Raw genomic sequence first — 56,373 nt, forward strand, 5'->3', positions numbered from 1 at the left:
AAGGTGCCCCGCCCGACCTCGCCCACCACCAGTCCCCGGCGCACGAGTTCGGCGTACACCCGCCCCGCCGTGGAGGGCGCGAGCCCGTGCCGCCGCGCGAAGGCGCGCTGCGGCGGCAGCCGCTGCCCCGGGCGCAGCCGCCCGCTCGCGATGTCGGCGGCTATCCGGTCGGCGATCCGCCGAAAGTCGTTCATCGGTCCCCCTGTTGGTCTGGCACGTCGGCCGAGCCCGCGATTGCACCGAGGGCAAAGATCTTATTGCACCGAGCAGTTGGGCCCGCCTAGGGTCGATCACATGCCCCCGTACCTCGCGTTCACCGACAAATGCCGTGATTCCGCTTCCGCCGGTTGCCCCCTGGTGCTGATCCACGGACACCCCTTCGACCGCACGATGTGGGACCCGCAGGTGGCGGAGTTCTCCGCCGGCCGCCGGGTCGTCGCCCCCGACCTGCGCGGCTACGGCGCCTCACCGGTCACTCCCGGCAAGGTCCCGCTCTCCCGCCACGCCGAGGACGTGGCCGAACTCCTCGACTTCCTGGGCGTCGACACCTTCGTGCTGGCCGGGCTGTCGATGGGCGGCCAGATCGCCATGGAGTGCCACGACCGCTTCGGCGACCGGATCCGGGGCCTGGTCCTCGCGGACACCTTCGCCGAGCCGGAGACCCCCGAGGGCGTACGGAACCGCAACGCGATGGCGGACCGGCTGCTCGCGGAGGGGATGCGCGGCTACGCCGACGAGGTGCTGGACCGCATGGTCGCGCCGTACGCGCGCGCGGAGGTCAAGGCGCACGTCCACGGCATGATGACCGCGACGGCCGCCCCGGGCGCGGCGGCGTCCCTGCGCGGGCGGGCCGAACGCCCCGACTACCGGGGCCTGCTGACACGGGTGACGGTCCCCGCGCTGGTGGTGGTGGGTGCCGACGACACCTACACCCCCGTCGCCGACGCCGAGTCCCTGGCGCGATCCCTCCCCGATTCCACCCTGGAGGTCGTCGAGGGGGCGGCCCATCTGCCCAATCTGGAGCGGCCCGAGGAGTTCAACCGGGTGCTGGGGGATTTCCTGGCACGCGTCGACGGTGCGCCGTGAGGGTTCGGGGCCACACCGCGGACATCCAGGGCCGCTAACCTTACGTGTCCGTCCTGGCCAGCGATTGACGGTGTCACCTCACGCGAAGGGTTGCACACATGGGCATTCTCACTCTCCTGCGGAACGCATTCGGCCGCTCACGCAAGTCCCGAGCCGCCGAGGCAGAGGGTGCGACGGCCCAGCCCCCGGCCGAGCCGGCGCAGTCGGTGGAGCCGGTGGAGCCGGTGGAGGCGGTGGAGCCGGTTTCGGCCGAGCCGACGCCGACGGTTCCGGAACCCCGCGACCCGGCCGCTCCCGAGCCGACGGCGACGGTCCCCGAGCCCCGCGACTCCTCCGCCGGGGAACACGAACTGGTGTCCGCCGCCTTCGACAAGGTCCGGGTACCGAACCCCTCGGCCCCGGCGGACGACGCACCCGACGCGTCGACCACCGAGACGACGACTTCCGAACGGACGCCCGCCACCGAGGAGACCGGGCGGGCGGCCGAGCCGGTGGCGGAGACCGACGCGGAGACCGAGCGGGGCACGGGGGCCGGGGCCGAAGGTGACACCGAGGCCGAGGTGGAGGCGGAGGCCGAGGTCGACGCCGTTGCCGGGGCGGAGGCCGACACCGACACCGAGGCGAAGGCGGACGTGCCTGTCGAGGACGACGCCGTTGCCGAGGCCGAGGCGGACGCCGTGACGGCTGCCGAGGGCGAGTCCGAGCCGACCGGCGAGACCGAGGCGGAGGTGACCGCTGAGCCGGAGGTGACCGCTGAGCCGGAAACCGACACCGAGGCGGTGGAACCCGAGGCCGGGGCCGAGACCAGCGCCGAGGCGCAGGGCGAAGAAGCGCCGACGACGGAACCCGCACCGGCGGACGAGGTGACCCCGCAGGCGCCGTCCCCCCTGGACGAGCCGGAGACCACCGAGTCGGGCGAGCCCCGGGCAAAGGCGACCGCCGAGGAAGAGGCGGCGGAACCCGCACCGGCCCCGGAAGACGCGGACGCCCCGGCGGCCATGCCGGAGACATCGGAGGCCGAGGCCGTCCCCGCGGAGCCGACGCAGACCGCGGACGCGGAGTCGGTCACCGAGACCGAGGAGACGGTGACCGAGGAGGAGCCAGCCGCGGCTGAGCCGGAAACGGCGGCCACCGCCGAAGCCGAGTCCACCGAGGGGACCGCCGCCCCCGAGGCCGAAGCCGCAACCGCCGAGGCGGAACCGGAGTCGGACGCCGCAGCCGCCGAGGCCGAGCCCACCGGGACCGAGCCGGAAACGGCGACCACCGAAGCGGCCACGCCCGCCCAGGAGACCGCCACCCCCGACGCCGAGACCGAGCGAGAGCCGGCAGCCGCACCCGCCGAGACGGAACCGGAACCCGTCGCCGCCGAGACGGAGCCGGAGCCCGCAACCGTCGAAACCGAGCCGGAGACGAAGGCGGCACCCGCCGAAACCGAGCCGGAGACGAACGCGGCACCCGCCGAGCCCGCGCCCGCCGCGACGACCTCCGAAGCCGCACCCGCCGAGCCCGCGCCCGGCCAGGAGGCCGTCACCGCCGACAGCGAGCCCGCCGAGCCGGTCGCCCCGGAGGCACCCGCCGACGACGCCGGCCGGGCCGCCGCCACTCCCCTCCCCGCCGTCCAGGCCGTCGCCCCCGCCCTCGCCACGGCCTACACCGCCGCCGTCGAGCCGCTCGCGAAGACCGACCTCACCGGGACCCGCGCGAAGCTCTACCTCGTGCTGGACCGCTCCGCCAGCATGCGGCCGTACTACAAGGACGGCTCCGCGCAGGCCCTCGCCGACCAGGCCCTCGCCCTCGCGGCTCACCTGGACCCCGAGACCACGGTCCACACCGTCTTCTTCTCCACGGAGGTCGACGGCAGCACCGATCTGACCCTCGCCCCGGACCACGCGACGAGGATCGACGACGTCCACGCGGGCCTCGGCCGGATGGGCCGGACCAGCTACCACGCCGCCGTGGAGGCCGTGCTCGCCCACTACGACGAGCACGTCGCCCCCGGCACCCCGGCGCTGGTGGTGTTCCAGACCGACGGCGCCCCGGACGCCAAGACGCCCGCGACCCAGGCCCTCACCGCCGCGGCGAAGAGCCACCCCACGGTCTTCTTCTCCTTCGTCGCGTTCGGTGAGCACGACAACAAGGCGTTCGACTACCTGCGCAAGCTGAAGACCCCCAACACCGCCTTCTTCCACGCGGGCCCCACCCCCCGCGAACTGACCGACGCGGAGCTGTACGAGGGCGTACTCGCCACCTGGCGGCCGTGAGCACGCCGTAGTCCCGGCCCGCCCCGTCCAGCCACCGGCCGCCCCCTTCCCACCCTGTAAAACGGGAAGCGGGCGGCCCACCTGTCTCGGCTACCATTTCAAGGTTCGTAAAACAACCCGACCTGGGAGCAGCCGGATGGCTCGACACCTCATCACCAGCGCCCTTCCGTACATCAACGGGATCAAGCACCTGGGCAACATGGTGGGGTCCATGCTCCCGGCGGACGTGTACTCCCGGTACCTCCGCCAGCGCGGCCACGACGTCCTCTACATCTGCGCCACCGACGAGCACGGCACCCCCGCCGAGCTGGCGGCCAAGGAGCAGGGCCTGCCGGTGGACGAGTTCTGCGCGCAGGCGCACGACGCCCAGAAGGCCGTCTACGACGGATTCGCGCTGGCCTTCGACTACTTCGGCCGCAGCTCCAGCCCGGAGAACCGCGAGATCACCCAGCACTTCGCCCGCAAGCTGAACGAGAACGGCTTCATCGAGGAGCGGGCGATCCGCCAGGTCTACAGCCCGGCCGACGGCCGCTTCCTGCCGGACCGCTACGTCGAGGGCACCTGCCCGCACTGCGGCTACGACAAGGCCCGCGGCGACCAGTGCGAGAACTGCACCCGCGTGCTGGACCCGACCGACCTGATCAACCCGCGCAGCGCGATCTCCGGCTCCACGGACCTGGAGGTCCGCGAGACCAAGCACCTCTTCCTGCTCCAGTCCAAGCTCCAGCACGAGGTCGAGGAGTGGGTGGCCCGGCATGAGGCCGACTGGCCGCAGCTGGCCGCCTCCATCGCCCGCAAGTGGCTGACCGAGGGCCTGCACGACCGGGCGATCACCCGCGACCTGGACTGGGGCGTCCCTGTCCCGGCGGACACCTGGCCGGAGCTGGCGGCCGAGGGCAAGGTCTTCTACGTCTGGTTCGACGCCCCGATCGAGTACATCGGCGCCACGAAGGAGTGGGCGGACCAGGACCCGGAGAACCGGGACTGGAAGTCCTGGTGGTACGACGTCGACACCCAGGTCCGCTACACGGAGTTCATGGCCAAGGACAACGTCCCGTTCCACACGGTGATGTTCCCGGCCACGGAGCTGGGCGTGCGCGAGCCGTGGAAGAAGGTCGATTACGTCAAGGCCTTCAACTGGCTGACGTACTACGGCGGCAAGTTCTCCACCTCGCAGAAGCGGGGCGTCTTCACCGACCAGGCCCTCGACATCCTGCCCGCCGACTACTGGCGCTACTTCCTGATCGCCAACGCGCCGGAGTCGGACGACTCGTCCTTCACCTGGGAGCACTTCACCGCCACGGTGAACAAGGACCTGGCCGACACCCTCGGCAACTTCGTCAACCGCGTGCTGTCCTTCTCCCGCAAGCGCTTCGGCGACGAGGTCCCGGCCGGCGGCGAACCGGGCGAGGCGGAGGCGAAGCTCGGCGAGGAGATCGCGGCGCTGCTCGCGGAGTACGAGTCGCAGATGGAGGCACTCCAGTTCCGCAAGGCCGCGGCCGCTCTGCGCGCCCTGTGGTCGGCCGGAAACTCCTACCTGGAGGAGAAGGCCCCCTGGCTGGAGATCAAGACCGACAAGGACGGCGCGGCCCTCACCCTGCGCACCGCGATGAACCTCATCCACCTCTACGCGGTCGTCTCCGAGCCCCTGATCCCGGCCACCTCGGCGGCCATGCGCGGCGCCTTCGACCTCCCGGCCGACACCGCGACCTGGGTCACCTCGGACGAGGCCAAGGCCCTCGCCTCCGTCCCGTCCGGCACCGCCTTCACGGTCCCGCCGGTCCTGTTCGCCAAGCTGACGGACGAGGACCTGGCCACCTACAAGGAGCGCTTCGGCGGCCAGGAAGGCTGAGCAGGCCCGCCTGGGACACCCCCCGCCCGAAGGACCCGGAAGCCACACCGCTCCCGGGTCCTTCCCGCATCCGCCGTCACCGGCGGCCCGTCTGGCAGAGTACGGATGCCGTGAACCTTCCCGAACCCCACCGGCGGCTCCTCGCGGACGCCGTCACCGCGGGCGGACCGTACGGTCTGGTGCTCGCCGGCGGCTACGCCCTCCAGGCGCACGGACTGGTCCGGCGCCCGCACGCCAACGTGGACCTCGCCACCGAGAGCGGCGAGCCCATGGACCGCCTCGCCGGTGCCCTCGCCGCCGCCCTGGAGGCGCGCGGCCGTACCGTGCGCCCCGGCGCGGCCACCGAGCGCACCGCGCAGCTGACCGTCACCGACCCGCCGACCGGCGAGCCCTGCGTCCTCGCCCTGCACAAGGAGAGTCTGTGGGGGCCGCCGGACCTCACCGAGTACGGCCCCACCCTCTGTCTGGAGGACGCCGTCGGCACGAAGATCCGCGCCCTCTACGACCGGGGCGCTGCCGTCGACCTGATCGACGCCGAAGCGGCGGCGGCCCGTTTCTCCCTGCCCGGTCTGGAGGAGCTGGGGCGCCGGCACGCCCATGACGTCTTCGACCTGCCCACCCTCCAGTCCCGGCTGACCGGCACTGACTTCTACTCCGACGCCCAGTTCACCCGCTACGGCCTGGACGAGGCGGCGCTCACCGAGCTGCGCGCCTGGGCGCAGCGGTGGTCCGACGACATCGCCGAACGGCTGCTGGAGGACGGTGCCTCACCCGACACGGAAGGCGGGGAGGAGGAAGCGGAGGACGCCGAATGACGGCGAAACGCCCGGGACCCCAAGGGCCCCGGGCGTTTCGACGACCACCGGAGATACTACTTCGGCTGCGGCTTCCTGATCTCCAGGTGCAGCTCGCGCAGGCGGGCCTCCTCCAGCTCCGTCGGGGCGCCCATCATCAGGTCCTGGGCGTTGCCGTTGAGCGGGAAGGCGATCGTCTCGCGGATGCTGGGCTCGTCCGCGAGGAGCATGACGATGCGGTCCACGCCGGGGGCGATGCCACCGTGCGGCGGGGCGCCGAAGCGGAACGCGCGCAGCATGCCCGCGAACTTCTCCTCGACGGTCTCCCGGTCGTAGCCCGCGATCTCGAAGGCCTTGAGCATGATCTCCGGCTCGTGGTTCCGGATCGCGCCGGAGGACAGCTCGACACCGTTGCAGACGATGTCGTACTGCCAGCCCAGGATGTCCAGCGGGTCCTGGGTCTGAAGGGCCTCCAGACCGCCCTGCGGCATCGAGAAGGGGTTGTGCGAGAAGTCGATCGCGCCGGTCTCCTCGTCCTTCTCGTACATCGGGAAGTCGACGATCCAGCAGAAGCGGAAGACGTTCTCCTCGAACTGGCCGGCGCGCTTGGCGGCCTCGACGCGGACCCCGCCCATGATCTTCGAGACCTCGTCGTACTCGCCCGCGCCGAAGAAGACGGCGTGGCCGGGGGCCAGCGAGAGGCGCTTGGTCAGCTCGGCGACGTTCTCCTCGGTGAGGAACTTCGCGATCGGGCCGGACAGCGTGCCGTCCTCGCCGACCCGGACCCAGGCCAGGCCCTTGGCGCCCAGCGAGACCGCGTAGTCACCGAGCTGGTCGAAGAACTTGCGCGGCTGGTCCTGGACCGCCGGCACCGGCAGCGCGCGCACGTGCTTGCCGGCGAACGCCTTGAACTCCGAGCCCTCGAAGACATCGGTGATGTCCACCAGCTCCAGCTTGGCGCGCAGGTCCGGCTTGTCGGAGCCGTACTTCAGCATCGCCTCGCGGAACGGGATCCGCGGGAAGGGGGAGGTGACGTGGCGGCCGCCGCCGAACTCCTCGAAGAGTTCCGTCATCAGCTGCTCGATCGGCTGGAAGACGTCCTCCTGCTCGACGAAGCTCATCTCGACGTCGAGCTGGTAGAACTCGCCCGGCGAGCGGTCGGCGCGGGCGTCCTCGTCGCGGAAGCAGGGCGCGATCTGGAAGTAGCGGTCGAAGCCGGAGATCATCAGCAGCTGCTTGAACTGCTGCGGAGCCTGCGGCAGGGCGTAGAACTTGCCGGGGTTCAGCCGGGAGGGGACGACGAAGTCGCGGGCGCCCTCGGGGGAGGTCGCGGACAGGATCGGCGTCGCCATCTCGTTGAAGCCGAGCGCGGTCATCTTGTGGCGGATCGCGGAGATGACCGCCGTGCGCAGCATGATGTTGCGGTGCATGCGCTCGCGGCGCAGGTCGAGGAAGCGGTACTCCAGGCGCCGCTCCTCGTTGACGCCGTCCTCGGCGTTGATGGTGAAGGGCAGCGGCTGGGCAGCGCCGAGCAGCTCGACCTCGGTCACCTCGACCTCGATCTCGCCGGTCGGCAGGTCGGGGTTCACGTTCTCGGTTCCACGTGAAACGACCTTGCCGTCGACGCGGACCGTGGACTCCTTGGAGAGCTTGTCCAGGGCCTCGTAGGCGGGCGTGCCGGGGCGGGCGACCAGCTGCGTGATGCCGTAGTGGTCGCGCAGATCGATGAAGAGGATGCCGCCCAGGTCGCGCCGATTGTGCAGCCAGCCACTGAGCCGGACGTCGGTGCCGACGTCAGAGGCGCGGAGCTGGCCGCAGGTGTGGGACCTGTACCGATGCATCGTCGTTCATCGTCCTTCGCGGATTGAGTTGGTGATCACCGGGGTTGCCGCCCCCAGCTGAACCAAGGGTACCGGCCACCCCAAGATCGGCTCCCCACCATTTGCGGCCCGCGGGCTTACGGTGGCACGCCGCGCACACATTGTCTTAAATGGGGACAATGCGCACAGGTGAGCCGCTCCCGGCCGTAGGGGATGTCCTCGCCGCCCTCGCGACCGGGCTGTGGCACTGGGACACGGCGGACAAGCTGGTCACCGTGGACGCGGAGGCGGCGCGGCTGCTCGGGCTGCCCGCGGCGCCGGCCACCCTCACCGAGGCCCAGACCCGGGCCCGGCTGCATCCGGTGGACTGGAACGAGATCACTTCGGTGGTGCAGCTCGCGGTCGCCGAGGGCACCCTCGCCGAGGTGCGCGTGCGGATCATGGACGAGCGCGGCGAGGTGCTGCGCGTCGTGCGCAGCCGCTCCAAGCCGTCGTACGACCGCGAGCGGCACGCCTACGTACTGACCGGCACCCTCCAGGAGGTCGCCGAGCCGGGTCCGGACGCGGGCGGCCGCACCGCGGTGACCGGTCCCTGGCGGCGCTCGCGGGAGGCTTTCCTGCTGGACGCGGGCCGGGCGCTGGCGGAGGCGCGGTCCACGGCCGAGGTGCTGCGGGTCGCCGCGGGCCTGTCGATGCCGGGGTTCTCGCCGGACGGGCTGGTGGTGTTCGGCGTCGAGGGCGACCGGCTGACGATGATCGGCCACCACGGGCACCGGACCGACGACATGGGCCCCTTCACCCAGATGCCGCTGGCCATGGAGTACCCGGCGGCCGAGGTGGTGCGCACCGGCCGCGCGGTGTACCTCTCCTCGCCCGAGGAGTACAAGGACCGCTATCCGGTGACCTGGCCGCTCGCCCGGCCCTTCGGGCGCAGCTCGTGGGCGTTCCTCCCGCTGACCGTGGGCGGGCGCACGATGGGCGCCTGGATGGCGGGCTTCGCCTATCCGGTGGCCTTCACCCCCGACGAGCGCGCGGTGCTGACGACGGTGGCCCGGATGCTCGCCCAGGCCCTGTCCCGGGCGGAGACCGCCGAGTCCGAGCGGGAGCTGACGGAGGGGCTGCAACGCTCCATGCTGCCCTCGCTCGGCCCGGAGATCCCGGGGATCCGGATCGCCGCCCGCTACATCCCGACCGGCGGCGGACTCCAGGTGGGCGGCGACTGGTACGACATGATCCCGCTGCCCTCCGGCCGCTTCGCGCTGGTCATCGGGGACGTCCAGGGGCATGACGTGCGGGCGGCGGGGCTGATGGGCCAGCTGCGGATCGCCCTGCGCGCCTACGCCTCCGAGGGGCACCGCCCGGACGCCGTGCTCTCGCGCGCCGCCCGCTTCCTGCACGGGATCACCCAGGACGAGGAGGAGTCCGACCCGCGCTTCGCGACCTGCCTGTACGTGGCGGTCGACCCGGCGACGGGACGGCTGGAGATCGCCCGCGCGGGCCATCCGGACCCGGTGATCCGGATGGCCGACGGCACGGTGATGATGCGGCCGACGGCGGGCGGGCTGCCGCTGGGCATCGACCCGGACGCGGACTATCCGACGACCCGGTTCGCGCTCCAGCCGGGGGAGACGCTGATGCTGTGCACCGACGGGCTGATCGAGACCGGCGGGCACGACCTGGAGAGCGGCTGGCGGCGGCTGCGCGCGATCCTGGAGGACCACGACGGCGATCTGGAGTCGCTGGCCGACGCGCTGGTGCAGGGCGTGCACGGGCCCTCCTCGCACCACACCACCGGCCCGCTGGCCGACCGCCGCGAGGACGACATCGCGCTGGCGCTGCTGTGCCGTCCGGAGCGGGGCGGCGATCCGGACGGCGGCGCGGCGGTGTGGCCCCTGGTACGGCGCGTGCTGCTGCCGGTGGGACAGGACGAGCCCGAGCGGATCGCCGAGGCCCGCCGGTACGTGCGCGAGCTGCTGCACGACTGGGCCGACCCCGACCAGGTGGACTCGGCCGAGCTGCTGGCCTCCGAGATGGTCACCAACGTGCTGGTGCACACCGACACCGACGCGCTGCTGCTGGCCGAGGTCGCCGCGAACGGCGGCCGGCGCCGGCTGCGGGTGGAGGTCTTCGACACCGGCGACGACCTCCCGCACAAGCGCCGCCCCGGCGAACTCGCCTCGTCCGGGCGCGGGCTGCTGCTGATCGGCATCCTGGCGGACACCTGGGGGGTGGAGCCGAGGGGCGAGGGCAAGAGCATCTGGTTCGAGCTCTACGAGCGCTCGGGGGCCGGGGAGTCCGGGGGCCCCGGGGAGCCGGGCGGCGAGGACGCGTAGCGGGTGCGCAGTTCCTGGACGACGCCGAAGGCGGCCGCGGTCAGCGGGACGGCCAGGAGCATGCCGAGGATGCCCGCCACCGAGGCACCGGCCGTGATGGTGACCATCACCACCGCCGGGTGCATCTGCACGGTGCGGCTCTGGATCACCGGCTGCAGCACGTGCCCCTCCAGCAGCTGCACGGCGAGGACCACGCCGAGCGCCCACAGCGCGATGACGAAGCCCCGGTCGGCGAGGGCGACCAGCACCGCGACCGCGCCGGAGATGAACGCGCCGAGGTAGGGGATGTAGGCGCCGACGAACACCAGCGCGCCGAGCCCGAGCGCGCCCGGCACCCGCAGGATCAGCAGGCCGATGGTGGTGCACAGGGCGTCGATCAGCGCGATCAGGGTGGTGCCGCGCATGAAGCCCTCGACCGCCTCGTAGGCGCGCCGGACGACGGCCTCCAGGGTGTCGGCGCTGTCCCCGGGGGCGACGGCCCGCAGGGTGCCCAGGACGAGGTGGGAGTCGCGCAGGAAGAAGAAGACCAGGACGAGGGCGAGCACCGCGATGGCGATGCTCTCGCCGACGACGCTGACCCCGCTGATGACGTTGGACGCGGCCGTGCCGCCGAACTTCCGCAGCAGTTCACGGGAGTTGGCGGCGAGGTCGTCCAGGCCGGTCCCGGCGGCGCCGAAGTGCCCGGAGAGGCTCTTGCCCGCGTTGCGCAGGGAGGCGATGATCTCGTCGCCGCTGTCGACGAGGGCGGCGACCACGATGTAGAGGGCGCCGCCGACGACGGCCACCACGGCGACGCAGGTCAGCCCCGCCGACACCGAGCGCCGCACGCCGGCCCGCACCAGCCGCCGGTGCAGCGGGGCGAGCAGGGCGGTGCCCAGCAGGGCCAGCAGCACCGCCGTGACGGCCGTACGGAGTTCCCCGCACAGCCGCACCCCGATCCAGCCGACCCCGGCGACGAGCAGCAGCACGACGCACCAGGCGGCGAGCCGCCGGACCGGCTCGGGCAACAGCAGCACGTTCCCAGCGGATCACGACCGCGGCCGGGTGTCCTGCCCGCGCGGCCGGGCGGGTGAGGAAGGGCCCCGCCGGGACGTCCTCGGCCCGGCGGGGCCCTCCTCGTTCTGTGGGGCGACGGCGTCCCGGTTCAGGCCCCGGGGCCCTCGTCCGTCATGCCGTGCACCGCAGGGACCGTCCCCAGACGGCCCTTCTGGTAGTCCTCGAAGGCCTGCATCAGCTCGTCCTTGGTGTTCATGACGAACGGGCCGTAGTGGGCCATGGGCTCGCGGATCGGCCGGCCGCCGAGGAGGACGACCTCCAGGTCCGGCGTGTTGCCGTCCTGCTGCTCGTCCGCGCGCACGGTCAGCGAGGACCCGGCGCCGAAGACCGCCGTCTGGCCGGTGCGGACGGGACGGCGCTCGACGCCGACGCTGCCGCGGCCCGCCAGCACGTACGCCAGGCCGTTGAAGTCCTCCCGCCAGGGCAGGGTGATCTCCGCGCCCGGCGCGAGCGTCGCGTGGACCATGCTGATCGGGGTGTGCGTGATGCCGGGGCCCGCGTGGCCGTCCAGCTCGCCCGCGATGACCCGGAGCAGCGCGCCGCCGTCCGGCGAGGTCAGCAGCTGGACGCTGCCGGCCCGGATGTCCTGGTAGCGCGGGGCCATCATCTTGTCCTTGGCGGGGAGGTTCACCCACAGCTGGACGCCGTGGAAGAGGCCGCCCGAGACCACCAGGTGCTCCGGCGGCGCCTCGATGTGCAGCAGGCCGGCGCCGGCCGTCATCCACTGGGTGTCGCCGTTGGTGATGGTGCCGCCACCGCCGTGGCTGTCCTGGTGGTCGAAGATGCCGTCGATGATGTAGGTGACGGTCTCGAACCCGCGGTGCGGGTGCCAGGGGGTGCCCTTGGGCTCGCCCGGCGCGTACTCCACCTCGCCCATCTGGTCCATCATGATGAACGGGTCGAGATGGCGGTAATTGATCCCCGCGAACGCCCGGCGCACCGGGAAGCCCTCGCCCTCGTAGCCGCTGGGAGCGGTGGTGACGGTGAGCACCGGTCGCGCCACGGCATCGGCGGGAGCGGTCACACGGGGCAGCGTCAACGGGTTCTCGACGGTCACTGCAGGCATGGTGGCTACCTCCTTCGTACGCCCAGTTTAGTTGAGCGTTGAACTTCCCGCCACCCACAACGGAAAGAGCCCGGAGGGCATTCCCTCCGGGCTCTTCCAACGGCGACTCTCAGCCGTACGGACGATCTCAGCCGTACATACGGCGCATCGCGTAGTCCACCATCTGCTCGACCGCCTTGGCGTCGAACACCATCCGGTGCTCGCCCTCCATGTCGAGGACGAAGCCGTAGCCGGTAGGCAGCAGGTCGATCACCTCCGCACCGGTGATCACGAAGTACTTGGACTCCTTGCCCGCGTACCGCCGCAGCTCCTTGAGCGAGGTGAACATCGGGATCACCGGCTGCTGGGTGTTGTGCAGGGCGAGGAAGCCGGGGGTGTCGCCGCGCGGGCAGTACACCTTCGACGTGGCGAAGATCTGCTGGAAGTCCTCGGGGGACATCTGCCCGGTGGTGAACGCGCGCACCGCGTCCGCGAGCGACGGCGGGGACGGCTCCGGGTAGAGCGGCGGCTGCTGGCCGTACCCGCCGGCCCCGCCCGCCATCTGCTGCTGCCCCGACGTGTACTGCTGCTGCGCGGCGCCGCCGTCCATGGGCTGGCCGTATCCGTACATGGGCGCAAGCGTACCGAGGGAATGGCCGCCTCAGGGATGGACCCGAACGGCCCGGAGGAGTAGACCCTTCTCACACTTGTCGGGACAGGGGTTGCGCCTTATTACCGACGGGTAGCATCATCGTAGCTACTTGTTGGTACGTGAACCGAATGCGAGGAGTCAGTGCCTCGCCGATCCCTCAACGGAGCCGTCGCCATGGGGCACTACAAGTCGAATCTCCGCGACATCGAGTTCAACCTCTTCGAAGTACTCGGGCGCGACAAGGTGTACGGCACCGGCCCGTTCGAGGAGATGGACGTCGAGACCGCCAAGAGCGTCCTGGAGGAGCTGACCCGCCTCTCGGAGAACGAGCTGGCCGAGTCCTTCGCCGACGCCGACCGCAACCCGCCCGTCTTCGACCCGGAGACCAACACCGCCCCGGTGCCGGCGTCCTTCAAGAAGAGCTACCAGGCCTTCATGGACTCCGAGTACTGGCGCCTCGGCCTGCCCGAGGAGATCGGCGGCACCACCTCGCCGCGCTCCCTGATCTGGGCCTACGCCGAGCTGATCCTGGGCGCCAACCCGGCCGTGTGGATGTACTCCTCGGGCCCGGCGTTCGCCGGCATCCTCTTCGAGGAGGGCAACGAGGTCCAGAAGCACATCGCCAAGGTCGCCGTGGAGAAGCAGTGGGGCTCCACGATGGTGCTCACCGAGCCCGACGCTGGCTCCGACGTGGGCGCCGGCCGCACCAAGGCCGTGCAGCAGGAGGACGGCTCCTGGCACATCGAGGGCGTGAAGCGCTTCATCACCTCGGGTGAGCACGACATGTCGGAGAACATCCTCCACTACGTGCTCGCGCGTCCCGAGGGCGCCGGCCCCGGCACCAAGGGCCTGTCCCTCTTCCTCGTGCCGAAGTACCTCTTCGACTTCGAGACCGGCGAGCTGGGCGAGCGCAACGGCGTCTACGCCACCAACGTCGAGCACAAGATGGGCCTGAAGGCCTCCAACACGTGCGAGATGACCTTCGGCGACAAGCACCCCGCCAAGGGCTGGCTGATCGGCGACAAGCACGACGGCATCCGCCAGATGTTCCGCATCATCGAGTTCGCCCGCATGATGGTCGGCACGAAGGCGATCTCCACCCTGTCCACCGGCTACCTGAACGCCCTGGAGTACGCCAAGGAGCGCGTCCAGGGTCCGGATCTGGCCAACTTCATGGACAAGACCGCGCCCAAGGTCACCATCACCCACCACCCCGACGTGCGCCGCTCGCTGATGACGCAGAAGGCGTACGCGGAGGGCATGCGCGCCCTGGTGATGTACACCGCCTCGATCCAGGACGCGATCCAGGTCAAGGAGGCGAACGGCGAGGACGCCACCGCCGAGCACGCCCTCAACGACCTGCTGCTGCCGGTCGTCAAGGGCTACGGCTCGGAGAAGGCCTACGAGCAGCTGGCCCAGTCGCTCCAGACCTTCGGCGGCTCCGGCTTCCTCCAGGAGTACCCGATCGAGCAGTACATCCGGGACTCCAAGATCGACACCCTCTACGAGGGCACCACCGCGATCCAGGGCCAGGACTTCTTCTTCCGCAAGATCGTCCGCAACCAGGGCGCCGCGCTGAACTCGCTCGCCGAGGACATCAAGAAGTTCCTGGCGCTCGGCACCGGCGGCGAGGAGCTTGCGGGCGCCCGCGAGCACCTGGCCAAGGCCGCGGTCGAGCTGGAGGCGATCGTCGGCCTCATGCTGACCGACCTGTCCGCCACCCAGGAGGACGCCAAGAACATCTACAAGGTCGGCCTGAACACCACCCGCCTGCTGCTCGCCTCCGGCGACGTCATCGTCGGCTACCTGCTTCTCAAGGGTGCCGCGGTCGCCGCCGAGAAGCTGGCCACGGCCTCCGCGAAGGACAAGGCGTTCTACACCGGCAAGATCGCCGCGGCGAAGTTCTTCGCCGCGAACGTCCTGCCGGGCGTCACCCTGGCCCGCAAGGTCGCCTCGGGCGTCGAGCTGGACCTGATGGAGCTGGACGAGGCCGCCTTCTAGAACCTCGCCCCGGACGCTTCCGGACGTTTCGGGTACGCCATCCCGACGTTCTGGACGTCCCCGTCGTATCCCCGCGCGGGCCCGCTTCCCCTTACCGGGAGCGGGCCCGCGCACGTCGTTAAGGTGAATCCCATGAGCGCACCATCCAGCCCGTCGCCCGCCGCCACCCCTCCAGCGAGCGCTGCGCGCGCACCCCTCACCTTCGACCGCGGCCACACCGACGACCTGATGGCCTTCCTGGCGGCGAGCCCGTCGCCGTACCACGCCGTGGCGAACGTCGCCGAGCGGCTGGAGAAGGCAGGCTTCAGGCAGGTCGCCGAGACGGACGCCTGGGACGGCACCAGCGGCGGCCGGTACGTGCTGCGCGGCGGTGCGATCGTCGCCTGGTACGTCCCCGAGGGCGCCGCGCCGCACACGCCCTTCCACGTCATCGGCGCGCACACCGACTCCCCCAACCTGCGGATCAAGCCGCGCCCGGACAGCGGGGCGCACGGCTGGCGCCAGGTCGCCGTCGAGATCTACGGCGGCCCGCTGATGAACTCCTGGCTCGACCGCGACCTGGGCCTGGCCGGCCGGCTCACCCTGCGCGACGGCTCCACGGTCCTCGTGAACGTGGACCGGCCGCTGCTGCGGGTGCCGCAGCTGGCCATCCACCTGGACCGCTCGGTGAGCACCGAGGGGCTCAAGCTGGACAAGCAGCGGCACCTCCAGCCGGTGTGGGGCCTGGGCGACGAGGTGCTCGACGGCGATCTGATCTCCTTCCTGGAGCAGGAGGCGGGCCTCGAAGCCCGTTCGGTGGCCGGCTGGGACCTGATGGCGCACCCGGTGGAGGCGCCGGCCTACCTCGGCCGGGACCGCGAACTGGTCGCCGGGCCGCGCATGGACAACCTGCTGTCGGTGCACGCGGGCGCGGCCGCGCTGGCCGCGGCCGCGACCGGTGGCGCCTCGCTCACCCACATCCCGGTGCTGGCCGCCTTCGACCACGAGGAGAACGGCTCGCAGTCCGACACCGGTGCCGACGGCCCGCTGCTCGGCACCGTCCTGGAGCGCTCGGTGTTCGCCCGCGGCGGCTCCTACGAGGACCGCGCCCGCGCCTTCGCCGACACCGTCTGCCTCTCCTCGGACACCGGCCACGCCGTGCACCCCAACTACGCGGAGCGGCACGACCCGACGCACCACCCCCGGGTCAACGGCGGCCCGATCCTCAAGGTGAACGTCAACAACCGCTACGCCACCGATGGTTCGGGCCGCGCGGTGTTCGCCGCCGCCTGCGAGAAGGCGAACGTCCCCTTCCAGCACTTCGTCTCCAACAACTCCATGCCCTGCGGCACGACCATCGGACCGATCACCGCGGCCCGGCACGGCATCCGCACGGTCGACATCGGCGTGGCCATCCTCTCCATGCACAGCGCCCGCGAACTGTGCGGCGCCGACGACCCGTTCCTCCTCGCGAACGCCCTGACGGCTTTTCTGGAGGGCTAGCCGGGAAGCCCCGGGGTACCCGGACGAGACCGGAGATTCCGGAACCGAAAGGGGAGGCGAAGCCTCATGGGGCTCGGCGGATGCATCATCCTCATCGCCGTGGGGGCCATACTCACGTTCGCTACCGACTGGCACATGAACGGTGTCAACCTCACGGTCGTCGGCCTGATCCTGATGGCCGTCGGCCTGATCGGCACCGCCACGTTCAGCGGTATCGCGCGGCGTCGGCGGGTCATCGTGCCGCCGACGCCGGTCGTGGAGGAGGAACCCCACCACCATCACCACCACACCGGCGACGGCTACACGGACGGCTACGGCGTCTGAGAACCGCCCTCCTGCTCGTCCATGCCCGCGAGGACGAGCGGCAGGCGGTCCGCCGCACCCTCGGTGAGGCGGACCGGGATGCCCCAGTCCTGCTGGTGGACATGGCAGGCGGGGTACTCGACGCCCGGGTCGTCGTCGCACGAGGCGGCCATCGCGGATATGTGCAACACCCCTTCCCGGACGGCCGGGTCGAGCTCCAGCTCACGGCTCAGACCGGTGTCCGCTCCCTCGCCCTCGAGCAGCAGCTCGGGCGGGGTCGAGGAGACCAGGAGGCGGGTGGAGGGGCCGGAGCGGTCGTCGGGTTTCCGGCCCGCGGGCACCTGGAAGACCACGTCCAGCCGGAGGCGGCCGGGGCCGACCTCGGTGACCGCGCGCCGGGTCCGGTGGGCCACCGGCGCCACCCGCGCCGTCTCCCGAGGCAGCCGCAGCCGGGTCAGCCGGTGCCGGGCCGACTCCACCACCACGATGTCCTCGCCGGCGAGGACGGCGCCGCTGGGCTCGCGCAGATCCGTGGCGAGCGTGCCGACCTCGCCGGTCACCGGGTCGTAGCGGCGCAGGGCGTGGTTGTAGGTGTCGGCGACCGCGACCGAGCCGTCCGGCAGTGCGGTGACGCCCAACGGATGCTGGAACAGCGCCTGTTCCGCGGGGCCGTCGCGGTGTCCGAAGTCGAACAGGCCGGTGCCGACGGCGGTGTGCACCGACCCGTCGGGGTCCACCCAGCGCAGCGCGCTGGTCTCGGCGTCCGCGAGCCACAGCCGGTCGGCGGTGGCCGCGAGTCCGGAGGGCTGGGCGAACCACGCCTCGGCGCCGGGGCCGTCGACCAGACCCTCATTGGCGGTGCCCGCGGTGACTGCGACGGTCCGCGCCACCGGGTCGTAGGCCCACAGCTGGTGGACGCCGGCCATGGCGATCCACACCCGGCCCTGCCACCAGGCCACGTCCCAGGGCGAGGAGAGGTCCACCTCGCGGGCCGGGCCCGAGGCCGGTGAGCCCCGCCACCACTGCTTGCCGGTGCCGGCCAGGGTGGTCACCTCGCCGGTCGCGAGGTCCAGCCGGCGCAGGGCGTGGTTGACCGTGTCGGCGACGGCCACCGAGCCGTCGTCCAGCAGGGCGAGGCCCTGCGGTTCGTTGAAGGACGCCTGCCGCGGGCCGCCGTCCGCGAGGCCCCGGGTCCCGGTGCCGAACCGCCGCAGCACCGTCTCCCCGTCCGCCGCCAGCTCGACCAGCTGGTGCCGGGTGGTGTCGCTGACCAGGAAGCCGCCGGAGGGCAGCAGCACGGCCTTGCCCGGGAAGCGCAGGGTCGTGGGCTCGGGCTCCGGCGGGACGTACGGACCGTCGCCGCGGCGCAGGGTGCCCTTCGCGCCGTGCTCGGCCTCCAGCTCCGCCACCAGCCGCTCGATGGCGTGCACATGGCCCTCGCCCGAGTGCTGGGCGACCACGTACCCCTCCGGGTCGATCACCACGAGTGTCGGCCAGGCGCGCACCGCGTACTGCTTCCACGTGGCCAGCTCCGGATCGTCCAGGACCGGGTGCGCCACGCCGTAGCGCTCCACCGCGTCCGCGACCGCCCGGTGGTCCGCCTCGTGCGCGAACTTGGGCGAGTGCACGCCGATCACCACCACCGTGTCCCGGTGCCGCTCCTCCAGCTCGCGCAGCTCGTCCAGGACGTGCAGGCAGTTGATGCAGCAGAAGGTCCAGAAGTCCAGGACGACTATGCGGCCGCGCAGGCCGGCCAGGGTGGGGCGGTGGCCTCCGGTGTTCAGCCAGCCGCCCTCGCCGGTCAGCTCGGGGGCACGGACGCGGGGGCGCCGGGGTCGTGCGGAGTCGGTCATGGCTCCAGAGTGCCACCCGTCCCCGGCACCCCGCCGGGCCTGTGGACAACGGTGCGACCCACCCGCGCGGCCTGTGGAAAAGTGGTCCGCGCCCGGCCGATCGCCCCGCGTCCGGCCGTGACGAATCCGCCGTACCGGGGAAGGGCTCAGGCATGAGATTCCTGGTACGCGACCGGCTCCTCGGCATCGGCGAGGACTACTGGATCGAGGACGAGCACGGTCAAAAGGTGTTCCTCGTCGACGGCAAGGCGATGCGGCTGCGGGACACCTTCGAGCTGAAGGACGCCCACGGCCGGGTCCTGATCGACATCCACCAGAAGATGTTCGCGCTGCGCGACACGATGGTGATCGAACGGGACGGCGAGGGCCTGGCCACGATCCGGCGCAAGCGGCTGTCCCTGCTGCGCAACCACTACCGCGTCGCGCTGGCGGACGGCACCGAACTGGACGTCAGCGGCAAGATCCTCGACCGTGAGTTCGCGGTCGAGTACGACGGCGAACTGCTGGCCGTGATCTCCCGGCGCTGGCTGCACCTGCGGGAGACCTACGGCGTGGACGTCGTACGCGACGACGCCGACCCGGCTCTCCTCATCGCCGTCGCGGTGTGCGTGATCCACCTGGCGGAGAAGGGGCGGGAACACGACTGAGCCCCGACCGCCGGCCCGGCCCGGCGGGCCCCTACCGCGCCGGCGGGACCAGTCCGAGGACGCGGTCCTTCAGCGCGGGGAACTGCTCTCGGGTGGCGGCCACCTTCGCCGGGTCGAACTCGACGGTGAGGACCTCCTCGCCGGGACCCGCCTCGGCCAGCACCTCGCCCCACGGGTCCACCACGATCGAGTGACCGGCCTGCGGAACTCCCGCGTGGGTCCCGGCCGTTCCGCAGGCGAGCACGAACGCCTGGTTCTCCACGGCCCGTGCCCGGGCCAGCAGCGTCCAGTGCGCGCGTCGCCGCTCGGGCCAGCCCGCCGGGAGCACCAGCACCTCGGCGCCGGCGTCGACGAGCCCGCGGAAGAGCTCGGGGAAGCGCAGGTCGTAGCAGGTACCCAGGCCGAGTGTGGCCTGCGGGTGCCGGACCGTCACCAGGTCCCGCCCGGCGCCCATCAGCACGGCCTCGCCCTTGTCGAAGCCGAAGCGGTGGATCTTGCGGTAGGCGGCGGCCAGTTCGCCGGAGGGGGAGAAGACGAGGGAGGTGTTGTAGAGCGTGCCCTCGTCGGTGGCGCCGTCGCCGGAGGGTGCGCGCTCGGGGATCGACCCGGCGTGCAGCCACACGCCCGCGTCGGCCGCCGCCTTGGCCATCGTCTCGTACGTCGGGCCTTCCAGCGGCTCGGCCTCGCGGCCGAACTCCTCGTAGGCGAAGGCACCGGTGGTCCACAGCTCGGGCAGCACCACCAGGTCGGCCCCGGCCTGTGCGCGCACCAGCGAGGCCGCCCGGTGCCTGCGCGAGGCGACCGATTCGCCCTCGTCGACGGCCATCTGGATCAGAGAGGCGCGCACACTACCACCGTCCTGGCATTCGAGTCGTCCACACGGGCCTACGATCGTCACGCGAAAGCACTGCCGGGGTGCCTGCCAGCAGCGTAACTTAGCTTCCCAGACACCCGCCGACGTGCAGCCGCCGCCCGCTGGCAACGCCGCCACAACCTGCCCGTGTACCGACCGCCGAGGGGTCCCGTTCCGTGAGTCTGCATCCCACCCTCCAGCCCTACGCCGACGCCTGGACGCACTCCGTCGACGCGATATCCGAGATGGTGCAGTCACTGGTCGAGGGCGAGTGGAACCGGCGGACACCGTGCCCGGGATGGTCGGTGCGCGACATCGTGTCGCATGTCATCGGGATGGACTGCGAGCTGCTCGGCGACCCGCGCCCCATCCACGCCCTGCCGCGCGACCTCTTCCACGTCACCACCGCGCACCAGCGCTACATGGAGATGCAGGTCGACGTCCGCCGCCACCACACGGCGCCGGAGATGACGGCCGAACTGGAGTACACGGTCATCCGCCGCAACCGCCAGCTGCGCAACGAGAACCGTGACCCCGCCACCACGGTGCGCGGCCCGCTGGGCAAGGACATCACCCTCGAACACGCCTACCGGATGCGCGCCTTCGACGTCTGGGTGCACGAACAGGACCTGCGCACGGCCCTCGGCCGCCCCGGCAACCTCGACTCGCCCGGCGCGCACGTCACGCGTGACGTCCTGCTGGAGGCACTGCCCAAGATCGTCGCGAAGGACGCGAACGCGCCGCGCAGTTCGGCCGTCGTCTTCGACGTGAGCGGCCCCGTCGAGTTCCTGCGCACCATCCGCGTCGACATCCAGGGCCGCGGCACCCTGGAGACCGCCCCGGCGCTCGGCCCGGTGGCCACCCTCACCCTAGACTGGGAGACCTATGTCCGGCTGGCGTGCGGCCGGGTGACCCCCGAGGCGGTGGCGGACCGCGTCAAGACCGAGGGCGACCAGGACCTGACGAAGGCCATCCTGCACAACTTCGCCGTGACCCCGTGAGGCCCGCACGGCCCCGGGGGGCCGGGTCACCCGCAAATCAGTGGTGACGGCCGGGACATCCCCCTAGCGTGCCCGGCATGACCACTGCCCTGCCCCGGCTCACCCGGCTCACCTTCCACGGCCCCCTCTCGGCCTCCCGCGCCGACGCCGTCGTCCGCCGCCTCGCCGCGAACCGCCCCCGCACCGTCCTCGACATCGGCTGCGGCTGGGGCGAGTTGCTGCTCCGGATACTGGCGGCCGTGCCCGACGCCACCGGGACCGGCGTCGATGTGAACGCCGAGGACCTCGCCCGCGCCCGGCACAACGCCGAGGAACGCGGGCTCGCCCACCGGGTGGAGTTCGCCGAGGAGTCCGCCCTCGGGACCCGGCGCGGACCGGCCGATCTGGTGCTCTGCCTGGGCGCCACCCAGGCCCTCAGCCAGGCCGAACCCGCCACCGCCGAGGCCCTGCGCGAGCTGCGCCGCCTGGTGAGCGACGACGGCCGGGTGCTGGTCGGCGAGGGCTTCTGGGAGCGGCCGCCCACCGAGGCCGAACTGTCGGGCATGTGGCCGGGCGCCACCGCCGGCGACCACTACGACCTCGCGACCCTGCTCGATCTCGCCGTCGCCGCCGGTTTCCGGCCGGAGTGGACCGAGACCGCGAGCCGCGAGGAGTGGGAGGAGTTCGAGTCGGGCTACCAGGCGGACCTGGAGGTCTGGCTCGCCGCTCACCCGGACCACCCGTCGGCGGCCGAGACCCGGGCCCGCCTGGACCGGCACCGGGCCCAGTGGATGAGCTACCGGGGCGTCCTCGGGATCGCCTACCTCACCCTCGTACCGGAACGGCGCTGACCCGGGCCCGGCCCGGGCTCACGCCGGTACGTGCACCGTCTCCACCCGGCTCGCCACCAGCCGTTCCCGCTCCCTGCGGGCCGCCCGGCCGCGCAGCCGCAGGATCTGGCTGAGGCCGAGCGCCTGGAGGACGAACACCGCGCTGAACGCGACCGTGTAGTTGTCGTCCGTCGCGTCCAGCAGCACGCCGATCGCGAGCAGCGTCGTCATCGAGGCGATGAAGCCGCCCATGTTGGTGATCCCGGAGCCGGTGCCCTGCCGCTCGGGCGGGTTGGCGGGGCGGGTGAAGTCGAACCCGATCATCGAGGCCGGACCGCACGCGCCGAGCACCACGCACAGCACGATCAGCAGCCACATCGGCGCGTGCGCACCGGGGTGAAAGAGGGTCGCCGCCCACAGCAGCGCCGTCGCCGCGACGGTGCCCAGCGCGAGCGGCAGCCGGGCGGTGTGGTGCCGGGCCACGATCTGGCCGTAGACCAGGCCCACCACCATGTTGGACAGCACCACCAGGGTCAGCAGTTCACCGGCCGTGGCCCGGCTCAGGCCCTGCGCCTCGACGAGGAACGGCAGGCCCCACAGCAGCAGGAAGACCATCGCCGGGAACTGGGTGGTGAAGTGCACCCACATGCCGAGGCGGGTGCCCGGCTCGCGCCAGGCCTCGGCGATCTGCCGGCGGACGTAGGCGGAGCCCCGGTGCCCGGACGGCTCGGGCTCGTGCCCCTCGGGGTGGTCCTTCAGGAAGAGCAGCGTCAGCACGAGGACGACCACACCGGCCAGCGCGCTGCCCGCGAACGCCTGCGTCCAGCCGATGCTGTGCAGCAGCCGGGCCAGGACGAGGGTGGAGATCAGGTTGCCCGCCATGCCGACCAGGGCGGCGAGCTGCGCGACCATCGGGCCGCGCCGGGCGGGGAACCAGCGGGTGCCCAGCCGCAGCACGCTGATGAAGGTCATCGCGTCGCCGCAGCCCAGCAGCGCCCGGGAGGCGAGCGCGGTGCCGTAGGAGGGGGAGAAGGCGAAGCCCAGCTGGCCGATGGTGAACAGCACGGCGCCCAGCCCCAGCACCTTCTTGGTGCCGAGCCGGTCGACCATCAGGCCGACGGGTATCTGCATGCCCGCGTAGACCAGCAGCTGGAGTATGGAGAAGGTGGACAGCGCGGAGGCGTTCACATGGAAGCGGGCCGCCGCGTCGAGGCCGGCCACCCCCAGCGAGGTGCGGAAGACGACGGCGACGAAGTAGACCGCGACGCCTACGGACCACACGACGACGGCCCGCAGGCCGCCGGGCGGGTCGCTCGGAAGGGTGACCTTGCTCATCGGGCCTCCCCCCGCGCCAGAAGCGACACCCGGCTCACGTGCCGGTGCACGACCCCGACGGCCGCGTCCGTGTCCCCGGCCCGCAGCGCGTCCAGGATCTCCGCGTGCTCGGCGAGGGTCCTCGCGACCCGGTCGGGATGGGAGTACATGACGGCGACGCCCATCCGCAGCTGGCGGTCGCGCATCTGGTCGTAAAGGCGGGAGAGGATCTCGTTGCCCGCGCTGCGGACGATCTCGGCGTGGAAGCAGCGGTCGGTCACCGCGGCCCCGGCCAGATCGCCCGAGGCGACCTGCGCCTTCTGCTGCTCCAGCAGCTCGGCCAGCCGCTCCACCAGCCCCGGCGGGGCGGGTACGGCCTTGCGGGCGGCGTACTCCTCCACCAGCAGCCGGGTCTCCACCACGTCGGAGATCTCCTGCGCGGAGACGGGCAGGACCAGGGCGCCCTTCTTGGGGTAGAGCCGGATCAGGCCCTCGACCTCCAGCCGCAGCAGCGCCTCCCGCACGGGGGTGCGCGACACCCCTACGGCCTCGGCCAGCTCGCCCTCGGTGAGGAGGGTGCCGCCCTCGTAGCTGCGGTCGAGGACGCCCTGCTTGACGTGGGCGTAGACCCGGTCGGCGGCGGGGGGCTGCTTGGTGGGCGGGGAGGAGTGCGGGACGGCCGTTTTCATGCCTACAGGATAGATACAACAGGTACGCAACGCGTCCTGGTATCCACGATGCGGACATGACCCGGATCACCCCCGGCGGCCGCACAACCTTCTGTGCTACCTACGTGTCACACATGTGCGGCCCCACTCTCGCCACCTCAACTCGGCCGCATCCAGGGGCATTCCAGACAATCGGGGTATTTACTTTGATTACCGGCATCAAGGGCATCCGCCTCCGCCGAGCCACCGCCGTCGCCGTCACCTCCGGCGCGCTGCTCGCCGCCGGCGCCCTCTCCGCGGCGCCCGCGCAGGCCGTCACGACGCCTTCGATCGTGGCCAAGGGCGGCTACGTGATGAACAACGCGAACGGTTCGTCGCTGTACACCAAGGCCGCGGACACCACGCGATCCACCGGCTCCACCACCAAGATCATGACCGCCAAGGTCGTGCTGGCGCAGAAGAACCTGAACCTCGACGCCACGGTGACGATCCAGAAGGCGTACAGCGACTACGTCGTCAAGAACAACGCCTCCCAGGCACACCTGATCGTGGGCGACAAGGTGACCGTCCGTCAGCTGCTGTACGGCCTGATGCTGCCGTCCGGCTGCGACGCCGCCTACGCCCTCGCGGACAAGTACGGCTCCGGCTCCACCCGCGCCGCCCGCGTGTCCAACTTCATCGGCAAGATGAACAGCGCCGCGAAGAGCCTGGGTCTCAAGCACACGCACTTCGACTCCTTCGACGGCATCGGCAACGGCAAGAACTACTCGACGCCGCGCGATCTGACGAAGATCGCCAGCAGCGCGATGAAGAACTCCACGTTCCGCACCATCGTCAAGACCAAGTCGTACACGGCCAAGACGAAGACCAAGACCGGCGGCACCCGCACGATGGGCACGTGGACCAACACCAACACGCTGCTCAGCAGTTACAGCGGCACCATCGGCGTGAAGACCGGCTCCGGCCCCGAGGCGGGGTACTGCCTGGTCTTCGCCGCCACCCGTCACGGCAAGACGGTCATCGGCACCGTCCTCGCCTCCAGCTCCGTCAACCAGCGCCAGTCGGACGCCACGAAGCTCCTCAACTACGGCTTCGCCAAGCTCGGCTGACCTTCGGCCGCACTCCCGGGCCCGTCGCACCCAGCGGCGGGCCCTTTCCGCTGCCCGGACCCGGGCGGGGCCCGGGAGGATCCGGCCGGAGTGCCACGATGAAGCGAATGGTGCTAGCTTCATTAGCACCATGCTGCTGCATCTGGACACCACCGACACCCGCCCCCTGCACGAGCAGGTCGCGGCGGCGATCCGGCGGGCCGTCGCGGAGGGCGAGTGCCGCGCGGGCGAGCGCCTGCCCTCGGCCCGCGACCTCTCCACGGCCCTGGACATCAACGTCAACACCGTCCTGCGCGGCCTGCGCGAACTGCGGGACGAAGGCCTGCTGGAGTTCCGCCGGGGCCGGGGCATCACCGTCGCCGAGGGCGCCGCGGCCCCCCGCTCGGGCCTCCAGATCAAGGTGCGGGAACTGGTCGCGGAAGCCTCCCGGCTGGGATACAGCCGGACCGATCTCATCGACATGATCCGGGGGTTGTCATGACGGACGGACACGACGGAGGGCTCGGCCGGCACCGCGCCGCGCCCTGGGTGCTCGCCGGCGCTACGGCGGCCGTGGCGGCGCTGCTGGCCGTGCTGCCCTGGACCCAGCGGGACCGGCTTCCCGACCGGCTGGCCACCCACTGGAGCGGCGGCTCGGCGCCCGACGGCTCGATGCCGCTGTGGCAGGCCTGCGCGTTCCCCACCGCGGTCTGGCTGCTCATCGCCCTCGCCGTGAGCGTGCGCCGGCGCCGCGCCTGGGCCTCGACGCGCGCCTGGGCCGCGATCGCCCTGGCCCCCGCCGGTGTCGTCCTCCTCGGTGCCCAGGTGTCCATCGTCGGCGCCAACCTCGACCGCGCCGACTGGCACCAGGCCCGGCAGCCGTCCTGGTGGATCGCCGTGACGCTGGCCCTGGCCGCGGTCGCCGGGGTGATCGCCTGGCGGCTGACCGTCCGCGCCGCCTCCGCCGCGCCCCGGGCCGGGACCCCGGCGCTGGACCTGCCGCGGGACGAGCGGCTGGTCTGGTTCTCCCGCGCGGCCAACCCCTGGCTGCAACTGCTGTCCGCGGTCGCCGGTGTGGCCGCCGTGGGCTCGGCCGTGGGACTGGCACTGGGCCTGGCCCCCGCCGGGACGCTCGGGATCGTGTGCGCCTCCTGCGCGGTCGTCGCCCTCGCGGGCACCGTCTCCTCCTCGGTCCGGGCGAAGGTCTCGGAGGCCGGGCTGGAGATCTCCTTCGGCCCGTTCGGCCGGCCCGTCCGCCGCTGGTCCCCCGACGCCCTCGAATCCGCCCGCGCCGAGCGGCGCCTGCCCTCCCAGGTCGGCGGCTGGGGCTACCGCATCAGCGGCCTCGGCACCACGGTCATGCTCCGCGCCGGCGACTGTCTGGTCGTACGGCCCCGGGGCCGGCGCTCCGACTTCGCGGTGAGCCTGGACGACGCGGAACGGGGCGCGGCCCTGCTGAACGCGCTCCGCGCGCGTCAGTCCCGGCCCAGCCGGTCGTAGGTCTCGAAGGTGTACGCGGCGTCGTAGGTCATCAGGTTCCCTTCCGCTGCGGGCAGTGCGAGGCGCCGGTCGAGGACGGTGGTGAGGGGACCGCAGTGTTCGGCGGCGGGCGCGGTGAAGGTGTCGTCATAGGCCGAGAACTCGATCAGCGGCGGGTCCTGGGACACCCAGGTGGACGGGCCCGAGCGCGTCAGCCGGAAGTCCACGGGGGCGCTCGCGCCTATCTCGCAACCGGGCGCCAGCCGCGGGCCGAGGAGGCGGAAGCGGAGGCTGAACCGGCCGGTGTAGAAGTCCGAACGGCCGCCGTACTCGGGCTGTATCGCGAGGTGCCGGACGGGTCCGGGGCCTGCGGGCAGGGCGGTCGGCGTGGTGTGCATCGCTCCCCACACCTGCCCGTCGCCGCCGTCCGGCAGGGGGCCCTCGGCGTGCGTCATGGTGATCGGGGCGAGCTGCACGGACACCGCGCCCATGGTCAACCTCGGTGCGGCCGTGTGCACTTCGCATCTCCAGCGGGCCGGGTCGACGCCGTCGGGAAGGGCCGGGCAGTCACGGAAGCCGGCCTCGGGCACCGGGGTCGCGGCGGAGGCGAATCCGGCGGACGGCAACGCCGGTGACGGGGACGTGACGGCCAGAGGAGTGGTGGGCGGGGACGCGGCCGGGAGGGGCGCGGAGTAGGCGGCACCGGGAGCGCAGACCGCCGCCGTACCGGCGAGGACGGCGGCGCCCACGAGGACGGCGGCGCGGCGAGCGGAACCCGAACGGGGCCCGGCTGCGGGGGATTTCGTCATGGCACCAGCGTGCCGTCCGCGATCACATCCTCACCATCCGTGACTTCCCTGGCGGAACCCTGATCCGCCCCTGAGTGACCGTCAGGGACGGGCCGCACCGGCGCCGCCGGTGGCCGTGGTGAGCGCCGCCGCACGGTGAGGCCCCTGCCCGTGTGTCGCGCACGGACAGGGGCGGCTGGTGGGCCGTGCCAGGACGGTCAGGCGCTGCCGTTGTAGTAGGTGACGTCCCAGTGCAGGGCGCCCTTCTTGGGCTTCTCGTAGGCGTAGACGTTGCCGTTGGCCGACTTGTAGAGCTTGGCGCCGTCACCGCGCGTGCCCGCCGAGCGGAAGTGCTTGCGGATGTAGGTGTCCAGGCAGTTGGTCACGTGCAGGTCGACCTTGTAGCCGTTGTCGTGGCGGTACTTGCCCGTCCGGCTGTGGCCCTTCTCGGTGCCCGCCGTGACCGTCACCGCGCAATGACTCGTGCGCTTCAGGGCGATGACGCCGGAGACGGTGGTGCGGCGAATGCCCGTGAACGACGTGCACCTGCTGTCGTCGCGGTTGTCGCAGTGCCCGGACGAGGTCCAGGACACCCCGTGGGCCCGGAACTCCTTGGCCGCCTGGGCGTGGGTGTACGTCACCGGTGCGACGGCGGACGCCGGCGCGGTCGCGGCCAGCGGCAGGCCGAGCGCGGCCACGAACACGGTGGCGAGGGCGGAACTACGCAAACCAGTCACCTTTTTCCTTCGCGTTCCTTCGAGGAAGCTCTTCGCCGGGAGCGGTCCAGCGGGCGGGTACGGCTCGACGACGGCTGTCAGCACGCCCACTTGTGGGACCGCAGGTACGTGCCGACGCCCTTGAGGTTGGCGCGCCGGCCGCTGGTCAGGCAGAACATCTTCGTGCCGCCGTAGTCGGCGGCGGTGTACGCCGAGACCGGCGCGCCGGACTCGCCGTGGTTGTACGCCGACTGCACGCGGGTTCCCCTGGCCCACTTGCAGGTCCGGGACCCGGCGAGCCAGTCGGCGTCGTCGACCCGCCACTCGCACCGCTGCCCCGTCCCGTTGTCACCGCTCCACACGCAGAACAGGCCGTGCGCGCAGTCGTTGTACGAGGTGGCGGGCGCCGCCTGGGCGGCGGGGGTCAGACAGGCGGCGGACATGGCCACGGTGGCGAACAGCACCGTGAGCCCACGGGGCCGGCCGGATTGCGTCGTCATCGAACCTCCGGAGCGAAGAGCGGAACTGCGCCTGGAGCCGGGCACCCGGCTCCGGCAAGGAGAACTCTGGTCACCGTCCGGGAGCGCTGAGAAGGCGTGCCGGACGGGCGCGTGAGGTGTGCGCCGGGGGTGCGTCCCGCCGGCGCTCCCCGGAGCCCGCCGGGCATGCTCCCGATTCACCCGCGAGGAGGAGGGGAGGTTGACGGCCGGAGGCGCCAACGCGGCGCTCGGACCAGGCCACTTCCGGTGAGACCGCCGTAGAATGACTCCATCGGTGGGCCACTGGTGCCGCCGATGACGGGGGGTACGACCATGAGCACTCGACGGACCGGGCAGGAGCACGGGCAAGGCGCCGACCTGCATGTCTCGTCCCAGGACCTCACCAAGCTGGCGAACGACCTCGGTCATATGCAGGACCACCTCGACCAGCAGGTCGGACGCATGGACGAACTGGTCGACCGCATCGAGGCCGGCTGGCAGGGCCCGGCGGCGAGGGCGTACCGGGAGTTCCACCGGGCGGCGGCGGAGGATGCCGTGCGGATCCGGGAAGTGATGAAACAGCTGGAGGAGGCCGTGCGGTTGAGCCGCGACGGCTTCAGTTCCGACGATCTCCAGGTGCTCGAGCACATGCGGCGGATCCACATCGACATCGACAGCCGCTCCGGGACGCCGGACAAGCCGCTCTGCCACGGTTACCGACACAAGGGGGATCATGTCTGCCGGTTCCGCCGACGACCACATCACCGTCTCGTTCTCCACCCTGCACGAACTCGCCTCCGACCTGGAGGACATCCTCAAGCAGCTCAACGGCCGGCTGGAGGACCTGTTCGACCGCGTGGAGCCCGTCGTCCTGTCCTGGAAGGGCGAGGCCCGCGAGGTGTTCGTGCAGAAGCTCGACGAGTGGGACCGCTCGGCCCAGGACCTCCAGGCGGCCCAGAAATGGCTGCACGCGTACGTGACCACCGGCCACGCCAACTACGCGGCGGCGCACCGTGCGGTACTGCGCGGCTGGGGAGCGGCCTGATGGCAACCCCGCCCCCACCGCAGCCGTCTCCCTCCACCACCCCCTCCGCGAACCCGAACCCTCCGGACGAGCCGAGCGAGCCCAAGCTGCCGTCTCCCAGCCCCGGCCCGTCCCCGGACCCGAACTACAAGCCCCCTCCGCCGCCGCCCACCGGGGCCGACGGCCGGCCGTCGGACGCCCGCCGCAAGTGGGAGCGGGAGCAGCTGAAGCAGCCCGCGCCGGGCAGTGACGGCAAGGGTTTCCACATCGAGCCCGGTCACGTGTACTACACGTCCGCCCTCATCCGTGACGAACAGTTCACCTTCCACAAGGCGGCCATACAGCTGGTCGAGGACGTGCACCACCGGCAGGCGGCCGGGAAGGGATCGGGCGCCGACGACTTCGCGAAGGCCTACGACGAGGTCGCCAAGCTGTTCCTGGAGGTCTGGGCGAAGGCCGTGGCCAGCATCGGCGGGGTCGCCGTCGGGCTGACCCTCACCGCGAACAACTACGTGGCGGCCGACTGGTCGTCCCGCGGCATCTTCGGGCCGCCCCCGCGCAGGGATCCTCCGATCGGCGTGGGCAAGGCGTCCTACGGCCCGGTCGCCTCGATCAAGTGGACGGGCACCGGCGACGGCACGGACGTCCCCATCCTGGGCGCGATCGGCGAAGTACCCGACTTCCTGGCGGATCTGATCAAGCCCGCCATCGAGGAAGGCCTGCGGCTGGGCAAGACCGCCGAGATCACCCCCGGGGCCGAGACCGACGACCTGCGCAGCATCGGGAACGCCTGGGAGGCCGCGGGCAAGGCCGCGCAGAAGTCCGCCGACGCGTTCACCGGCTGCGTCGCGTACCTGACCGACGGCGGCAACAGCGATTGGCAGGGCGCCATGAACGCGTTTTGCCAGTCGATCTGGGGCACCACCGCGTGGGGGCGCAGCTGGAAGCCGGACGGCGGCTTCATGGGCCCGGGGGACACCGGCGGCCGGGACTGGCGCACCAATCCCTCGGTGGCGCCGTCTGCCCGCCGCCCCATCATCGACGTCCTGAAGAAGACCGGCGACGAGATGAAGACGGCGTTCCACGACGCGGCGACCGCCGCGGAGAAGTGCCGGAAGATCACCGAGCACCTGGCCACCGAGGCGGCCAAGGCGACGGTCAAGGACCTGACGCCCGACGGCTTCAGCTGGGAGGAGTTCACCAAGTTCGCCGCCATCGCGACGTTCGGCAAAGTGGTCGCCGTCTTCCGCTCGCACATGGACAAGTCCGGCGCCGACAAGGCTGTGGAGGACTGCCACAAGGCGTTCCACGAGCAGGCGGCCAAGCTCAGGGCGCTCATCCCCGAGCTGAACGAGGCGTCGCTGAGCGCTCCGACGTTCGTGGCGGAAGAGGCGCGCGCGGAGGCGTTCGGCGCACGCTCGCTCAACGACTTCAAGAACGAGCACAAGTGGAGCACGCCGGGTGACGCGGACCACGGGGTCTACAAGGTGGATCTCGCCTCGACGGAGTGGATGCAGAACTCGCACACCGTCACCAAGCATGTCGGTCTGACGGACGAGCAGTTGGCGCAGCGGTTGCGGGACGAGCTGAAGAAGCCGCCCCGCCCCGGAACGGACTGGCCCTATGGGCAGCCCATGGTCGGGGAGGCGTCGACCTTCACCGACCTGGAGTCCGCGCAGAAGATGACGCAGTACAACATCGACCAGAACTCCAAGCAGATCAGCGAATGGATAGCCGCGCAGAAGGAAGAGGAGCCCGGTAAACGGAAACGCCTGGACATCAGCGTTCCCAATACCCCGTACGGAGACAGCGGCCGGAGCATCAGCAAGACGGAGCTCAAGAGCGATCCCTTCCCGGCGGACAAGGCGAGGAATGTGCAGGGCGTCGAAACACGTCTCGTGTACAACGAGGATCTCGATCCCCCGTTCACCGTCATGACCTCGATGCCGAAGAACCTCTGAGAAGTAGGATGAGCGCATGACAAATCCGGGATCCGTGGATTACTGGAGCCTTGAGGGCGCCCGCGTGCTCCTGTCCCCGTACGACCGGTGGGGCACGGGAATTCCCGACGACCCCGCCCAATGGCAGTCGCGGCTGTTCCCCCTCATCCGCGGAATGCGGAATGCGGAACAGGACGGCGGCCGAAATCTCCGCGAGATCGCCGCCGAACTGCGCGTGGCCGCGGACCTCTTCGACGCCGACCCGACGCACGAGGCACTCGGTCGCATTCCCCGTGCGGAGACCGAGGACCGCACGCCCCGGGTGCTCCGGGAGATCGCCGAGCATCTGGTGAGCGGGAAATGGCGGTCCGGTGAAGACGTCCCCCTGACCACGGGCGAGCTGCGGCTGCGCTTCCCGCGCTTCTCCCAGATCCTGCCGGTCTACTGGGGCCAGGACGGCGTCGCGATCAGCGACGGGATGCAGGACTCCTCCGTGGAAGACGGAATCCGCATGTTCATCGAGGAGACGCACCCGCAGTGCCCGTGGCAGCTGCCGAGTGTCGTGTCCGAGTGCTACCAGGCCCTCGCGCTCTTCCACACCGAGGACCAGCTGGACATGTTCTTCTCCCTGGAGGGGATGGGCGGCGGGTCGGGCAGCGCGGACTTCCTCGACTTCTTCCCGCTGCTCGCCCGGCACTGCATCGAGCACCTGAGGGAAGCCCACTCGCCGCTGTGGACACCCGGCCAGGACCGGCCGAGGGGGGACGCCGGCTAGATGCGCACCCGATCCGCCACCTACCCCGACCGGGAAACCGCCCAGTGGGCCACCCAGCAGGTCGTCACCGCCAATGAGCAGCTCATTCACCGCTGGCTCGCGCAGTCCACGCGGGCGCGGTTGACGATCGAGGCGGCCTGGCCCGCGCGGCAGGAGCCGGTCGGGCGGGTGTTGTTGCAGGCGATGATGCTGGCGGGCCGGGAGCCCGTCGAGGCGCGGGCCGCCCGGGTGGTCCTCAGGAGGGACCCCGCGCGCCCGCACGGGTTCGCCGTGCACGCCACCTTCCCGATCCATCTGTAGCGACCCGTAGAGGCTGACCACCGTGCCCCTGAGCCCCCTCGAACACGACCGCCGGTACGGCGAACTCGACCAGGTCATGCGCGCCTACCTGGGGCAGCCCGCCGACGACACCCCGGAGCAGGCCGGTCGGGCGCTCACCGCCTACCTCCGGCACACCTGGCACAGCCGGCCCTGGGCCCTCGCCGTCGCCGAGCGGCAGTTGCGGGAGTACGCCGACAACCCGCCCGGACGGCTTCGGCTGCGCCTCGGGGAGTTCTACGCGATTCCCGACGTCGGGCTGGACCAGGGCGAGATCCAGTCCTGGCTGCGCTGCCTCGCCGACCACATCAGGGCGAGCATCGAGACCGGCGAGGTGCCGGCGCCCGCGGCGCCCGTCACCCACTGGGAGTGGCACGCCCGGTTCCCGGAACTCGGGCAGTTCCTCGGGGGATGGTTCTCCCAGGACATGCCGGACGAGTTCGACGACCACCACGCCGCCGTCGAGGACTACCGGCGCACCACCGACCCGCAGCTCGTCGCCCGCCTCGCGGGCGAGCTACAGGAACTGCTCGCGCTGGACCTGGACGAGTCCGACTACGCCCTCGCCGTCGCGGAACTCGGCATGGAGGTCGACCCGCCGGCGCCCTACTCGCCCAGCGGCTGGCTGGCACTCGTCGCCGGACAGCTCGCAGCGCCCGCGGGCGGGAACTGAGCCACGCGCTTCGGGACCGAGCCGCGCGCCCCGGGGCCGAGGCCGCCGCACCACAGGACAGGGCCGCGCACCCCGACCGGGTGCGCGGCCCTTGTCACGGCCTCCGCTGGGCCGTCACGCCCAGGTGATCAGCCGCTTCGGCTGCTCCAGGATCGCCGCCACGTCGGCGAGGACCTTGGAGCCCAGCTCGCCGTCGACCAGGCGGTGGTCGAAGCTCAGGGCCAGGGTCGTGACCTGGCGGGGCTTGACCTTGCCCTTGTGGACCCAGGGCTGGAGCTTGATCGCGCCGATCGCGAGGATCGCCGACTCGCCGGGGTTGAGGATCGGCGTACCGGTGTCGACGCCGAAGACGCCGACGTTGGTGATGGTCACCGTGCCGCCCTGCATCGCCGACGGGGAGGTCTTGCCCTCGCGCGCCGTGGACACCAGCTCACCGAGCGCGTCGGCCAGTTGGGGCAGCGTCTTGTCGTGCGCGTCCTTGATGTTCGGCACGATCAGACCGCGCGGGGTGGCCGCCGCGATGCCCAGGTTGACGTAGTGCTTGACCACGATCTCCTGGGCCGCCTCGTCCCAGGACGCGTTGATGTCCGGGTTGCGCTTGATGGCGACCAGCAGGGCCTTGGCGATCAGCAGCAGCGGATTGACCCGCCGGCCCTGCATCTCCTTGTCCTGCTTCAGCTCCTCGACCAGCTTCATGGTGCGGGTCACGTCCACCGTCACGAACTCCGTGACGTGCGGCGCCGTGAACGCCGAGCCGACCATCGCCGCCGCCGTCGCCTTGCGCACACCCTTGACGGGGATGCGGGTCTCCCGGGCGCCGTCGTACGTCACCACGGGGGCGGGAGCGGCGGCCGGAGCGGCGGGGGCCGCCACCGGCTCGGGCGCGGCCACCGGCGTGGCCGCCGCGTGGACGTCCTCGCGGGTGATGACGCCGTCCGGGCCGGACGGGGTGACCGTCGCCAGGTCGACGCCGAGGTCCTTGGCCAGCTTGCGCACCGGAGGCTTGGCCAGCGGGCGGGAGCGGTCCGCCACGGGGGCGTGGCCGTTCAGCTCGGCCTGGACGGCCTCGGCCGGCGCCGGGACGGTGACCTCGGGGCCCTTGCGGGGGCGGCGCTTGGTGGAGGACGTCGACACGCCGTAGCCCACCAGGACCGGCTGGCGGCCCTCGGCCTTGGGCTCCTCGGCGGGCGCCGCGGGGGGCGCCGACACCTCGGGCTCAGCGGGCGCCGGGGCCGGGGCTCCGCCCGCGACCTCCACCGTGATGATGGCGGTGCCCACGTCGACCGTGGTCCCCTCGGGGAAGCGCAGTTCGCGGACCACGCCGTCGTAGGGGATGGGCAGTTCGACGGCCGCCTTGGCGGTCTCGACCTCGCACACCACCTGGCCGTCGGTGACCGTGTCGCCCGGCTGGACGTACCACTTGAGGATCTCGGCCTCGGTCAGGCCCTCGCCCACGTCGGGCATCTTGAACTCGCGTACGGACGCGTCCGTCATCGTCGTCACGACCCTCTCCCTCAGTACGCCAGCGAGCGGTCGACGGCGTCGAGCACGCGGTCCAGGTCCGGCAGGTACTCCTCCTCCAGGCGGGCCGGCGGGTACGGGGCGTGGTAGCCGCCGACCCGGAGCACCGGGGCCTCCAGGTGGTAGAAGCAGCGCTCGGTGATCCGGGCGGCGATCTCCGCGCCGGAACCGAAGAACACCGGGGCCTCGTGGACCACGACCAGGCGGCGGGTCTTCTCCACCGAGGCCTGGACGGCGTCGAAGTCGAGTGGGGAGACCGAGCGCAGGTCCAGGACCTCCAGCGACTTGCCCTCCTCGGCGGCCGCGGCGGCGGCCTCCTGGCAGAGCTTCACCATCGGACCGTACGCCGCCAGCGTCAGGTCGGTGCCCTCGCGGACCACCTGCGCCTTGTGCAGCGGGGCGGGGATGGCCTCGACGTCCACCTCGGCCTTGTCCCAGTAGCGGCGCTTGGGCTCGAAGTAGATCACCGGGTCGTCGCTCTGGATGGCCTGCTGCATCATCCAGTAGGCGTCCGAGGCGTTCGAGGGGCTGACGACCTTCAGGCCGGCCACGTGCGCGAACAGGGCCTCGGGGGACTCCGAGTGGTGCTCGACCGCGCCGATGCCGCCGCCGTAGGGGATGCGCACCACGACGGGCATCTTGACCTTGCCCAGCGAGCGCGCGTGCATCTTGGCGAGCTGGGTGACGATCTGGTCGTAGGCCGGGAAGACGAAGCCGTCGAACTGGATCTCCACCACCGGCCGGTAGCCGCGCAGGGCCAGGCCGATCGCGGTGCCGACGATGCCGGACTCGGCGAGCGGGGTGTCGATGACCCGGCTGTCGCCGAAGTCCTTCTGGAGGCCGTCCGTCACCCGGAAGACGCCGCCGAGCTTGCCGACGTCCTCACCCATGACCAGGACCTTGGGGTCGGCCTCCAGGGCGCGGCGCAGCGACTCGTTGATGGCCTTGGCCATCGCCATCTTCTCGGCCATCTCAGTGACCCCCTTCTGCGTCCGCGAACGACGCCTGGTAGGCGGCGAACTGGGCCCGCTCCTCGTCGACGAGCGCGTGCCCGTCCGCGTACACGTTCTCGAAGATGGCGAAGTGGTCCGGGTCGGGCATGGCGCGGACCGCTTCGCGCACTCGCTTGCCCAACGCCTCGGACTCGGCCTCGAGTTCCTCGAAGAATCCCTCGTCCGCGTGGTTCGAGGCCTCCAGGTAGCGGCGAAGGCGCAGGATCGGGTCCTTGGCCTCCCACGCCTGGCGCTCCTCGTCGCCGCGGTAGCGGCTGGGGTCGTCGGAGGTGGTGTGGGCGCCCATGCGGTAGGTGAACGCCTCGACCAGGGTCGGGCCCTCGCCGTTGCGGGCGCGCTCCAGGGCCCACTTGGTGACCGCCAGGCAGGCGAGCACGTCGTTGCCGTCCACGCGCACGCCCGGGAAGCCGTAGCCCTGGGCGCGCTGGTAGAGCGGCACCCGGGTCTGCTTCTCGGTCGGCTCGGAGATCGCCCACTGGTTGTTCTGGCAGAAGAACACCACGGGCGCGTTGTAGACCGCGGAGAAGGTGAAGGACTCGGCCACGTCGCCCTGGCTGGAGGCGCCGTCGCCGAAGTAGGCGATGACCGCCGAGTCGGCGCCGTCCTTGGCCACGCCCATCGCGTAGCCGGTGGCGTGCAGCGTCTGGGAGCCGATGACGATCGTGTACAGGTGGAAGTTGTTGCCGTTGGGGTCCCAGCCGCCGTTGTTCACACCGCGGAACATGCCGAGCAGATTGGTCGGGTCCACCCCACGGCACCAGGCGACGCCGTGCTCGCGGTAGGTCGGGAAGACGTAGTCGTCCTCGCGGGTGGCGCGGCCGGAACCGATCTGGGCGGCCTCCTGGCCGAGCATCGAGGCCCACAGGCCCAGCTCGCCCTGGCGCTGCAGGGCGGTGGCCTCGGCGTCGAAACGACGGGTGAGCACCATGTCGCGGTAGAGGCCGCGCAGGTCTTCGGGGGTGAGGCCGGCGACGTAGGAGTCGTACTCGGCGTTCTTGACCCGCTTGCCCTCCGGCGTCAGAAGCTGCACGAGAGCGGGCTCGGTGCTCTTACCGGCGCCGGCGCGCGCGGTGCGCGGGGCCCGGGTGGTGCTGGTGGTGCGCTTGGCGCCGGTGGCTCCGGACGTCGTCCCGGCGGTGCCGGTCTTGCTGCCGGTGGTGCCGGCTTTGCCTGCGGCGCTGCGCTTGCGCGCGGCACTGCTGTCCACGGTCACGTGTGCTCCTCCGTCGTTCCGGCCCCCGGGGTTGCCGGTAGGCCAGTGCGGCTCACCTGTTTCGACCACCGGGCACGGGGTGGGTGCCACTCGGCCGGGAACAGGCGTGACAGGTGCCCCGGCGAGCGCCCTGCAACCATTACGTTACCCAGTGCTCCACAATTCTGTGAAACCCCACCTGACCTGCGATTTTGCTTGGATTTCCAAGTAAATCGAGATGGTGCGGAAGCGTGCTGGTCACAGCCTTGTGGCAAGGCCGGAGCACCCGCACGTTATCCCGCTCACCCAGGTGACGGGAAGAGTTCGCGGTGGATACCGGAATACACGTGTGCGTTCACGGCGGTACACCCTGTGACCGAATGCGATCAGCGCTGACTTCCTGTGACAATGCCCAGCTCACAGGCCTTTTCGGTGCCCTAGCATCTCCGGCGTGCCGCGCCCTTGTGTACCACCCCCCGTGCCCCCGGTGGGCGCCCTTCTACGCCTTTACGACACCGCGGGTACCGCTGTGGCCTGCGAACCGGTCGACCAGGGCCTGCTCAATCGCGGCTACCGGCTGTGCACCACGCGCGGCCGCTATTTCCTCAAGCACCACTTCGATCCCGACACCGCCGACCCGGCCGCCATCGAACGCCGGCACCGGGCCACCCAGCGCCTGGCCGACCTGGGCGTCCCGGTCGCCGTGCCGCTCGCGCACCGCGAGGGCCGCACCGTCGCCGTGATCGGCGGCCACGCCTACGCCCTGCACCCCTGGATCGACGGCGGGCACCGCGACGGCGGCCAGCTCACCCGCTCGGAGAGCGCCCGTCTCGGGGCGCTGCTCGGCGCCGTGCACGCCTGTCTGGAGCGCGTGATGCCGCCCAAGGGGCGCACCCGCCCGGCCACCGGACCGCATCCCGTGCAGAGCGCCGATCCCGCCGACACCTTCGACCTCATCGGCCGGCTGCTCGCCCGGGTGCGCCGGCACCGTCCCGCCGACGCCTTCGACGCGCTGGCCCGGCACCGGCTGCTGGAGCGGCGCGCACTGCTGGAGCGGCACGCGGACCGGCGCCCGCCGCCCGGCGGACCGGTCGGCTGGGTGCACGGCGACTTCCACCCGTTCAACCTGCTCTACAGGGACGGCGCCCCCGCGGCCATCGTGGACTGGGACCGGCTCGGCGTGCAGCCGCGCGCCGAGGAGGCGGTACGCGCCGCCGCGATCTTCTTCGTCCGCCCGGAGGGCACACTGGACCTGCCGAAGGTGCGGGCGTACGCCCGCGCGTACCGGCGCGCGGCCGGCGCCACCTCCGGGGAACTGACGGCGGCCGTGCACCGGGTGTGGTGGGAGCGGTTGAACGACTTCTGGATGCTGCGCTGGCACTACGAGCGCGGCGACACCCGCGCCGACTGCCAGTTCCCGGCCGCCTCCGCGCTCGCGGTGTGGTGGACCCGGCAGTACGACGCGGTGTGCGAGGCGTTCACCCGGTGACCGGCGGCGCCGCTCAGCCGGTGGGCAGGCCCGCCCCGCCGGCCGACAGGCCGCCGTCGTTGGTGGTGCCGCCGCCGTTGGCGCCCGCGTCCGTGCCGCCGTCCGAGCTGCCGGCGTCCGTGCCGCCGTCGCCGGTCCCCGCGTCCGCGCCGCCGCTCGACGGGTCCGCGGGCTGCGAGGCCGTGCTCTGCGGGGCGGTCGGCTGGCCGCTCTGGCCGGTGTTCTGCGGCTGCGACGGGGTGTACGACGGCGTGTACGACGGCTGTCCCCAGCCCGACCCGGAACCGGTGTCCGACCCGTTGTCGGTGGTGGTGTCCGTGGGCCGCCCGGTGCTGTCGTCGGTCGGGCTCGCGGTCTCGGAGTCGTCCTTGGTGCTCTTGGTGTGCGTCGCCGGCGGCTTGGTGTCGGTGCCGGAACCGCCGCCGGTGTCCGTGCCCTTGACCGCCAGTGCCACGCCCGCCGCGATGGCGATGACCGCGAGCACGGCGAGGATCCACAGCTTGCCGCGGCCGCTGCCCTTGTTGCCGTGGCCCTCGAAGCCGCCGTCGTCACCGCTGCCGTAGCCCTGCGGCAGCAGGGGCTGCGGGATCTGGGCGGTGCCGGCGCCGTCCATGGAGTGCGGCATCACGGTCGTGCCCGCGAAGCCGCCCGCGGGGGTCTGCCGGGCGTCGTGCGCGGTCACCGGGCCGGTGTTCCAGGTGCCCGTGTGTCCGCCCTGGTCGTACAGCATCTGCAGGCCGTACTGGACCAGGCCGCGCATCTCCTCGGCCGTCTGGAACCGGTCGTCCGGCTCCTTGGCGAGCGAGCGCATGACCAGGCCGTCCAGCTCCGGCGGGCAGGCCTGAAGGACCTGCGACGGCGGCACCGGCGTGTCCTGCACGTGCTGGTAGACCACCGACAGCGGGGTCTCACCGGTGAACGGGGGCCGCAGCGCGAGCAGTTCGTACAGCAGGCAGCCGGTCGCGTACAGGTCGGAACGGTGGTCGACGGCCTTGCCGAGCGCCTGCTCCGGGGAGAGGTACTGGGGGGTGCCCATGACCATGCCGGTCTGGGTCATCGTGGACTGCGCGCCGTGCAGGGCGCGGGCGATGCCGAAGTCCATCACCTTGACGGCGCCGCTGTCGGTGATGATCACGTTCGCCGGCTTGATGTCGCGGTGCACGATGCCGTGCTGGTGGGAGTAGGCGAGCGCCTCCAGGACACCGGAGACGATGATCAGCGCCTGCTCCGGGCCCGGCGCCTCCGCGTTGATCAGGAGATCGCGGATGGTGCGGCCCTCGACCAGCTCCATGACGATGTACGGCACGGACTGGCCGTTCACGACGTCCTCACCGGAGTCGTACACCGCCACGATCGCGTGGTGGTTGAGTCCGGCGACCGACTGTGCCTCACGTGTGAAACGGGCCTTGGAGACGGGGTCCTCGGCCAGGTCGGCGCGGAGCAGCTTGACCGCGACCGTACGGCCCAGACGGACGTCCTCGGCGGCGAAGACCTCGGCCATGCCGCCGCGGCCGAGCCGGTGCGTGAGCCGGTACCGGCCGTCGCCGACGAGCCCTCCGTTGCCCCACGTCTCCGGCGCGTCCGACATGCCGCCGCCAGACGCCTCGGGGTCGGACGGGCCCTGGGCGCGCTGCGTCTGTGCCATCAGTCCTCGCCGTCGTTTCTGCCCGCGGTGCGCGCGGTGTTGTCACGGTCTCCGTCGGCCACGCTACAGCCTCCGTGGGGGCCACCGGTCCGGAACCGGAACCGGGACCAGCCAAGCGACGGACCGGCCATGAAACCCCCAGCAAGGGCCGTCGTGCAAATTGTGTGTGCCGGTCGTACACCCCCTGTAACGCTTGCGCGACGCTTCTTGCGCGTACGGTCACGGAACGGGCACCGAGCTTGACGTGTCCGGGGCCTGGGGCAGACTTGGCCGGGAATGACACATTCGATCAAGGCCCGCGCGATGAGCCAGGGCATCCGACGGCCGACGGGGGACGCGGAAAGATGAGCCAGGACGGCGCACACGGCCGGTACGCGGGGCAGGCGCTGGCCGGTGGCCGCTACCAGCTGCGCGACTTGCTCGGCGAGGGCGGCATGGCCTCCGTGCACCTCGCGTACGACTCCGTGCTGGACCGTCAGGTCGCGATCAAGACACTTCACACCGAACTCGGCCGCGAACAGGCCTTCCGCGAGCGCTTCCGCCGCGAGGCACAGGCCGTGGCGAAACTCACGCACACCAACATCGTCTCCGTCTTCGACACGGGCGAGGACGACCTGGGCGGCCTGGCCACGCCGTACATCGTCATGGAGTACGTCGAGGGCCGCCCGCTCGGCTCCGTGCTCGAAGAGGACATCCGGCAGTACGGCGCCATGCCCGCCGACAAGGCGCTGAAGGTCACCGCCGACGTGCTGGCGGCGCTGGACATCAGCCATGAGATGGGGCTCGTCCACCGCGACATCAAGCCGGGCAACGTGATGATGACCAAGCGCGGTGTGGTCAAGGTCATGGACTTCGGCATCGCCCGCGCCATGCAGTCCGGTGTGACGTCGATGACGCAGACCGGCATGGTCGTCGGCACCCCGCAGTACCTCTCGCCCGAGCAGGCCCTCGGCCGTGGCGTGGACGCCCGCTCCGACCTGTACTCGGTCGGCATCATGCTGTTCCAACTGGTCACCGGGCGGCTGCCGTTCGACGCGGACTCCCCGCTGGCCATCGCGTACGCGCATGTGCAGGAGGAGCCGGTCGCGCCGTCCTCCGTCAACCGCTCGCTGCCCCCCGCGGTGGACGCGCTGGTCGCCCGCGCGCTGCGGAAGAACCCGAACGAGCGGTTCCCGACCGCCGACGCCATGCGCGAGGAGTGCCTTCGGGTCGCCGCCTCCTTCCAGGCGGCGGCGCCGAGCATCGTGCCCGGCGCGGGTCCGCAGCAGAGCGGCTCGGGAGTCGGCTCCGCGGTCTTCCCGCCGGTCGACCAGGCGCGGCAGACGCCGCCCGGGCCGGTGCAGACGCCGTACCAGCCGGGCCCGTACGGCCCCGGCCAGGGCACCCCCGCCCCGGTCGCGCCCGCCCCGGCCTACGGCTATCCGCAGCAGGCCGGCTACCAGACCCCGCCCGTGGGCTACGGGCCGCAGACCCCGCCGCCGTACGCCCAGACGCCGCACACGTCCGTGCAGGGGGCCGGGCGTGGCTCCGACGGCGGCCGGGGCAACAAGGCCGTGATCATCGGCGCGAGCGTGGTGTCGCTCGCCGCGGTCGCCGGCCTGATCGTGGCGCTGACCGCGAACAGTGGCGGTGACGAGGACACGGGCGGGCGCGGCGGCGCCTCCGCCTCGGCGGCCGCCTCGCACCGGCCGGGCTACCGGGCACCGGACACCACCCGGGTGATCGACAAGACGAAGTGCACGGAGCCGGAGGAGTCCTACGACGACCCCGCCAAGATCCGGCTGCCCGACTTCCGCTACAAGGACATCAACTCCGTCAAGGCGTGCTTCCAGGCGGCCGGCTGGCAGCTGAAGGTCAAGAAGGTGGACGACAACACCTGGGGCGACGGGACCGTGATGGACCAGTTCCCGTCCCAGGGCACGGACGTGAACGCCAAGGACCCGGGCACCATCGAGCTGAGCGTGTCGACGGGCAATCCGCCGCAGTGACGCGCGCGTGAAGAAGGGCCCGGCGCCGGTGCGCCGGGCCCTTTCGCGCGGTCGGGGGGTTATTAGAGGTACGGGCCGCCCGAGCGGCCGCCGGCCGGATGGTCGTCGCCGTCGGGGCCCGTGACGCCCGGCGGGAGCGCCCGGCGCATCTGCTCCAGCTGGGCGCGGGCGGCCATCTGCTGGGCGAACAGCGTGGTCTGGATGCCGTGGAAGAGGCCCTCCAGCCAGCCCACCAACTGGGCCTGCGCGATCCGCAGTTCCGCGTCGCTCGGAGTGGCGTCGTCGGTGAACGGCAGCGACAGCCGCTCCAGCTCCTCGACCAGCTCCGGCGCCAGCCCGTCCTCCAGCTCCTTGACCGAGCTGGCGTGGATCTCCTTCAGCCGCACCCGGCTGGCCTCGTCGAGGGGAGCCGCACGCACCTCCTCCAGGAGCTGCTTGATCATGCTGCCGATCCGCATGACCTTGGCGGGCTGCTCGACCTGCTCCGTCACCGGAGTCTCGCGGGAATCGTCGTTCCCGGTGCCTCCGCCGAGCGCCATCCCGTCCTGGCCCACGACGAGGATCTGGGGATTCTCGGGCGACCGTTCGTTCCTCGGCATCTCCATGCCGCCATTCTCTCGCACCCGCCCACCTCGTCACCGGGGTGCCCCCCGGATCGGCCGATCGTCGGTTTAGACCCGTCGGCCCAATCCGGAATGCCCGGAGAGTCGGTGGATGTGAGGCTGTTCCCGTCGGTTCATCCATCGATCACGGCTCACGCCGGCTGGGCTCCGGGAGGTCACCGACGTGACTCCATGGCTGCGACTCACCCACCGCTCGCTGCGGCTGCTGGTCGTCCTCGCGACGGCCCTGCCCGCCTACGGCGCCGCCACCGCGTACGCCGGCCCCGGCACCCCGCACTCCTCGACGCCCGCGGCACCTCCCCCGTCTCCCTCGTCCTCCGCCTCGGGGCACGCGGGCAGCTCCGGCGACCCGGCCCGCCCGGCGCACGATCACCAGGACGGCCCGGGGCACGAACCCGGTCACGAGCACGACGGTCCGGGGCCCGGCGATCCCCCGCGTCCCACGCACGCCCCGCGGCCCTCCGCCTCCTCGAACCACCCGCCGTCCGAGCCGTCCCGGGCCGGGAGCGGGGCCGGAGAGGGCAGGATGCGCCCGGGCCGGCCGGACGGCCCCTGGGCCGAGGTGGAGGGCGACGACGACCCGGTCGGCTCCGCCGCGGCCCAGCCCGCGGAACCGGAGACCGCCGAGAGCCCCACGTCCGCGGCCTCGCCCCCGCCCCGGGACGCGGGCCTCGATCCCACGGGGGCCCCGCGGGACGCGGCCCGGCAGAGCAAGAACGCGAGCGAGCCGGAGCTGCGGATCCTCCCGCTGGGCAGCGGGCTCGTCCTCATCGGCCTGGGGCTGGGGCTGGCCTTCCTGGGCCTGCGGCTGCGCAGGGGCTGAGCGCCCCCGCGCACACCGGCGGACTCCGTTACGGCGCCAGCAGCAAGACCTTGCCGATGTGGCCGCTCTCCTCGACCACGCGGTGGGCCTGCGCGGCCTCCGGCATCGGCAGCGCCCGGTCCACCACCGGCCGGACGTGCCCCGCCGCGAGCAGCGGCCAGACGTGCTCCCGCACCGCGGCCACGATGGTGGCCTTCTCGCCCAGCGGACGGGCCCGCAGCGAGGTGGCGCTGACGGCGGCCCGCTTGCTCAGCAGCGCCCCGATGTTCAGCTCGCCCTTGGCGCCGCCCTGCATCCCGATGATCGCCAGCCGCCCGTTGACGGCGAGCGCCTGGATGTTGCGGTCGAGGTACTTGGCGCCCATGTTGTCGAGGATGACGTCGGCGCCCGCGCCGCCGGTGGCTTCCTTGATCTCGGCGACGAAGTCCTGCTCCCGGTAGTTGATCAGGATGTCCGCGCCCAGCTCGGCGCAGCGCTCCAGCTTCTCCTTGGTCCCGGCGGTCACCGCGACCTTGGCGCCGAGAGCCTTGGCCAGCTGGATCGCCATGGTGCCGATGCCGCTGGAGCCGCCGTGCACGAGCAGCGTCTCGCCGGGGCGCAGATGGGCGACCATGAACACGTTGGACCAGACCGTGCACGCCACCTCGGGCAGCGCGGCGGCCTGGGCGAGGTCGACGCCCTGCGGGACGGGCAGCAGCTGCCCGGCGGGTACGGCGACCTTCTGGGCGTAGCCGCCGCCCGCGAGCAGGGCGCACACCTCGTCGCCGACGGCCCAGCCGGACACTCCGGGGCCGAGCGCGGCGATCCGGCCGGAGCACTCCAGGCCGGGGTAGGGGGAGGCGCCGGGCGGCGGGTCGTAGAAGCCCTGGCGCTGCAGGATGTCGGCGCGGTTGACGGCACCGGCCACCACCTCGACCAGCACCTCGCCCTCGCCGGGCACCGGGTCGGGGACCTCGTCCCACACCAGCGCCTCGGGACCACCAGGTTCGGGAATCGTGATCGCATGCATGCTGGTGACGCTACTCCCCGAGGGGCCGCGGTGCCGGTGCGCGGGGGCCGTTCGCTCAGTCCGTGGGCAGCGGGCGGATGTGCGGGGTGATCCGGGTGCCCGGGCTGGCGCGGACGATGGTGATGAGCCGGTCCGTGAGTTGCAGGGTGCCGATGGAGCGGTCGTCGTAACCGAGCACGCGGTGGCCGCGGACCACGCTCACCACGAGGTCGTCGATCTCGCGCGGCCGTTTGCCCGCCTCGGCGCGCACCACGGGCCGTTCCACGAGGTCCAGTCCGCTGCCCTGCTGGATGAGGTCTTCTATGACCATGCCTGCGGCGGGGCTGAGGACGGAGAGGCCGAGCAGCCGGCCGGCCGCGCTGGCGCTGGTGATGACGGCGTCGGCGCCGGACTGCCGCAGCAGCGGGGCGTTCTCCTCCTCGCGCACGGCGGCGACGATCTTGGCGCTCCGGTTGAGCTGCCGGGCGGTCAGGGTGACGAGCACGGCGGTGTCGTCGCGCTGCGGGGCGACGATGATCTGCCGGGCCTTGCCCACCTCGGCCCGCTTGAGCACATCGCTGCGGGTGGCGTCGCCCATGACCCCGGCGTAGCCGTCGGCGGTCGCCGCGTCGATCACCTTGGCGCTGGGGTCGACCACGACCACCTGCTCCTTCTTCAGCCCGGTCGCGCACACGGTCTGCACGGCGGACCGCCCCTTCGTGCCGAAGCCGATGACGACGGTGTGCTCGCGCAAGGCGGACCTCCAGCGTTTCAGGCGCCACTCCTCCCGGGTCCGTTCGGTGAGGACCTCCAGCGTGGTGCCGACCAGGATGATCAGGAACAGCACGCGCAGGGGCGTGATGACGAAGATGTTGGTCAGCCGGGCGCTGTCGCTGACCGGGGTGATGTCGCCGTATCCCGTGGTGGAGAGGGTGACGGTGGCGTAGTAGAAGGAGTCGAGCAGATCCACGGAGTCGTCGGCGCTGTCGCGGTAGCCCTCGCGGTCGACGTAGACGACGAGCGCGGTGAGGAGCAGGACCAGCAGCGCCATGAGCAGCCGTTTGGCGACCTGACGGAGGGGGCGTTCCACCACTTTCACGGGAAGTTTCACCCGGTGGGTGGCCGACCGTTCGTCCATCTGGGTGCCGTTGCCCGGGGGGCGGTCGGAATCGGGCGAGGCGGTGGCGTCGTAGTCCGCGTGTTTCACGTGAAACATACCCCGATCCCGGCGACCGCCCAGGGCAGGTCCAGCAGTTCCGCCTCCTCGCCCGGCCGGGCCCCGCCCGGCGGTACGACGGCCAGCGCGTCGGCGGCGGCGACACCGCGCAGCATCGCCGGGCCGTTGTAGTGCAGCGGTACGGCGCGGTCACCGCGCAGCACCACGGGGACGAGCCGGGTGTCGTAGGGGTGCCCGTGCACCGCCTCCGTCAGCGGCAGCGCGTACGGCTCGGGGGCCGGGTGGGCGGCCAGGGTCCGCAGCAGCGGCTCGGCGAGCGTGAGCAGGCCGGAAACGGCCGCGAGGGGGTTGCCGGGCAGCCCGACGAGATGCCGGCCGTCCTGGAGGCGGGCCAGCAGCATGGGATGGCCGGGGCGCACCGCGACGCCGTCCACGAGGAGTTCGGCGCCGATGCGTTCCAGGGTGGGATGGACATGGTCGACGGGCCCGGCGGCGGTGCCTCCGGTGGTGACGATCAGGTCGGCCGAGGATGCGGTGATCGCCTTGCGCAGGGCCCTGGCGTCGTCGCGGACCCGGCGTACGGCGACGACCTCGGCACCGAGGGCGCGCAGCCAGGGCGGCAGCATCGGGCCGAGCGCGTCCCGGATCAGGCCGTCGTGCGGCAGCCCCTCGGTCAGCAACTCGTCCCCGAGGACGAGGACTTCGACGCGGGGGCGGGGGACGACGGTGACGGTGTCGTATCCCGCGGCGGCGGCCAGGCCGAGGACGGCGGGGGTGATCAGGGTGCCGACGGGCAGCAACTGGTCGCCGCTGCGGCACTCCTGGCCGCGCGGGCGGATGTCCTGACCGTGGGCCAGGTCCCGGGTGGCGTGCAGCCGGCCCTGGGTGTCGGTGCGGCCGTGCTCGGTGCGCAGCACGGCGGTGGTGTCGGCGGGGACGCGGGCACCGGTCGCGATGGGCACCGCCTCGCCGTCGGTGAGCGGCGCGGGCTGGGCGTGCCCGGCGAGCACGCCCTCCTCGCGCACCGTCCAGGGGCCGGGTCCGGCGACCGCCCAGCCGTCCATCGCGGAGGTGTCGAAGGAGGGCAGGTCGCCGAGCGCGTCGAGGGGCGCGGCCAGGACCAGGCCGAGGGAGTCGCCGAGCGGGACGGAGACGGGGCCCCGACGGGTGCCCGCGGACCGGGCCGTCCGGGCGGCGCGGGCGGCGATCTCGCGGGCCTCGGGCCAGGAGGCGGCCCGGTGCGGCCCGTCGGTCCGCGCGTCCCGTGTCCCGGGCACCGGGGCCGGGCCGGTGCCGTCGTCCTTGGCTTCCCTCACGAGGGCCAGGGCCTCCTCGACATCGAGGTCGTCGCCGTCCTCCACGGGTGCCCCGCCGCGGAGGCGGGACGCGGTCATCCGGCGTCCGGGGCGCTCGGGCCCCCGTTCCCTTCCCCGGCCCCGCCGGTCTCCCGCGCCTCTTCCTCCCAGCGCAGCGCCAGTGCGGCGGCCTTGCGAGCGGCCTCGGCGACGGCCTCGGGGCCACCCTCGCCCCGGGCCGCGGCGTAGCCGACGAGGAAGGTGGTCAGCGGGGCGGCGGGCCGCGCGACACCGTGCGCGGCGTCCCGGGCCAGGTCGAGCAGGACGTTCATGTCGACGTCCAGGTCGATGCCCAGCTCGTCCTTGACTGCGGAGATCCATTCATCCAACACGTGCCCATGCTCCCTGATGCGCGCCCTGGCGTTGACGATGTCGTCCCAGGTGTCGCAGTCGAAGGACGCGTGCGGGTCCGGAACGCGGGTGAGGCGGAGGGCGCCGGTGAGCCGGCGCAGCGGCAGGCCGGTGAGTCCGTCGTGCGCGGCGGCGAGCGCGGCCAGTTCACGGCGGAGCGCGGCGGTGCGGTAGGCGGCCACCAGCGGCTGGTCGCGGCCGTCCGCGTCGGTGAGCAGTGCGCCGTCGGCGCCGGTCCCGTGGAGCGCGGCCAGCAACCGGCGCAGTGTGGCCGGGCGGAGGAAGGGGAGGTCGGCGGAGAGGACGACGGCGTGCTCGGCCGTGGTGTGCCGCAGACCGGCGGCCAGCGCGGCGACCGGCCCCGCGCCGGGCGGCTCCTCGCGTGCCCAGCGCACGGGCCGGACGGTGGGCCGGGGCGCGGCCACCACGACGGTCGTACGGGCGCCCGCGCAGGCGGCGAGCACCCGGTCCAGCAGTGCCCGGCCGCCGACCCGTACCCCGGGCTTGTCGGCCCCGCCGAGCCGCCGCGCGGCACCGCCGGCCAGCACGACGGCGTCGTACGGGTCGTACGGCACGGGGGTCGTGGCGGCCGCGGTGGCCGGCGGCCCGGCGCCGGTCTCGTCGGCGGTGGCTTTGTCGGTCACTCCCCGAGTATGCGGGCCGGGCCGATCACAGGGAACCGCGGGTTCACAGCGTGCGCAGCAGCACCGCCGGCTGTTCCACGCAGTCCGCCACGTACCGCAGGAAGCCGCCCGCCGTGCCGCCGTCGCACACCCGGTGGTCGAAGGTGAGCGACAGCTGGACGACCTGGCGCACCGCCAGTTCCCCCTCGTGCACCCAGGGCTTGGGGACGATCCTGCCGACGCCGAGCATGGCCGCCTCGGGGTGGTTGACGATCGGCGTGGAGCCGTCGACGCCGAAGACCCCGTAGTTGTTCAGCGTGAAGGTGCCGCCGGTGAGGTCCCCCGGGGTCAGCGTGCCGGCGCGGGCGGCCTCGGTGAGCCGGGCGAACTCGGCGGTCAGCGACTCGGCGCCGCGCTTATGGGCGTCCCGGACGACCGGTACGACCAGGCCGCGATCGGTCTGTGCCGCGAATCCCAGGTGCACATACGGGTGTTGGACGACCTCACGGGCCTCGCTGTCGACCGAGGAGTTCAGCTCGGGGAAGCGGGCGAGCGCGGCGGTGCAGACGCGGGCGAGCAGCGCGATGAGCGAGATCTTCGGCCCTCCGGCCGCGTTCATCGCGGCCCGCGCGCGCATCAGTTCCGTGGCGTCGGCGTCCACCCAGCAGGTCGCGTCCGGGATCTCCCGGCGGCTGCGGGAGAGCTTGTCGGCGACGGCGCCGCGGATGCCCTTGAGGGGAACGCGGACCTCCCCCGCGCCCGGGGCGGAAACGGCCGCGGCGGGGGCCCCGGACGTGCGGCCGCGGTCCCGGTCCGGTTCGGTCCGCAGGGCGCGCTCCACGTCGGCGCGCAGGATCAGCCCGTCCGGACCCGAACCGGCCAGCCCGCGCAGATCCAGCCCGCCCTCGCGGGCCAGTCGCCGGACCAGCGGGGAGATCACGGGCACGGGACCGCCGGGCGCCGCGGCCGGGGCGACGGCGGGGGCGCTCACGGCGGGCGCGGGCGCGGCGCCGTTCACCCTCGCCCCGCCGGCCGGCGCCGTCGGCCGTACCCGCCGCCGGCGGCCGGGCGCCTCGGAGGTGCCGTAGCCGACCAGGACATTGCCCGAACCGCTCTCCGGCTCGGCCTCCGGTTCGCCGACGGCGACCGTCAGCAGCGGTGCGCCGACCGGCAGTTCGGTGCCCTCCTCGCCGTAGCGGGCGGTGACCACGCCACCGTAGGGACAGGGCACCTCCACCGAGGCCTTGGCGGTCTCGACCTCGACCACCGGCTGGTCGACGGCGACCACGTCACCGACCTGGACCAGCCAGCGGACGATCTCCGCCTCGGTCAGTCCCTCGCCGAGGTCGGGCAGTTTGAACTCCAGCACCTGTGCCATCAGCCCTCGGCCTCCCACTGCAACCGGGCCACGGCGTCCAGGATGCGGTCCACGCCGGGCAGATGGTGCCGCTCCAGCATGGGCGGCGGGTAGGGCAGGTCGAACCCGGCCACGCGCAGCACGGGGGCCTCCAGGTGGTGGAAGCAGCGCTCGGTGACGCGGGCCGCGATCTCGCCGCCCGGCCCGCCGAAGCCGGTGGACTCGTGCACCACCACCGCGCGTCCGGTGCGGCGCACGGAGGCGCACACCGTCTCGTCGTCGAACGGCACCAGGGAGCGCAGGTCGACGACCTCCAGGTCCCAGCCCTCGGTCCGCGCTGCCTCGGCGGCCTCCAGGCAGACGGGCACGGAGGGGCCGTAGGTGATCAGCGTGGCGCTGCGGCCGGTGCGCCGCACCACCGCCCGGCCGATCGGCTCGACCTCCGCCGGCTGCTCGGGGTTCCAGATGTCCTTGGACCAGTAGAGCCGCTTGGGCTCCAGGAAGACCACCGGGTCGTCGGAGGCGATGGACCGGCGCAGCAGGCCGTAGGCGTCGGCGACGGTCGCGGGTGTGACCACGTGCAGGCCGGGGGTGGCCATGTAGTACGCCTCGGAGGAGTCGCTGTGGTGCTCGACGCCGCCGATACCGCCCCCGTAGGGGATGCGCACGGTGATCGGCAGCGGCATCCTGCCGCGGGTGCGGTTGCGCATCCGGGAGACATGGCTGACCAGTTGCTCGAACGCCGGGTAGGCGAAGGCGTCGAACTGCATCTCCACCACCGGCCGCAGGCCGTACATGGCCATGCCGACGGCGGCGCCGAGGATGCCGGCCTCGGCGAGCGGGGTGTCGGTGCAGCGGTCCTCGCCGAACTCCTTGGCGAGTCCGTCGGTGACCCGGAAGACTCCGCCGAGGGTGCCGACGTCCTCGCCCAGGACGTGCACGCTCGGGTCGGCGGCCATCGCGTCGCGCATCGCGCGGGTGAGGGCCTGTGCCATGGTGGCGGGCTTGACGGCCACGGTGGTCATCGGCGGTCGCCTTCCTGCTGGTCGGGCCCGTCCTGCTCGGCCGCCAGCTCGGCCCGCAACAGGTCCCGCTGTTCGCGCAGTTGGGCGGTGGTCTCGGCGTAGACGTGGTCGAAGAGGTCCATGGGGTCGAGCTCGGGGTCCTGGTTCATGCGTGCGCGCAGGTCCGCGGCCATCGCCTCGGCTTCCTCCCGTACGGCCTCCAGGGCGGCCTCGTCGAGCAGGCCGCGCTCGGTCAGCTCCGTCTCCAGCAGCCGCACCGGGTCGTGCGCGCGCCAGGCCTCCACCTCGGCGTCGCCGCGGTAACGGGTGGCGTCGTCGGCGTTGGTGTGGGCGTCGATGCGGTAGGTGACCGCCTCGACCAGCGTGGGGCCGCCGCCCGCGCGGGCGTGCCGTACGGCGTCGGTGAGCACCTCGTGTACTGCGGCGGCGTCGTTGCCGTCGACCAGGCGGCCCGGCATGCCGTACCCGACGGCCTTGTGGGCCAGGGAGGGCGCCGCGGTCTGCTTGGCGAGCGGGACGGAGATGGCGAAACCGTTGTTCTGCACCAGGAAGACCACGGGTGCCTGCCAGACGGCCGCGAAGTTCAGCGCCTCGTGGAAGTCGCCCTCGCTGGTGCCGCCGTCGCCGACCATGGCGAGCGCCACCACGTCGTCGCCCTTGAGACGGGCGGCGTGGGCGAGGCCGACGGCGTGCGGGAGCTGGGTGGCCAGCGGGGTGGACAGGGGGGCGACCCGGTGGGCGTGGGGGTCGTAGCCGCTGTGCCAGTCGCCGCGCAGCAGGGTGAGGGCCTCGACCGGGTCCACCCCGCGGGCGACGACGGCGAGGGTGTCGCGGTAGCTGGGGAAGAGCCAGTCGCGCTCTTCCAGGACCAGGGCGGCGGCGACCTCGCACGCCTCCTGGCCGGTGCTGGAGGGGTAGACGGCGAGGCGGCCCTGCTTGGTGAGCGCGGTGGCCTGGGTGTTGTAGCGGCGGCCGCGCACCAGGTGGGCGTGGAGCCGGCGGAGCAGGTCGGGATCGGCCTTGGCGGCCGCCTCGGTGCCGAGGACGCGGTAGGGCTCGGCGTCGGGCAGCAGCGGCGCGGGGTCCATACGGGGCTGCCAGGCGGGCGGCGGCGATGGCCGGTACGCGCCCCGCTGCTCCAGAACCGTCATGACGGCACCTCCTCGTGGGAGCGGCTACGGGAGGCGTGTCGGCTGTGACCCGCCTCACCTACCGATTGTTCGGTCGTCGGCACAATTTGGCTACAGGCGGGTCGAGGCTGTGGACAAACGGTTCTCCACAGCCTGGAATGGACGCAGGACGTCCACGGCGAGGAAGCGGGGGGACATGCCACCTGAACGAATGGCCGACGAGACGCAGGAGGCCGTGCTGTCCCCGGCCCGGCCGCTGGACGCGATCGACCAGGACATTCTGCGCATCCTCCAGGCGGACGGCCGCGCCTCGATACGGTCGGTCGCCGAACGCGTCCACGTCTCGCGCGCCAACGCCTACGCGCGCATCAACCGGCTCGTCGAGGACGGGGTGATCCGGGGGTTCGGCGCGCGCGTGGACCACGAGCGCGCCGGACACAGCACCTCGGCGTACATCACGCTGAAGATCGTCCAGAACACCTGGCGCACGGTCCGCGAACAGCTCAGGCAGCTGCCCGGCGCCTCGCACATCGCGCTGGTGGGCGGCGACTTCGACGTCCTGCTGCTGGTGCACACGCCCGACAACCGGGCACTGCGCGAGCTGGTGCTCACCCGGCTCCAGGCCATCCCCGAGGTGCTGAGCACCCGCACGCTGCTGGTGTTCGAGGAGGAGGACCTGGAGCCGGACGCCTAGGGTCTTTCGTCTGGATCAGGCCGGATCAGGGAGCGGGGTCTGGTGCGTGCAGATGCAAGGCGGAGGAGGGAGTCAACGCGGAGCGTTGGCGACCGACGACAACGCCGCAGATGTGCGTGCCAGACCCCGCGAGCCCGGCATGATCCAGACGAGAGGCCCTAGCTCAGTCCCCGCGCAGCCCCGAGAAGACCAGCCGGACGACCGCGTCGGCCACCTCGCGGCCGGTGGCGCCGCGCGCATCCGGCCGGTACCACTCCACGATGGAGTTGATCATCCCGAAGACCAGCCGGGTGACCAGTCGCACCTCCACGTCGGCGCGTACGTCCCCGTCGGTGGCGGCCGCCTTGAGCAGTTCCGCGACCCGGTGGTCGAAGTCGCGGCGCCGCTCCAGCGCCCACCGCTCGGTGGCGGTGTTGCCGCGCACCCGCAGCAGCAGCGTCACATAGGGCAGTTCGGCTATGAGCACCTCGACCATGCGCCGCACGACGTGCTCCAGGCGGTCCACGGGCCGCCCCTCGCCCGCCCCCGGCTCCTCCAGGATCGCGAACAGGCCGTCCAGGGCACGGCTGACGGCCCGGCGCAGCAGTTCCTCCTTGCCGCTGACGTGGTGGTAGATCGACGACTTGGAGATGCCGGCCGCCCGGGACAGGTGCTCCATGGAGGTGCCGTCGTAGCCGCGCTGGTTGAAGACCTGGACGGCCACGGAGAGCAGCGTCTCGGGGGTGTACGTGTCGCGTCGTGCCGTGGTCATGAGGGGTCCTCCCGCCGTTCGGCGGCGCACGAGTGGCGGAAGAGCGCGAGCGAGGGCGCGTAGCGACCGGAGGGGTCGCGGTCGTGCATCTCGTCCAGCACCTCGTAGGCGAAGTCGTGGCCGAGCCTGTCGTCCCACTCGAAGGGGCCGAGCGGGTAGTTGACGCCCAGGCGCATCGCGGTGTCGATGTCCTCCTTGGTCGCCACGCCCTTGACGAGGGCGTCGTGGGCGAGGTCGATGATCCGGGCCACGGTGCGGGCCACGATCATGCCGGGGACGTCGCCGATGACGCTGACGTCCTTGCCGAGCGCCTGGAAGAGCCCGGTGGCCTCGGCGAGCGTGCGGGGCGAGGTGTCCTGGGAGGCCGCCAGGGCGATACGGGTGGCCTTGCGGTAGTCGAGGGCGAGGTCGAAGTAGACGACGTCGCGGAACTCCACGGACGTCTGGCCGTCGGCGAGCACCAGCTGGCCGCCGCTCGGCAGCACCAGGCGGGTGCCGTTGTCCTCGTCCTCCTCGCGGACCTGGATGCCCGCCTCGCGGATCAGGTCGAGCAGTTCGCGCGCGGGGCCGAGCCGCCCCTCGGCGACGACGTGGGCGGGCGGCTGCTCCTTGTCGGCGGTGTGCGGCTCGGGCCGCTCGGCGCCCTCGGTGTGGTCGTACCAGCCATGTCCGGTCTTGCGGCCGAGGCGGCCCGACTCCACCAGGCGGCGCTGGGCCAGCGACGGGGTGAACCGCACGTCCTGGAAGAAGGACTGCCACACCGAGTGCGTCACCGCCTCGTTGACGTCCTGGCCGATCAGGTCGGTGAGTTCGAAGGCGCCCATCCGGAAGCCGCCCGACTCGCGCAGGACCGCGTCGATGGTGGCCGGGTCGGCGGCCTGCGCCTCGTAGACGGCGAACGCCTCGGCGTAGAAGGGCCGGGCGATCCGGTTGACGATGAACCCGGGGGTGTCCGCGCAGGCCACCGGCGTCTTGCCCCAGGCGCGGGCGGTCTCGTACGCGCGCGTGGCCGAGGCGACGTCGGTGGCGAACCCCGAGACGACCTCGACCAGCGGGAGCAGCGGGGCGGGGTTGAAGAAGTGCAGGCCGAGGAAGCGGCCCGGATGGCGCAGGGCGCCGCCGATCGCCGTCACCGACAGCGAGGAGGTGTTGGTGGCGAGCAGGCAGTCCTCGGCGACGACGTCCTCCAGCTCGCCGAAGAGCTGCTGCTTCACGTCGAGGCGCTCCAGGACGGCCTCCACGACGAGGGCGCAGTCGGCCAGCTCCGACAGGGCCTGCGCGGGTTCCAGGCGGGCGCGGGCCGCGTCCCGGGCGGCGGCGTCGAGCCGGCCCTTGTCCACCAGCCGGTCGAGGCGGGCGCCGATCGCCGCGGCCGCTTCCCGGGCACGCCCGGGTACGGCGTCGTAGAGCCGCACGGGGTGGCCGGCGACCAGCGCGACCTGGGCGATGCCCTGGCCCATGGTGCCGGTGCCGACGACGGCCACGGGGCTGCTGAGGTCGAGTGCTGTCATGTCCGCGATCCTCCCGCACGGGGTTTTCCACAGATACGGCGGACCCCCTTGAACCGACCGATCGTTCGGTTACTCTAGCCCTGACCGTCCCATCCCGCTGCTCTTTCTGCCAGGACGTGAACTCGACGAAGAGTTCCCGAGACGAGGAGTTGGTCCCGCATGGCCGCCGAACTGACCGCCCCGGAGCTGATCGCCAAGCACCGGCCCACGCTCGACCAGGCTCTGGAAGCGATCCGCACGCGCGCCTACTGGTCCCCGCACCCCGAGCACCCCAAGGCGTACGGCGAACACGGCAGCCTGGACGCGGCGGCGGGCAAGGCCGCTTTCGACGCCCTGCTGGGCTCGCGCCTGGACCTCGGCCAGCCGGGCACCGACGACTGGGTCGGCGGCGAGGTCTCGCCGTACGGCATCGAGCTGGGCGTCAGCTACCCGCACGCGGACCTGGACGTGCTGCTGCCCGCGATGAAGGCGGGCCAGCGGGCCTGGCGGGACGCCGGCCCCGAGGTGCGGGCCGTGGTCTGCCTGGAGATCCTCAAGCGGATCAGCGACCGGACGCACGAGTTCGCGCACGCCGTCATGCACACCAGCGGGCAGGCCTTCATGATGGCGTTCCAGGCGGGCGGCCCGCACGCCCAGGACCGCGGCCTGGAGGCGGTGGCGTACGCGTACGCGGAGCAGGTCCGCACCCCGGGCACGGCGGAGTGGACCAAGCCGCAGGGCAAGCGCGACCCGCTGGTGCTCACCAAGGAGTTCATCCCCGTCCCGCGCGGCATCGGCCTGGTCATCGGCTGCAACACCTTCCCGACCTGGAACGGCTTCCCGGGCCTGTTCGCCTCCCTGGCGACCGGCAACGCGGTCCTGGTCAAGCCGCACCCGCGCGCGGTGCTGCCGCTCGCGCTGACCGTGCGGATCGCCCGCGAGGCGCTCGCCGAGGCCGGCTTCGACGCCAACCTGGTGGCCCTGGCCGCCGAACGCCCCGGCGAGGGCATCGCCAAGACCCTCGCGACCCGCCCGGAGATCAGGATCATCGACTACACCGGGTCGACGTCCTTCGGCGACTGGCTGGAGACCAACGCCCGCCAGGCGCAGGTCTACACGGAGAAGGCCGGCGTCAACACGGTGGTCGTGCACTCCACGGACGACTACAAGGGGATGCTGTCCAACCTGGCGTTCTCGCTGTCCCTGTACAGCGGCCAGATGTGCACCACCCCGCAGAACCTGCTGATCCCGCGGGACGGCATCCACACCGACCAGGGCCCGAAGACCTTCGACGAGGTCACCGCCGACCTCGCCCGCGCGGTCGACGGCCTCCTCGGCGACGACGCGCGGGCCAACGGGCTGCTGGGCGCGATCGTCAACCCCGACGTCAAGGCCCGTCTGGAGGCCGCCGCCGGCCTCGGCGAGGTCGCCCTCGCGTCCCGGGAGATCACCAACCCGGAGTTCCCGGACGCGGTGGTGCGCACCCCGGTGATCGTCAAGCTGGACGGCGCCAAGCCCGACGCCGAGGCCGCCTACATGAGCGAGTGCTTCGGCCCCGTCTCCTTCGCCGTCGCGGTGGACTCGGCGACCGACGCGGTGGAGCTGCTGCGGCGCACGGTGCGCGAGAAGGGCGCGATGACGGTCGGCGCGTACACCACCGACGCCGAGGTCGAGCGGGCCGTCCAGGAGGTGTGCCTGGAGGAGGCGGCCCAGCTGTCCTTCAACCTCACCGGCGGGGTGTTCGTGAACCAGACCGCGGCCTTCTCCGACTTCCACGGCTCGGGCGGCAACCCGGCGGCGAACGCGGCCCTGTGCGACGGCGCCTTCGTGGCGAACCGCTTCCGGGTGGTCGAGGTGCGCCGGGACGTGCGGGCCTAGGGTCTTTCGTTTTGATCAGGCCGGATCAGGGAGCGGGGTCTGGTGCGTGCAGATGCAAGGCGAAGGAGGGAGTCAACGCGATGGGGGTGCCCCCGCGCGAGCGAAGCCGAGCGTGGGGGAGTTGGCGACCGACGACAACGCCGCAGATGT

50 protein-coding genes and 1 pseudogene (1 of these 51 cut by a window edge) are annotated in these 56,373 nt (G+C 72.2%); 25 read left to right on the forward strand and 26 right to left on the reverse strand.

All coding sequences use genetic code 11. The features are described from left to right. A protein-coding gene (locus HZZ00_RS36685; RefSeq protein ID WP_180330295.1) for a PLP-dependent aminotransferase family protein crosses the window boundary here: on the reverse strand, positions 1–194 show its 5' end (the start). The gene continues 1,174 nt to the left of window position 1, outside the view; only the first 194 of its 1,368 coding nucleotides appear in the window; the start codon lies at positions 192–194; its stop codon lies beyond the left edge, outside the window. Positions 195–294: 100 nt separating this feature from the next. Between HZZ00_RS36685 and HZZ00_RS36690 the strand changes: the two genes are divergently transcribed. From HZZ00_RS36690 to HZZ00_RS36705, 4 genes are all read left to right on the forward strand, one after another. Next, entirely contained in the window at positions 295–1,086 is a 792-nt protein-coding gene (locus tag HZZ00_RS36690) for an alpha/beta fold hydrolase (RefSeq protein WP_180330296.1), read from the forward strand. A gap of 98 nt (positions 1,087–1,184) precedes the next feature. After that, the gene (locus HZZ00_RS36695; protein ID WP_180330297.1) at positions 1,185–3,347 is read left to right on the forward strand and encodes a VWA domain-containing protein; all 2,163 of its coding nucleotides are present in this window, start codon (positions 1,185–1,187) and stop codon (positions 3,345–3,347) included. Between the two features lie 136 nt (positions 3,348–3,483). Beyond that, entirely contained in the window at positions 3,484–5,199 is a 1,716-nt protein-coding gene (gene metG, locus HZZ00_RS36700; protein WP_180330298.1) for a methionine--tRNA ligase, read from the forward strand. 110 nt (positions 5,200–5,309) lie between these two features. Continuing rightward, positions 5,310–6,014, forward strand: coding sequence for a hypothetical protein (locus HZZ00_RS36705; RefSeq protein WP_180330299.1), 705 nt, complete (start codon positions 5,310–5,312; stop codon positions 6,012–6,014). Positions 6,015–6,070: 56 nt separating this feature from the next. Here HZZ00_RS36705 and aspS read toward each other — a convergent pair whose 3' ends face one another. Next, positions 6,071–7,834, reverse strand: a complete 1,764-nt coding sequence (gene aspS, locus HZZ00_RS36710; RefSeq protein WP_180330300.1) for an aspartate--tRNA ligase — start codon at positions 7,832–7,834, stop codon at positions 6,071–6,073. 158 nt (positions 7,835–7,992) lie between these two features. Between aspS and HZZ00_RS36715 the strand changes: the two genes are divergently transcribed. After that, complete coding sequence (locus tag HZZ00_RS36715) at positions 7,993–10,146, forward strand: SpoIIE family protein phosphatase (RefSeq protein WP_180330301.1); 2,154 nt, start codon at positions 7,993–7,995, stop codon at positions 10,144–10,146. Here the strand turns inward: HZZ00_RS36715 and HZZ00_RS36720 are convergent. The 3 genes from HZZ00_RS36720 to HZZ00_RS36730 all read right to left on the reverse strand — a co-directional run bounded on the left by HZZ00_RS36720 (position 10,083) and on the right by HZZ00_RS36730 (position 12,878). Then, positions 10,083–11,162, reverse strand: coding sequence for an AI-2E family transporter (locus tag HZZ00_RS36720; protein ID WP_180330302.1), 1,080 nt, complete (start codon positions 11,160–11,162; stop codon positions 10,083–10,085). The two genes, HZZ00_RS36715 and HZZ00_RS36720, sit on opposite strands and share 64 nt — an antisense overlap. A gap of 128 nt (positions 11,163–11,290) precedes the next feature. Further along, positions 11,291–12,268 carry a pirin family protein gene (locus tag HZZ00_RS36725; RefSeq protein ID WP_070024351.1) on the reverse strand — a complete coding sequence of 326 codons (978 nt, stop codon included), beginning with the start codon at positions 12,266–12,268 and terminating at the stop codon, positions 11,291–11,293. A 127-nt stretch (positions 12,269–12,395) separates the two neighbouring features. Continuing rightward, the gene (locus HZZ00_RS36730) at positions 12,396–12,878 is read right to left on the reverse strand and encodes an SseB family protein (protein WP_071828465.1); all 483 of its coding nucleotides are present in this window, start codon (positions 12,876–12,878) and stop codon (positions 12,396–12,398) included. A 195-nt stretch (positions 12,879–13,073) separates the two neighbouring features. Between HZZ00_RS36730 and HZZ00_RS36735 the strand changes: the two genes are divergently transcribed. From HZZ00_RS36735 to HZZ00_RS36745, 3 genes are all read left to right on the forward strand, one after another. After that, complete coding sequence (locus HZZ00_RS36735; protein ID WP_070024355.1) at positions 13,074–14,900, forward strand: acyl-CoA dehydrogenase; 1,827 nt, start codon at positions 13,074–13,076, stop codon at positions 14,898–14,900. Between the two features lie 228 nt (positions 14,901–15,128). Continuing rightward, positions 15,129–16,382 (forward strand): M18 family aminopeptidase, encoded by a 1,254-nt coding sequence (locus tag HZZ00_RS36740; protein WP_257586039.1) that lies wholly within the window; start codon positions 15,129–15,131, stop codon positions 16,380–16,382. 66 nt (positions 16,383–16,448) lie between these two features. Next, positions 16,449–16,706, forward strand: a complete 258-nt coding sequence (locus tag HZZ00_RS36745; protein ID WP_180330304.1) for a DUF6458 family protein — start codon at positions 16,449–16,451, stop codon at positions 16,704–16,706. Here HZZ00_RS36745 and HZZ00_RS36750 read toward each other — a convergent pair. Next, the gene (locus HZZ00_RS36750; RefSeq protein ID WP_180330305.1) at positions 16,694–18,538 is read right to left on the reverse strand and encodes an NHL domain-containing thioredoxin family protein; all 1,845 of its coding nucleotides are present in this window, start codon (positions 18,536–18,538) and stop codon (positions 16,694–16,696) included. The genes HZZ00_RS36745 and HZZ00_RS36750 overlap by 13 nt on opposite strands. A gap of 152 nt (positions 18,539–18,690) precedes the next feature. Here HZZ00_RS36750 and HZZ00_RS36755 point away from each other — a divergent pair, with 152 nt between their 5' ends. Next, positions 18,691–19,185 (forward strand): LURP-one-related/scramblase family protein, encoded by a 495-nt coding sequence (locus HZZ00_RS36755; protein WP_180330306.1) that lies wholly within the window; start codon positions 18,691–18,693, stop codon positions 19,183–19,185. A 31-nt stretch (positions 19,186–19,216) separates the two neighbouring features. Here the strand turns inward: HZZ00_RS36755 and HZZ00_RS36760 are convergent, their stop codons facing one another. Further along, positions 19,217–20,032 carry a carbon-nitrogen family hydrolase gene (locus tag HZZ00_RS36760; protein WP_180330307.1) on the reverse strand — a complete coding sequence of 272 codons (816 nt, stop codon included), beginning with the start codon at positions 20,030–20,032 and terminating at the stop codon, positions 19,217–19,219. A 182-nt stretch (positions 20,033–20,214) separates the two neighbouring features. On the opposite strand from HZZ00_RS36760, the gene HZZ00_RS36765 reads away from it, so the two are divergent. After that, the gene (locus HZZ00_RS36765; protein ID WP_180330308.1) at positions 20,215–21,039 is read left to right on the forward strand and encodes a maleylpyruvate isomerase family mycothiol-dependent enzyme; all 825 of its coding nucleotides are present in this window, start codon (positions 20,215–20,217) and stop codon (positions 21,037–21,039) included. A 77-nt stretch (positions 21,040–21,116) separates the two neighbouring features. After that, entirely contained in the window at positions 21,117–21,869 is a 753-nt protein-coding gene (locus tag HZZ00_RS36770; protein ID WP_180330309.1) for a cyclopropane-fatty-acyl-phospholipid synthase family protein, read from the forward strand. A gap of 18 nt (positions 21,870–21,887) precedes the next feature. On the opposite strand, the gene HZZ00_RS36775 is transcribed toward HZZ00_RS36770, so the two are convergent. Both HZZ00_RS36775 and HZZ00_RS36780 read right to left on the reverse strand, forming a co-directional pair. Then, a complete protein-coding gene (locus tag HZZ00_RS36775; protein ID WP_180330310.1) occupies positions 21,888–23,183 on the reverse strand; it encodes a nitrate/nitrite transporter in 1,296 nt (431 codons plus the stop codon). After that, positions 23,180–23,851, reverse strand: a complete 672-nt coding sequence (locus HZZ00_RS36780; RefSeq protein WP_180330311.1) for a GntR family transcriptional regulator — start codon at positions 23,849–23,851, stop codon at positions 23,180–23,182. The genes HZZ00_RS36775 and HZZ00_RS36780 overlap by 4 nt, the downstream gene beginning before the upstream one ends. A gap of 185 nt (positions 23,852–24,036) precedes the next feature. Between HZZ00_RS36780 and HZZ00_RS36785 the strand changes: the two genes are divergently transcribed. The 3 genes from HZZ00_RS36785 to HZZ00_RS36795 all read left to right on the forward strand — a co-directional run bounded on the left by HZZ00_RS36785 (position 24,037) and on the right by HZZ00_RS36795 (position 26,418). Further along, complete coding sequence (locus HZZ00_RS36785) at positions 24,037–24,939, forward strand: D-alanyl-D-alanine carboxypeptidase family protein (RefSeq protein ID WP_180330312.1); 903 nt, start codon at positions 24,037–24,039, stop codon at positions 24,937–24,939. Positions 24,940–25,069: 130 nt separating this feature from the next. Then, positions 25,070–25,420 carry a GntR family transcriptional regulator gene (locus HZZ00_RS36790; RefSeq protein WP_070024375.1) on the forward strand — a complete coding sequence of 117 codons (351 nt, stop codon included), beginning with the start codon at positions 25,070–25,072 and terminating at the stop codon, positions 25,418–25,420. Next, positions 25,417–26,418: a DUF1648 domain-containing protein gene (locus HZZ00_RS36795; RefSeq protein WP_257585572.1), complete on the forward strand. Its 1,002-nt coding sequence runs from the start codon at positions 25,417–25,419 to the stop codon at positions 26,416–26,418. Before HZZ00_RS36790 ends, HZZ00_RS36795 begins: the two co-directional genes overlap by 4 nt. Here HZZ00_RS36795 and HZZ00_RS36800 read toward each other — a convergent pair. The 3 genes from HZZ00_RS36800 to HZZ00_RS36810 all read right to left on the reverse strand — a co-directional run bounded on the left by HZZ00_RS36800 (position 26,394) and on the right by HZZ00_RS36810 (position 28,401). Continuing rightward, positions 26,394–27,206, reverse strand: a complete 813-nt coding sequence (locus tag HZZ00_RS36800; protein ID WP_257585573.1) for a hypothetical protein — start codon at positions 27,204–27,206, stop codon at positions 26,394–26,396. The genes HZZ00_RS36795 and HZZ00_RS36800 overlap by 25 nt on opposite strands. A gap of 197 nt (positions 27,207–27,403) precedes the next feature. Beyond that, the gene (locus HZZ00_RS36805) at positions 27,404–27,913 is read right to left on the reverse strand and encodes a hypothetical protein (RefSeq protein WP_180330313.1); all 510 of its coding nucleotides are present in this window, start codon (positions 27,911–27,913) and stop codon (positions 27,404–27,406) included. Positions 27,914–27,999: 86 nt separating this feature from the next. Next, on the reverse strand, positions 28,000–28,401 hold the full coding sequence (locus HZZ00_RS36810; protein WP_180330314.1) for a peptidase inhibitor family I36 protein: 402 nt from the start codon (positions 28,399–28,401) through the stop codon (positions 28,000–28,002). A gap of 408 nt (positions 28,402–28,809) precedes the next feature. Here HZZ00_RS36810 and HZZ00_RS39135 point away from each other — a divergent pair. The 6 genes and pseudogenes from HZZ00_RS39135 to HZZ00_RS36840 all read left to right on the forward strand — a co-directional run. Further along, a pseudogene (locus tag HZZ00_RS39135) lies at positions 28,810–28,944 on the forward strand (WXG100 family type VII secretion target); the annotation flags it as partial. 169 nt (positions 28,945–29,113) lie between these two features. Further along, complete coding sequence (locus HZZ00_RS36820; RefSeq protein WP_180333331.1) at positions 29,114–29,425, forward strand: WXG100 family type VII secretion target; 312 nt, start codon at positions 29,114–29,116, stop codon at positions 29,423–29,425. Beyond that, entirely contained in the window at positions 29,425–31,365 is a 1,941-nt protein-coding gene (locus HZZ00_RS38955) for an RNase A-like domain-containing protein (protein ID WP_257586040.1), read from the forward strand. The genes HZZ00_RS36820 and HZZ00_RS38955 overlap by 1 nt, the downstream gene beginning before the upstream one ends. Before the next feature lie 16 nt (positions 31,366–31,381). Then, a complete protein-coding gene (locus HZZ00_RS36830; protein WP_180330315.1) occupies positions 31,382–32,119 on the forward strand; it encodes a hypothetical protein in 738 nt (245 codons plus the stop codon). Beyond that, positions 32,120–32,419: an RNase A-like domain-containing protein gene (locus HZZ00_RS36835; RefSeq protein WP_180330316.1), complete on the forward strand. Its 300-nt coding sequence runs from the start codon at positions 32,120–32,122 to the stop codon at positions 32,417–32,419. A gap of 22 nt (positions 32,420–32,441) precedes the next feature. After that, positions 32,442–33,110, forward strand: a complete 669-nt coding sequence (locus HZZ00_RS36840; protein ID WP_180330317.1) for a contact-dependent growth inhibition system immunity protein — start codon at positions 32,442–32,444, stop codon at positions 33,108–33,110. A 114-nt stretch (positions 33,111–33,224) separates the two neighbouring features. Here the strand turns inward: HZZ00_RS36840 and HZZ00_RS36845 are convergent, their stop codons facing one another. From HZZ00_RS36845 to pdhA (HZZ00_RS36855), 3 genes are read right to left on the reverse strand one after another with little or no spacing between them, the layout of a single operon-like run. Further along, a complete protein-coding gene (locus HZZ00_RS36845; RefSeq protein WP_180330318.1) occupies positions 33,225–34,613 on the reverse strand; it encodes a dihydrolipoamide acetyltransferase family protein in 1,389 nt (462 codons plus the stop codon). 11 nt (positions 34,614–34,624) lie between these two features. Beyond that, on the reverse strand, positions 34,625–35,602 hold the full coding sequence (locus HZZ00_RS36850) for an alpha-ketoacid dehydrogenase subunit beta (RefSeq protein WP_070024386.1): 978 nt from the start codon (positions 35,600–35,602) through the stop codon (positions 34,625–34,627). A gap of 1 nt (position 35,603) precedes the next feature. After that, a complete protein-coding gene (gene pdhA / locus HZZ00_RS36855; RefSeq protein ID WP_180330319.1) occupies positions 35,604–36,857 on the reverse strand; it encodes a pyruvate dehydrogenase (acetyl-transferring) E1 component subunit alpha in 1,254 nt (417 codons plus the stop codon). 430 nt (positions 36,858–37,287) lie between these two features. On the opposite strand from pdhA (HZZ00_RS36855), the gene HZZ00_RS36860 reads away from it, so the two are divergent. Further along, positions 37,288–38,325 (forward strand): phosphotransferase, encoded by a 1,038-nt coding sequence (locus tag HZZ00_RS36860; RefSeq protein ID WP_374028506.1) that lies wholly within the window; start codon positions 37,288–37,290, stop codon positions 38,323–38,325. A gap of 13 nt (positions 38,326–38,338) precedes the next feature. Here the strand turns inward: HZZ00_RS36860 and HZZ00_RS36865 are convergent, their stop codons facing one another. Then, on the reverse strand, positions 38,339–39,970 hold the full coding sequence (locus HZZ00_RS36865) for a protein kinase (protein WP_180330321.1): 1,632 nt from the start codon (positions 39,968–39,970) through the stop codon (positions 38,339–38,341). 344 nt (positions 39,971–40,314) lie between these two features. Between HZZ00_RS36865 and HZZ00_RS36870 the strand changes: the two genes are divergently transcribed. After that, a complete protein-coding gene (locus tag HZZ00_RS36870) occupies positions 40,315–41,958 on the forward strand; it encodes a protein kinase (protein ID WP_180330322.1) in 1,644 nt (547 codons plus the stop codon). A gap of 62 nt (positions 41,959–42,020) precedes the next feature. On the opposite strand, the gene HZZ00_RS36875 is transcribed toward HZZ00_RS36870, so the two are convergent. After that, positions 42,021–42,563: a bacterial proteasome activator family protein gene (locus HZZ00_RS36875; RefSeq protein WP_070024393.1), complete on the reverse strand. Its 543-nt coding sequence runs from the start codon at positions 42,561–42,563 to the stop codon at positions 42,021–42,023. 181 nt (positions 42,564–42,744) lie between these two features. Between HZZ00_RS36875 and HZZ00_RS36880 the strand changes: the two genes are divergently transcribed. After that, the gene (locus HZZ00_RS36880; protein ID WP_180330323.1) at positions 42,745–43,404 is read left to right on the forward strand and encodes a hypothetical protein; all 660 of its coding nucleotides are present in this window, start codon (positions 42,745–42,747) and stop codon (positions 43,402–43,404) included. A gap of 28 nt (positions 43,405–43,432) precedes the next feature. Here HZZ00_RS36880 and HZZ00_RS36885 read toward each other — a convergent pair whose 3' ends face one another. The 7 genes from HZZ00_RS36885 to pdhA (HZZ00_RS36915) form a co-directional block, all read right to left on the reverse strand. After that, positions 43,433–44,413, reverse strand: a complete 981-nt coding sequence (locus tag HZZ00_RS36885) for an NAD(P)H-quinone oxidoreductase (protein WP_180330324.1) — start codon at positions 44,411–44,413, stop codon at positions 43,433–43,435. Positions 44,414–44,468: 55 nt separating this feature from the next. Beyond that, positions 44,469–45,608: a TrkA family potassium uptake protein gene (locus tag HZZ00_RS36890; RefSeq protein ID WP_180330325.1), complete on the reverse strand. Its 1,140-nt coding sequence runs from the start codon at positions 45,606–45,608 to the stop codon at positions 44,469–44,471. Beyond that, positions 45,596–46,963 carry a molybdopterin molybdotransferase MoeA gene (locus HZZ00_RS36895; RefSeq protein WP_180330326.1) on the reverse strand — a complete coding sequence of 456 codons (1,368 nt, stop codon included), beginning with the start codon at positions 46,961–46,963 and terminating at the stop codon, positions 45,596–45,598. The genes HZZ00_RS36890 and HZZ00_RS36895 overlap by 13 nt, the downstream gene beginning before the upstream one ends. Beyond that, positions 46,960–47,850 carry a molybdenum cofactor guanylyltransferase gene (locus HZZ00_RS36900; RefSeq protein ID WP_257586042.1) on the reverse strand — a complete coding sequence of 297 codons (891 nt, stop codon included), beginning with the start codon at positions 47,848–47,850 and terminating at the stop codon, positions 46,960–46,962. Before HZZ00_RS36900 ends, HZZ00_RS36895 begins: the two co-directional genes overlap by 4 nt. Before the next feature lie 112 nt (positions 47,851–47,962). Then, entirely contained in the window at positions 47,963–49,276 is a 1,314-nt protein-coding gene (locus HZZ00_RS36905; RefSeq protein ID WP_180330328.1) for a dihydrolipoamide acetyltransferase family protein, read from the reverse strand. Then, the gene (locus HZZ00_RS36910; RefSeq protein WP_180330329.1) at positions 49,276–50,280 is read right to left on the reverse strand and encodes an alpha-ketoacid dehydrogenase subunit beta; all 1,005 of its coding nucleotides are present in this window, start codon (positions 50,278–50,280) and stop codon (positions 49,276–49,278) included. The genes HZZ00_RS36905 and HZZ00_RS36910 overlap by 1 nt, the downstream gene beginning before the upstream one ends. Next, positions 50,277–51,431 carry a pyruvate dehydrogenase (acetyl-transferring) E1 component subunit alpha gene (gene pdhA, locus HZZ00_RS36915; RefSeq protein ID WP_180330330.1) on the reverse strand — a complete coding sequence of 385 codons (1,155 nt, stop codon included), beginning with the start codon at positions 51,429–51,431 and terminating at the stop codon, positions 50,277–50,279. The genes HZZ00_RS36910 and pdhA (HZZ00_RS36915) overlap by 4 nt, the downstream gene beginning before the upstream one ends. Before the next feature lie 175 nt (positions 51,432–51,606). Here pdhA (HZZ00_RS36915) and HZZ00_RS36920 point away from each other — a divergent pair, with 175 nt between their 5' ends. Further along, complete coding sequence (locus HZZ00_RS36920) at positions 51,607–52,104, forward strand: Lrp/AsnC family transcriptional regulator (RefSeq protein ID WP_257585574.1); 498 nt, start codon at positions 51,607–51,609, stop codon at positions 52,102–52,104. A 163-nt stretch (positions 52,105–52,267) separates the two neighbouring features. On the opposite strand, the gene HZZ00_RS36925 is transcribed toward HZZ00_RS36920, so the two are convergent. Continuing rightward, positions 52,268–52,855: a TetR/AcrR family transcriptional regulator gene (locus tag HZZ00_RS36925; RefSeq protein ID WP_180330331.1), complete on the reverse strand. Its 588-nt coding sequence runs from the start codon at positions 52,853–52,855 to the stop codon at positions 52,268–52,270. Next, complete coding sequence (locus tag HZZ00_RS36930; RefSeq protein WP_180330332.1) at positions 52,852–54,366, reverse strand: 3-hydroxyacyl-CoA dehydrogenase; 1,515 nt, start codon at positions 54,364–54,366, stop codon at positions 52,852–52,854. The genes HZZ00_RS36925 and HZZ00_RS36930 overlap by 4 nt, the downstream gene beginning before the upstream one ends. Before the next feature lie 159 nt (positions 54,367–54,525). On the opposite strand from HZZ00_RS36930, the gene paaN reads away from it, so the two are divergent. Then, a complete protein-coding gene (gene paaN / locus HZZ00_RS36935) occupies positions 54,526–56,223 on the forward strand; it encodes a phenylacetic acid degradation protein PaaN (RefSeq protein ID WP_180330333.1) in 1,698 nt (565 codons plus the stop codon). The last annotated feature ends 150 nt before the right edge of the window (positions 56,224–56,373 follow it).

Origin of the sequence: Streptomyces sp. NEAU-sy36, assembly GCF_013423905.1 — a bacterium.
Lineage (GTDB): Bacteria > Actinomycetota > Actinomycetes > Streptomycetales > Streptomycetaceae > Streptomyces > Streptomyces misionensis.

Coding starts and splice junctions, on each gene's coding strand:
- HZZ00_RS36865 (WP_180330321.1), bottom strand. CDS start 39,970: ATGGCACAGACGCAGCGCGCCCAGGGCCCGTCCGACCCCGAGGCGTCT.
- metG (WP_180330298.1), top strand. CDS start 3,484: ATGGCTCGACACCTCATCACCAGCGCCCTTCCGTACATCAACGGGATC.
- HZZ00_RS36830 (WP_180330315.1), top strand. CDS start 31,382: ATGACAAATCCGGGATCCGTGGATTACTGGAGCCTTGAGGGCGCCCGC.
- HZZ00_RS36780 (WP_180330311.1), bottom strand. CDS start 23,851: ATGAAAACGGCCGTCCCGCACTCCTCCCCGCCCACCAAGCAGCCCCCC.
- HZZ00_RS36775 (WP_180330310.1), bottom strand. CDS start 23,183: ATGAGCAAGGTCACCCTTCCGAGCGACCCGCCCGGCGGCCTGCGGGCC.
- HZZ00_RS36745 (WP_180330304.1), top strand. CDS start 16,449: ATGGGGCTCGGCGGATGCATCATCCTCATCGCCGTGGGGGCCATACTC.
- HZZ00_RS36925 (WP_180330331.1), bottom strand. CDS start 52,855: ATGACCACGGCACGACGCGACACGTACACCCCCGAGACGCTGCTCTCC.
- HZZ00_RS36875 (WP_070024393.1), bottom strand. CDS start 42,563: ATGGAGATGCCGAGGAACGAACGGTCGCCCGAGAATCCCCAGATCCTC.
- HZZ00_RS36810 (WP_180330314.1), bottom strand. CDS start 28,401: ATGACGACGCAATCCGGCCGGCCCCGTGGGCTCACGGTGCTGTTCGCC.
- HZZ00_RS36920 (WP_257585574.1), top strand. CDS start 51,607: ATGCCACCTGAACGAATGGCCGACGAGACGCAGGAGGCCGTGCTGTCC.
- HZZ00_RS36870 (WP_180330322.1), top strand. CDS start 40,315: ATGAGCCAGGACGGCGCACACGGCCGGTACGCGGGGCAGGCGCTGGCC.
- aspS (WP_180330300.1), bottom strand. CDS start 7,834: ATGCATCGGTACAGGTCCCACACCTGCGGCCAGCTCCGCGCCTCTGAC.
- HZZ00_RS36910 (WP_180330329.1), bottom strand. CDS start 50,280: ATGACCACCGTGGCCGTCAAGCCCGCCACCATGGCACAGGCCCTCACC.
- paaN (WP_180330333.1), top strand. CDS start 54,526: ATGGCCGCCGAACTGACCGCCCCGGAGCTGATCGCCAAGCACCGGCCC.
- HZZ00_RS36735 (WP_070024355.1), top strand. CDS start 13,074: ATGGGGCACTACAAGTCGAATCTCCGCGACATCGAGTTCAACCTCTTC.
- HZZ00_RS36690 (WP_180330296.1), top strand. CDS start 295: ATGCCCCCGTACCTCGCGTTCACCGACAAATGCCGTGATTCCGCTTCC.
- HZZ00_RS36835 (WP_180330316.1), top strand. CDS start 32,120: ATGCGCACCCGATCCGCCACCTACCCCGACCGGGAAACCGCCCAGTGG.
- HZZ00_RS36770 (WP_180330309.1), top strand. CDS start 21,117: ATGACCACTGCCCTGCCCCGGCTCACCCGGCTCACCTTCCACGGCCCC.
- HZZ00_RS36740 (WP_257586039.1), top strand. CDS start 15,129: ATGGCCTTCCTGGCGGCGAGCCCGTCGCCGTACCACGCCGTGGCGAAC.
- HZZ00_RS36895 (WP_180330326.1), bottom strand. CDS start 46,963: ATGACCGCGTCCCGCCTCCGCGGCGGGGCACCCGTGGAGGACGGCGAC.
- HZZ00_RS36850 (WP_070024386.1), bottom strand. CDS start 35,602: ATGGCCGAGAAGATGGCGATGGCCAAGGCCATCAACGAGTCGCTGCGC.
- HZZ00_RS36930 (WP_180330332.1), bottom strand. CDS start 54,366: ATGACAGCACTCGACCTCAGCAGCCCCGTGGCCGTCGTCGGCACCGGC.
- HZZ00_RS38955 (WP_257586040.1), top strand. CDS start 29,425: ATGGCAACCCCGCCCCCACCGCAGCCGTCTCCCTCCACCACCCCCTCC.
- HZZ00_RS36890 (WP_180330325.1), bottom strand. CDS start 45,608: ATGTTTCACGTGAAACACGCGGACTACGACGCCACCGCCTCGCCCGAT.
- HZZ00_RS36800 (WP_257585573.1), bottom strand. CDS start 27,206: ATGACGAAATCCCCCGCAGCCGGGCCCCGTTCGGGTTCCGCTCGCCGC.
- pdhA (WP_180330330.1), bottom strand. CDS start 51,431: ATGACGGTTCTGGAGCAGCGGGGCGCGTACCGGCCATCGCCGCCGCCC.
- HZZ00_RS36715 (WP_180330301.1), top strand. CDS start 7,993: ATGCGCACAGGTGAGCCGCTCCCGGCCGTAGGGGATGTCCTCGCCGCC.
- HZZ00_RS36725 (WP_070024351.1), bottom strand. CDS start 12,268: ATGCCTGCAGTGACCGTCGAGAACCCGTTGACGCTGCCCCGTGTGACC.
- HZZ00_RS36730 (WP_071828465.1), bottom strand. CDS start 12,878: ATGTACGGATACGGCCAGCCCATGGACGGCGGCGCCGCGCAGCAGCAG.
- HZZ00_RS36695 (WP_180330297.1), top strand. CDS start 1,185: ATGGGCATTCTCACTCTCCTGCGGAACGCATTCGGCCGCTCACGCAAG.
- HZZ00_RS36795 (WP_257585572.1), top strand. CDS start 25,417: ATGACGGACGGACACGACGGAGGGCTCGGCCGGCACCGCGCCGCGCCC.
- HZZ00_RS36820 (WP_180333331.1), top strand. CDS start 29,114: ATGTCTGCCGGTTCCGCCGACGACCACATCACCGTCTCGTTCTCCACC.
- HZZ00_RS36755 (WP_180330306.1), top strand. CDS start 18,691: ATGAGATTCCTGGTACGCGACCGGCTCCTCGGCATCGGCGAGGACTAC.
- HZZ00_RS36750 (WP_180330305.1), bottom strand. CDS start 18,538: ATGACCGACTCCGCACGACCCCGGCGCCCCCGCGTCCGTGCCCCCGAG.
- HZZ00_RS36885 (WP_180330324.1), bottom strand. CDS start 44,413: ATGCATGCGATCACGATTCCCGAACCTGGTGGTCCCGAGGCGCTGGTG.
- HZZ00_RS36905 (WP_180330328.1), bottom strand. CDS start 49,276: ATGGCACAGGTGCTGGAGTTCAAACTGCCCGACCTCGGCGAGGGACTG.
- HZZ00_RS36790 (WP_070024375.1), top strand. CDS start 25,070: ATGCTGCTGCATCTGGACACCACCGACACCCGCCCCCTGCACGAGCAG.